Genomic DNA, 57671 nt, shown 5'->3' with positions numbered 1-57671 from the left:
TTATTCGCTCCAATGAATGGAAGCGTGGTAGCTTTGGAGGATGTTCCTGATCCAGTTTTTGCAGAGAAAATGATGGGGGATGGCCTTGCAATAGAACCGGGAGAAGATACAGTTTATTCACCTGTTGATGGAGAAATTGTACAAGTATTCCCGACAAAGCATGCAGTTGGGATTAAGGCTCTAAATGGAGCGGAAATTCTTATTCATATCGGCCTCGAAACAGTAGGATTAAATGGTGAAGGCTTTGAAGCCTTTGTTAGTGCAGGGGATAAAGTGAAAATGGGAGATAAACTCATTTCCTTTAATCAAACGATTATTAAAGAAAAAGCAAAAAGCACTATTATTCCAATAATTATTACAAATAGCGATGATGTGGAGTCAATTGTAAAAACGACTGAAACATCTTTAACTAGAGGGGAAACTCAATTTTTTAAAGTAACGATTAAGTAAATAACGAGGTTGTGCCATATCAACAAGGTCAGACCTCACAACCTATAAACGATGTATAGGTTGTGAGGTCTGACCCTTTATTTATTTGTAATAATACTGATGATGTGAACATCGGCTTTACCCGTAAGATTCATTAATGATTTTGTACCACTTGTTTCAAAACGAACCTTATGTATTCCGTTGGATAAACCATTTGTGATATAGAGATATCGTTCTTTTGAAAAAGGCCACCATGTGTCGATCGTAGTCGTATAATTCCCATCGATAAATACATCAAGCTTTCCGCCGATGGGAGTTCTTAAGAAAATCCCCCCTAGAATAGTTCCAGTAAAATCATACTCGATATAATTACCTTTTAATTCACTGACAAAGCCCAATGAGGAATGATTAAAACCATTTATACGGCTTGGCTTATTTATTTTAATCAGGTTCAAGTCCTTTTGTCTATATAGAGGAATAGACAAAGGGGCAATTACTTTATCTTCAATTGTATGACTAAGTAATTGCGAATATATCTCATTAGCATAAAGCTGATAGCCTATTCCGTTCGGGTGAATAAAATCTTTTGTAAGTTGCTCCATGCTTAAGCCGGATTTTGCAAAGACTGGACGCATGTCAAGATGTGCGGTTCCATAATGCCTAGAAATTTTCATGATTTCGTCAGCAAAGTCGTAAAAAGTAAGAGAACTTTCGGTTATGGTAAAAATTTCAGCATTAGGAAAACGTGTTTTTACCTTTCTCACTAAAGCCTCATAAATTTCTCCGAAATCGTTTGCCGACATGTATTTTCGGTCGTTTTCTCCAAAAACAATAAAGACAAGATCAGGTGGTTCTTTTATTGTTGTTTGAGAAAAATTATAGAGTCCTTCAAATGCAGTAGCGCCACTTTGAACGATATAATCTCCTGATATCTTAATATTCTCTTTTTGTTTCATCATATTCTCTAAACGGACAAACCAGCGCTCTTCTGGAGTTGCTGCTCCTGAACCTCTGCCTATGCTATCGCCGATCACTAAATAGCGAATCGGTTTGTTCGTTTTTATCTTTTCGTATACATTTGGAAGAGTTTCATTTCCATAAGTTTTCTGATTAAGCAAAAATACAAACAGTATACTCGTGGTTAGGAATAAAGCGATAAATGTCATAATAATTTTACTTTTCATTATGTCTCAAACCTTTTTTATAAAAATATAAGTTGTTTTATAGTGGAGCTTGGAGGCTTACACCTGTCTTCATTCTCCTCATAGTATAACCTATTCTACAAATAACTTCGCAATATAAAAAGTGCATACAGTCATTTTTTATAGGAAACTGTCTTTAGATAAATTGAGCGGTCGAAAAAAATAGGCAAATGCACAGACCGAATCGGGCGCAGTTGCATATTGTAAAAATGTAAGAGATATCAAAAAGAGGAGTGAATGTAATGTACGGATATGGCGGATACGGTGGTTACGGATATGGTGGCGGATGTTGTGGATACGGCGGCGGCGGTTTCGCCGGCGGTTTCGCCCTAATTGTGGTGTTGTTTATCCTATTAATCATCATTGGTGCATCTTTCTGTTGCTAACGAAATAAAAAAAGTAACCGGCCTTATTATAAGGTCGGTTTTTCCTTTTTTAAACTGGAAAAAAGGAAAAAACGAAGTTCTTTCTATCGAAGCTGAAACAGAGTAAATGAAGAAGCAACTATGTTAGCAATAACATTTTATTTTCGGGAAGAAAGATTGCGACTTAAAAGACATACATTAGATTATACGGTTCGTAAGATAAGTGAAAAGGAGTGCTGCAAAATGGGGAAATCGTCATTAATTAAACCAGTACTCGATGTGGAATATCCAGTTATTAGTCATGGGAAGGGAGTGTTTCTTTACGATGCTTTTGGAAAAGAGTATCTTGATGGATGCTCTGGAGCAGTTACAGCGAATATCGGTCATGGAGTAGAAGAAATTACTAAAGCTATGATTGAACAAGCTGAGAAGGTTTCGTTTGTGTATCGTTCACAGTTTACCAGTGAAGCGGCAGAACAGCTCGCATTAAAACTTTCAGATTTAACGCACGGCGACTATCCTTGGAGTTTTTTCGTGAATAGTGGGTCAGAAGCAACAGAGACAGCGATGAAGCTAGCTATTCAATATTGGCAGGAAAGAGGAAAACCACAAAAGAATCGAATCATCTCGAGGTGGATGAGCTATCACGGAATCACGCTTGGTGCCTTGTCCATGTCTGGACATCCAGTGCGTCGAGAGCGATTTACTGAAATTCTGGAATCGTATCCGGCAATCTCTGCACCATATTGTTATCGTTGTCCGATGCAACTGGATAGCAAATCATGCGGACTTGCTTGTGCGAATGAGCTTGAAGCAGCAATCAGAAGAATTGGGGAGAATCATGTAGCCGCCTTCATTGCTGAACCAGTCATAGGCGCAGCGGGAGCGGCCATAACACCACCTAACGGCTATTTTCAAAAGTTGAAGCAAATTTGCGAGAAATACAATGTCTTATTTATTGCTGATGAAGTGATGACAGGAATGGGGCGTACGGGGAAATTACTTGCTTCAGAACATTGGGGAGTAAAGCCTGATATTGTGACACTTGGAAAAGGTTTGAGCGGGGGATACACGCCGATCGCAGCTACTCTTGTTTCGGATCCTATTATTCAGGCAATTCTACACGGTTCAAAAATAATTATGGGGGGGCATACCTTTAGCGCAAATCCATTATCTTGCGCGATCTCACTTGCTGTTCTCAATTATCTTACCAAGCATGATATAGCTGAACATGCTGCAACCGCCGGTGTATATTTGAAAAACAAGTTGCACTCATTGGAACAGAAGTATTCCTTTATAGGTGATATTCGAGGAAAAGGTCTCCTTCTTGGTATTGAATTTGTTCAAAATAAAAAAACGAAAAAACCTTTTCCGCTAGACGCTTCTATAACAAATACAGTGATTAAGCTTGCAATGGAGCACGGCTTGCTATTATATCCTGCAGCAGCTGGTGAAGAAGGGGTCACAGGTGCTGCCATTATTGTCGCACCACCTTTAACAATCACCGAAAAAGAAATCGATGAATTAATAAACCGCTTCGAAACTGTATTGGAAGAATGGGCTGAAAAATATTTGTTGAATGTGAATGAGGAAATCTAATAGGCGGTGTGAAAGATGACAGAAAACATGTTTAAGAAAGTAACGAATCGTTCCAGTTTAACCCCGCTATTTAAAGATGGAATGAGCATCTTATTCGGTGGTTTTGGAGGAGTTGGTACACCGCCGGGATTGGTAGATCTTATTTTAGAAACTGGGATTAAGAATCTAACTTTAATCGGTACAGATGCTGGTTTTCCTGATATTGGGATCGGAAAAGTCATTACAAAAAAACGAGCAAAAAAATTAATAGTTTCTCATATTGGTTCTAATCCCAACGCAGGGGCCTATATGAATGCTGGCGAGCTTGAAATTGAATTTTCTCCACAAGGAACATTGATTGAACGTATTCGAGCAGGTGGAATGGGGCTTGGTGGTATCTTATCTGACATAGGCATTGAGGCTGAAATTGTAAACCGAAATAAAGAAAAAGTAAAAGTAGCAGAAAAAGAATACTTAATTGAGCCAGCCATAACGAGCGACGTTGCAATTGTTTATGCAAAAAAGGCTGATGATTATGGAAACTTAATTTTTGATAAAAGTGCCAGAAATTCAAATCCTTTTGTTGCAACTGCTGGAAAAATAACGATCGTCGAAGCATTAGAAATTGTCCCCTGTGGTACATTGAACCCAGAAGAAATTATCACTCCAGGGGTTTTTGTCGATTATATTGTGGAATCGAAAGGAGTGAATTGGCAATGGGCATGGGAGCAGAAATAAGAAAGAAACTAGCAAAGCGAGCTGCCCAAGAAATTAAGCAGGGCATGCTCGTCAATCTTGGGATTGGTATTCCTTCTCTAGTTCCTGATTTTTTACCAAAAAATTTCCCAGTCATGTTTCATGCTGAGAATGGAATCATTGGAATGGGACCATCTCCTGAATCTGGAAAGGAAGATGGAAACCTTTGTAACGCAGGGGGGCATCCTGTCACGTTGCAGACCGGAGGCTCGTATTGCGATAGTGCTACGGCTTTTGGAATCATTCGGTCAGAACGGATTGATTTAACGATTTTAGGTGCGTTGCAAGTTAGTGGTAATGGTGATCTTGCGAATTGGATTGTTCCAGGGAAGCGAATTCCAGGGATGGGTGGTGCAATGGATTTAGCAGCCAAAGCAAAAAAGGTCATCGTTGTAATGAATCATTTTGACAAAAGCGGAGCTTCAAAGCTAGTAAAAGCTTGTACATTGCCGCTGACAGCTCCTAACTGTGTACATATGATCATTACCGAGCTAGGTGTTTTTACCGTGACTTTTGAAGGACTAGTGTTAACCGACTTGTTCGAGACTTATACATTTGATGATGTTGTAGCGAAAACGGATACTGAAGTAAAGCGGGCCAATCATATTCGCATTATAAAAGAAAGGTAGAGATTATGATGGATAAAAAACATAAAGTGATAGATTGGATTAACGAGAATTATACAAAAGGAGTCAAATTATTGTCAAAGCTGATACAAGAACCAAGTAAGCGCGGGAATGAGGGAGGTGCACAAGCGATTATCATTGAAAAATGCCGAGAACTCGGTCTAGAATTGGATATTTGGGAGATTGGTGATGATGTATTAAAAAATCACCCGCACTTTCACTGTGATCGTAGTGATTTTATGGGTAATCCAAACCTTGTCGCGATAAAAAAAGGGAAGGGGTTAGGAAAGTCTATTCTTTTGAATGGACATATCGATGTTGTACCTGAAGGGAATCAAAATGATTGGGAAATCGATCCTTTTAGCGGGAGAATTATGAATGGAAGAGTCTATGGTAGAGGCTCTACAGATATGAAAGGTGGCAATGTATCATTATTGTTGGCGATTGAAGCAATTTTGGCAAGTGGAATCAACTTAAAAGGAGATATGATTTTTCAAAGTGTAATTGAAGAGGAGAGCGGTGGGGCAGGAACACTTGCAGCCGTATTGCGAGGGTATCGTGCAGACGGAGCGATTATTCCTGAGCCTACAAATATGAAAATCTTTCCGCTGCAACAAGGTTCGATGTGGTTTAGACTTATCGTAAAAGGAAAATCAGCTCACGCTGGTACACGATATGAGGGTGTGAGTGCCATTGAACAATCCATTTTTGTTATTGAAGCGATAAGAGACTTAGAGAATAAAAGAAACGAAGCACTCACACATCCTCTGTACGAAAATATCTCCATCCCAATTCCCATCAATCTCGGAAAAATCCATGGCGGTGAATGGCCGTCATCTGTTCCTGATACAGTCATTTTGGAAGGTCGATTAGGCGTTGCTCCTTTTGAAACAGTAGAAGATGCAAAAGAGAGCTTAAAAGCGTGTATTAAAGAATTAAATTCCTCATTTGACTGGTTTAGCAATAAACCGGTTGAACTTGAATTTTTTGGAGCACGATGGTTGCCGGGATATATCGATTTAGATCACCCGTTTCTTCAAACAATGCAAGCTGCTTATAAAGAAAAAATGAACAGAGAAGCGAAATTGGAAGCTTCACCATGGGCTACGGATGGTGGTTATTTATCTGGAGTCGGCGGGATCCCGACCATTGTGTTTGGACCAGGAAAAACCGAATTAGCCCATGATGCCAATGAATATATTGAAATAGAAAAAATGATCGAAGCAGCTCAAATCATTGCGATTACGATTCTTGACTGGTGTGAAGTTGCTGAAGAATGAAAACCAAAGTGATTTGTCCATATGGGTTAGGCGATATACTGCTCTCCCTAATATTTACGGATAAAATTATCCAAAAATATAAGGGAGAGCATGTGAGGTCTGACTCTTTCGTGATTTTTTGGTACACTAAATACAAAATGAAGTAAAAGGGGAAGGGTAATGAATCATATACCAATGGAAAAAGAGATAAATGGAGATGGCTATTATGTAAAACTAGTTATCGATCCTTTTAATAAACGGGTGCGAATGGATGATCATTTAGGAAATATTACGCTTTGTTTAAAAGAGGCGGATGAAGCCATGTTAAAAATCGGTGCAGAGAAACTGATTGTTAAAGCAAGACAGGAATATTTCAAAGAACTGATTTTAGCTGGTTTTGTTTTCGAAGCAAGTATCGATAAGTATTTTTTTGGTAGTGATTGTTGTTTTTTTGCAAAATATTATCAAAATGAGCGTCGAAACAGTATAAATTGGAAAGAAGAAGACGAAATTTTAACACGAGTATTATCCCTTAGTTCCGTTGAACAAAGAAAACAGCTTCCTTTAGGCTATACGATAAGAAAAGCAAATAGAGCTGATGCAGAAGAATTAGCACGTTTATATCAACGAGTTTTTGAAATCTATCCTGTTCCGATGAATGATCCAGAATATGTGAAAAAATGTATCGAAAACGATGCTGTCTTTTATGTGTGCCTTTTTAAAGAAAAAATTGTTAGTGCTGCCTCAGCAGAAGTAAACAGCCATTATCATAATGCTGAAATAACCGATTGTGCGACACTGCCGGAGCATCGGCAATTCGGAATAATGAAGCACTTAATTTGCGAGCTAGAAAAATACTTGGCTGCACAGCAAATCTTTTGTGTGTATTCTATTGCAAGAGCACTTTCATATGGGATAAATGCTGCCTTTTATTCATTAGATTATACGTACCGTGGTAGATTAGCGAATAACTGTTATATTTTCGATAAACTAGAAGATATGAATATTTGGGTGAAAAACATATTGTAAATGCTGAAAAATCAGCAGTAATCTGACAAGATTCAGGCACTCTTTCATATACTTTATTAAGTAAGCCTTGAAGGGGTGAATGAATGTGAATCAGGAATTTTATACGACTAGAGAAGTGTTAGAAGCCATTTTAACGAGCATTGATGAAGGCATTCATGTTATCAATACAAAAGGGGATACGATTTTTTACAATAAAGTGGCAGCAGAACGGGATCGGATGAAGGTTGAAGAGGTGCTAGGGGAACCACTCATACAATCCTTTCCATCTCTAAATCGCCATACATCTACATTATTAAAGGTCATAGAGAAAGGAGAACCAATTAAAGATAAACGACAGTCTTATATGAATATACATGGAAAAATGATTGAAACCATCAATACGACCTTACCGTTGCATATGAATGGAGAATTGATTGGAGCCATTGAAATTGCCAAAGATTATTCCACTTTGAAAGCTCTATCGGAACGATTGCTTGACCTAAAGCAAAGCGATACTAGTCAGAAAAAGAATAAGGGTGCAACGAATAGTGTTCACTATACATTTTCTGATTTATTAACGGTGAATCCGGAGTTTTTACAGGTGATTCATCAAGGAAAAAAAGCCGCAAATTCCAATTCTTCTGTGCTTGTTTATGGTGAAAGTGGGGTAGGAAAGGAATTGTTTGTCCAAAGCATTCATGCTTCTTCATCTAGAAGAAATGCTCCCTTTATCGCTCAAAACTGTGCAGCGCTTCCAGAGTCATTGCTAGAAAGTTTATTATTTGGAACAGCAAAAGGTAGCTATACTGGTGCAGTAGAGCGCGCGGGGTTGTTTGAATTAGCCCACGGTGGAACTTTATTTCTAGATGAATTACAATCAATGCCGCTTCAGTTACAAACTAAATTATTGCGGGTGCTTGAAGATGGACTGATAAGAAGAATAGGAGGTTCGAAGAATAGTAGAGTAGACGTAAGAATAATGGCGGCGATGAATAAGCATCCCGAAAAAGCTCTACAAGAGCAATTGCTTCGGCCGGACTTATACTACCGTTTGAATGTATTAAGTTATGAATTACCCCCTTTAAATCAGCGGCCAGAAGACATCGAACTACTCTCTGAACATTTTATTTCTTATTTTAATACGAAAATGCAAAAGCATATAAGCGGTATCGAACCTGATTTACTAAAGTTTTTCCACGCATATAAATGGCCAGGAAATGTAAGGGAACTTAAGCATACGATTGAATATATGATGAATGTTACTGAGACTACCTTACTTCACTTTCAGGACTTGCCTCCATTTCTTAAGATTAAGGATACACATATACTAGAGATTCATCCTTTAAGAGAAACTTTGAAGAAAACCGAAGAGAAGTTAATTACCAATGCTTTAATGAAAACCAAAGGAAATATTCTGCAAGCGGCTAAGTTGCTTCAAATACCGCGACAAACACTTCAGTATAAGCTGAATAAAATCGAATAGAGTGAATCGATGATCATTATTTTTTGATGAAAATCATGATTTTTGTCTATTATGGCATGCATCTTGCATTAACTAGTAATATCAAGATGCAAGGGGGAACCATTATGTTATTCGATTTATATAAGCCTGATCGACACTGGAGAAATATTGAATTGTGGGAAGATGTTACGGATGAAAAGTGGAATGATTGGATTTGGCAGCTTACGAATACGATACGAACATTAGATGATTTGAAGAAAGTGATTCACTTAACACCAGATGAAGAAGAAGGTGTTCGAATTTCAACGAAAACCATTCCACTAAATATAACACCCTATTATGCCTCATTAATGAATCCTGATGATCCACGATGTCCGATTCGAATGCAAAGTGTTCCGATATCAAGCGAAATGCATAAAACGAAATACGATATGGAAGATCCGCTTCATGAAGATGAAGATTCCCCAGTACCAGGCTTAACCCATCGTTATCCTGATCGAGTTCTGTTTTTAGTGACTAATCAATGTTCGATGTATTGCAGGTATTGTACACGAAGAAGGTTTTCCGGACAGATTGGAATGGGGGTTCCAAAAAAACAACTTGATGCGGCGATTCAATATATTAGGGAAACACCTGTTGTCCGTGATGTTCTCTTATCTGGCGGCGATGGTCTATTGATTAACGACACGATTCTGGAGTATATTTTGAAAAATCTACGTGAAATTCCACATGTAGAAATTATCAGGATTGGTACCCGTGCACCTGTTGTTTTTCCACATCGGATCACCGAAAATTTATGTGCGATTTTAAAGAAATATCATCCAGTATGGCTCAATACACATTTCAATACATCAATTGAAATTACAGAAGAAGCAAAGAAAGCGTGTGAAATGCTTGCTGATGCTGGAGTCCCTGTAGGCAATCAAGCAGTCATTCTCGCTGGTATCAATGACAGTGTCCCGATTATGAAAAAGTTGATGCATGATCTCGTGAAAATTCGCGTCAGACCTTATTATATTTACCAGTGTGATTTGTCTGAAGGAATCGGTCATTTCAGGGCACCGATATCAAAAGGAATTGAGATTATCGAAGGGCTCAGAGGACATACATCTGGATATGCGGTTCCAACCTTTGTCGTCGATGCACCAGGTGGCGGAGGAAAAATTACACTACAGCCTAACTATATCATTTCGCAATCACCTGAGAAAACAGTACTTCGGAATTTTGAAGGTGTTATTTCAACGTATCCTGAACCAGAGGATTACGCACCAGGGCGAGCAGATGAATACTTTTCAAGTATTTATCCGGAAGTAGGAAATAAACGATCAAAAATCGGTATTGCCGGTTTGTTGAATGAAAGTAAGTTTAATTTGGTCCCAGAAGGATTAGAACGTCTATATCGGCGTGAAGCATATGAAAATAACCCTGACCATAGCACATTAAAAGATCAACGTGAAAAGCGTGACATCTTAAAAGAAAAGAAATATCAGTCACAGCTGAAGAAAATGTCATCTGCAAAGAGCGATCATGATAAGGGGGATTAAAATGGATACATGCACCTGGTGTGAAGTAACTGGTGTAGTACTTGGTTCCGGCTCAGTCTTTTGGGAACTTCCTGACGGTACAAAAGCGATTGAAATCTTAAATACACCTACTTATACTTGTGAAAACTGTGGAGCTGTTTATCAAAGTGATGAAACGGTGAAACAAATTGAAGACCAACTGTTCTTAATTTCAACGGTGGATTTAAGTAAGACAGTCGATTATCAAGATTTGATGAAGATGAAACGACTGCTTAAGCGAAACTATTTTGATTTTTCGTGAATTTCTACGATTTACTCTGTTCCAAATTTGTAAATTAGTCATACATTTAATGACGAAAAGTTAGCAAGAAGAGGGTGTATGGAGGGGAATATTAACAAATTGTGAACGTTTGTCCTGTAACGATAGACTTTAGTTCACGCATCTACACGATCTATCGTGTCAATACTGCGGTATATAAAGTATATGGGCAGCTAGTTTTGATACACCTTCTTTTGACGATTAGACAAAACTCCATTATATTAAAATCAGATTTATTTTATCCGACTTTAATGGACAGTAGCCCCCACCTCAAGCCTTGGAGGAATCGAAGAAGCGCAGGTGGGTGGTAACTGCCCGTAAAAGCCTGATTGATGTTTGACTTTATTTTGGAGGTTAATGATGAAGCCTTTTTACACGTACTTAATGAAATATCGCCAGCCGAAAGAAGTAGATGAAATTACGAAATTTGCCAATGAAGCATTTAACGATCATACGTTTCCGAAGCAGTCTAATAATTATGATGAACTCAGCAGGTATTTAGAAATGAATGGACATTATCTTAGAAGTATGGCAATTTTTGATGAAGCTTGGGACGAGTATATATTGAATGAGCAGAGCTAAACAGTTCATATCATTCTTTGTTTGATCTGAGCCTATTTCGATAAAGGAGTGCCTCTAAGGAACTCACCAAATTAATAAATATACCTTACCAACCAGTTCCTTTTATCACTGAAAAAGGACTGGCTTTTTTTTATGAGATTTTAATAGGTTTAGCAAAAAAACATTAGAGAATTCAGGTTAACGCAGAGAATAGAATCTGCATATACTTTATATTATCAAACATATTGGACCGAAATATAAGGGGATGTCTCTTATGGGGAAAAAGAAGCAGCCGAAATTTAAGAAAGGCGATACAGTAGTCATTACCATGTATGGGACAGTGGGAAAAATTACTGATGTAAAATTTATGGATGGATCTTTTGTGTATGAAGTGAATAATAGTCAAGGGCTATATTTAGAAAACACACTTCAAAGTGTTGAAGAATATGAAGGTGAGTTAGTGTCAGATACAGAGCACATAGATATTGAATATAAATTTACGTTCGGTGATCTAGTTCAAGTTGATGGATATGAGCGTGATTATTTTAGAATACTTGGCTTCAGAACTGAGATATGGCGTTATAAAGAAGATGCTTGGGAAGATATTGTTTATGAACTTTCTAGGATTTCCGATGGAGAGTGGTTAGAAGCTCATGAGGAAGAAATCACATTAATTGCTGATGCAGATCGTGCGGAAAGTATCATGTCTAAATTAGGTCTTATTGAGGACCAGAAAAAAGTTTCGAAAGCAGCCGATTCATTGAAAAAAAATGGACAAAAAACAGAATCAATCTCACATGTTCAAGGTCGTGATAAAAAGGAAATTATTGATAGCCTACTCGATCTTTATAATGATTATCAAATATTGTATAAATGGTTCGGAGATGAAGATTATTTTCATGTGATGAAAATAGCACTTTTGAAAATAAAAAAGACCGTAGAAGATACAGCAGGCGATGGAAAATTAAAGAATTAAAGGAATTAGATCAAGCAGTCATATTTCATCTATCAGACTCATACATCTTTAATAAGGGGGCGATGACATGCGAGAAATTGAAGTATTTATTGATACAGAAGAAATTGCGGAATTCTTCTATCAGGAGTTAATGAAACGGGGCTATATCCCGACTGAAGAGGAGTTAGAAGATCTTGCAGACATCACATTCGATTATTTGCTTGATAAATGTATTATTGATGAAGATACTGAGGAATAACTCTAGGGAATATTTTATTTTCCCACATCAGTTATACGCACTTTAACGGATAACCCCTCACTTCTTAAAAAAAGTCAGGCTAACGGTGTATTAAAATAGTGACTTTGTCAAAAAACATACATGGACACCAAAGCATTGTTACTTCTAAAGCAATGCTTTTTTTTGATGCGCTAGAGGGGAAAATAAGGTAACTTTGTATTTACAGATTTCAAATTGTACAGATGAGCATATTATCATTAGAATCTAAAGGCACTTTCGTTAGCAGAAAATTGTTTAGATGAACGGACAATGCTTGTGAATAAAATGCATTATTACTAAAAATCAATTATAATGAAGATTCCGTACACATTTTCAATTATGGACGATGTTGTGGTATAGTTATTTGCGATATTTATTAATCAAGCTTTAGAGGAGGAAACAAAAGTGAGTGTACATATTGGTGCAAAAGAAAATGAAATTGCAGAAACGGTCTTGTTACCTGGAGATCCACTTCGTGCAAAATATATAGCAGAAACTTTTTTAGAAAATGCTACACTATACAATGAAGTTAGAAACATGTTTGGCTATACAGGCACTTATAAAGGAAAAAGAATTTCTGTTCAAGGTACGGGAATGGGTGTCCCTTCAATTTCTATCTATGTTAATGAATTGATTAATAGCTATAATGTTCAAAACCTTATTCGTGTCGGTACAGCCGGAGCCATCCAAAAAGACGTAAAGGTACGTGATGTTATTCTCGCTATGAGCGCTTCAACAGATTCTCAAATGAATCGTTTAACATTTGGTGGTATTGATTATGCACCAACAGCAGATTTCGATTTATTAAGAAAAGCATATGAAGTAGGCGTTGCGAAAGGTTTGCAACTAAAGGCCGGAAATGTCTTTACAGCAGATCATTTTTACAATGACAACAGTGATTTAGAAAAATGGGCAAGATACCAAATCCTTGCAGTAGAAATGGAGTCTGCTGCACTTTACACGCTTGCTGCTAAGTTTGGTCGAAAAGCCTTGTCTATTTTGACAATTAGTGATCATATTCTTACTGGAGAAGAAACGACTTCAGAGGAACGGCAAACTACATTCAATGAAATGATAGAAGTTGCCTTAGAAGCAGCCGTTCAAGAATAACATAATATTCTTCTCGGACAGATAGCTAGTTGACCAGATGTTCTATAAATGATGTTGGGGAAAGTATGTCGATTGAATAAATATGGTATACTGTCCCTCACACATACCCAATAATTTTAACTTATACTAAACATTAATATTTTTCGGAAAGACATAAATCTGGTAAAATAATTTTACATACAAAATACGTAGATTCATTTAATGAACACGAGTAAAATTTGAAGGCACAACCTGAAAGTGGTGAACACGCATTGGAAGAAGAAAATAAACAAACAGATTCTCCAGAAAAGACCAGATATGTTAAAATGAGAAGGTTTCCGTTTATCATGGGGATATTTTTACTTGTTTTTTTAACAGCAGGAATTACTACGATTGCGTTAACTTTTGGAACAGATAAGGTCGAATCGTCTTTATCTACTCAAATGTCTACTGGCGAACATCCTGAATTCGCAAAACTTTATTCTACTTATGACACATTAAAGAATAATTTTTATAAAGATGTAAATGAAAAGGAACTTGTAAACGGTGCTATTGATGGAATGATTAAAGCGCTTGATGATCCATACTCTACCTATATGAATCAAGAAGAAGCAAAAAGCTTTCAAGAAAGTATTTCTTCTTCATTTGAAGGAATAGGAGCAGAAATTCAACAGGCAAACTCATTTATTATGGTAGTTTCTCCTATAAAGGGTTCCCCTGCAGAGAAAGCAGGAATTAAGCCTAATGACTTAATTTTAAGCGTGAATGGTGACAGTTTAGAAGGTGTAAGCTCAACCGAAGCAGTCATGAAGATAAGAGGGAAAAAAGGTACAAAAGTTGAATTGGAAATTTCTCGAGAAGGATCTGAAAAACCAATTGAAATTACAATCACACGTGATACCATCCCAGTTGAAACAGTTTATGCCGAAATGCTGGACAATCATATTGCGAAAATTCAGGTAACAAGTTTCTCCACAGATACTGCGAATGATTTAAAACAAGCAATTGAGGAAATGGATAAACAGGGTATGAAAGGCATGATTCTAGACTTGCGAGGTAATCCAGGTGGGCTTCTTGACCAAGCTGAAGAAATAGCTAGTATTTTTGTCCCGGATGGCAAGCCTATCCTACAAGTGGAAAATCGAGCAGGTGAGAAACAGGTGGCTAACGCCAGAAACAATGGTATATTTGAAAAACCTGTAGTCGTGTTAATTGATGGCGGCAGTGCTAGTGCCTCAGAAATTGTAGCTGCTGCGGTTAGCGAATCAGCAGGAATTAAGCTTATTGGGGAAAAATCATTCGGTAAAGGAACTGTACAAACCGCAACAGATTTTAAAGACGGCTCTAACTTTAAATATACAACGGCTAAATGGTTGACACCTAATGGAAACTGGATACATACCAAAGGAATTGAACCAGATGTTTTGGTAAAGCTTCCAGATTACGCAAGTCTTACTTATATTTCACCTGATAAAGCATTGAAGGTGTCTGAGTCAGGTGTCGAAGTGAAAACGGCCGAGAAGATGTTAGAAGCAGCGGGATATAAACCAGGCAAAATTGATGGATTCTTTGACAACGAAACTGAAAATGCAGTGTCTCAATTCCAAAAAGACCACAGTATTAAAGCAACAGGTGTACTTACTGGAGAATCTACGATAAAGCTTATGCAAGTTTTGCGAGAAAAGATTCTAGCAAACGATACACAGCTAAAAAAAGCATCGGAAGTATTGGAAAGTCAGTTGAATACTAGTAAATAACAGCTAAACCAGCAAAGTCTCCTTACCAGGACACTTTGCTGGTTTTCTTTATTGAAGTTTCGTCGTATATAGAATAACACAGCAAGATCTCATGTTTTGTACGTCTATTTATGGTACACTGCTAGTGAAACTAAATCGATTTGAATCAGGAGTATATTTAGAATGGAAAAAATGACCGAGGTATACATTTTAGGTGGTTTTCTAGGCAGTGGGAAAACAACTTTATTAAAGGAAATAATTCAACAGGAAAATGAAGCAGGGCGTAAAGCCGCAATTTTATTAAATGAACTGGGCAGTGTATCTGTCGAATCAGCAGCACTAGGGGCTGATGTTCCTTTCAAGGAGCTTCTAGGAGGCTGTATTTGCTGTACTATACAAGATAAGTTGGAGGTACAAATACATAGTTTGTTATCTGAGCACGAACTTGATGCGATTTATATAGAAACAACTGGAGCGGCTCATCCGGTTGAGGTTTTAGATAGTATCATGAGTCCATTATTTGCTAAAAGATTAAATTATCGTGGGATTATTACAGTAGTTGATTTACTTCGTTTCAAAGATCGGAATGAATTGTCACCACAGCTACGTCAGCTTTTGGTAGAACAGGTACAGCATGCAGACTTTATCCTCTTAAACAAACAGGACTTGGTAAGTGATCTAGAAGCTGGACAGCTTGTATATTCGATTCAAGCAATAAATCCTGAGGCAATAAGTTTACTTACTACACAAGCCAAAATATCACTTTCTTCTTTACAAAAAATGAAAATGAACCAAAAAAATGTACATAGTCAATTGAACGTACACAGTCATTTGCATTTGCAAGCTATCGTACATACCTTCAAAAAGGCTATGGATCAAACCTCCTTCGAAGAATGGCTGCGTGCTCTTCCAGCAACAGTTTATCGAATGAAGGGCTATGTGTCTTTTACAAACTCTGAGCAACCATACTTATTTCAGTATTCCTATGGTATGCCAATCTATATGAATGAATTAATAAAAATGCCACTCAATCTAGTTATTATTGGTGAAAAACTTAATGAAAAAGAAATCCGGAGTCAGCTAACAGCTTTGGAAGAAAAATAGTATCCATTTGTGTTTAGTTGAGGCTTACAGGATGTGGGCAACAGACATAGACATGAAGATGCAGTGTACTTTGTCAGTGATTTAATGATTTTAGAATGGGTCTAACAATCAGTGGGGACAAAGAACTCCCCACTGAATGAAGTTTTACTTTATTAAAATTACAAGTTTCGTTCGCCGAATGCAGCAAAGGTTTTTTCGTCTTCGATTAGGCCGCATGAAGCACATTGGACTCTTACTTCTGGGCCGCGGTATGGAAGATGAAAAGGCTCTAAATTATCACTTGAGTATTCTTGAACAACCTCACCAGATTGAGGATCTTTTTTTACAGAAGTTGCGACTTGTTGAATGAGATTAAATCTAGATTTATTTGTTCGGCAATTTGGGCAGCGGTAAACTTGTGCCAATAGAATCACTCCTTTATCCAGTTGTCTAAGTTGATTTGTCTTCTCTTTTTAGTATACAGAATATGTCATATAGGCAAATAATTTATCATTAGGATTACCTTTATATAAGGAATTATGTAAATCAATGGAGGGAAGTAGTATGAATGAAGAAAACGACAAATATTTATTGAAGATCTATTCGAAATTATGGAAGAATCGAATAGTAGAAGACAGCGGTGGTCAAGAAAATGATGTGCTTCGCGAAAAAATAAAAGCTGAATTGCTTGATGAAAACAGTCATCCAAGAGCGAGGAAAAATCGGTATGAGAAATTTTATTTATGCATTCAAAGAGTTCATCATTCCAATTTAAACGATGAAGAAAAGAGCAGGATGCTTTCAGTTTATATTGAAGAAATGGAGAAATTAGCACAGACACCATAGTGATTATCCCGCATTAACGGGCAGTATAATTCCCACCACAAGGCTTAGAGGAATTAACGAAGTGTAGGTAGGGGATAACAACTCCCCGTAAAAGCCCGATTGGTGAGATACAGTGAAACTTAACTTAGCGATGTGCTCTTTTAGCGGTTTAGTTGAGGCCCACAGGATGTGGGTCACACAGACGAAGACATGAGGACGCGGCGAACTTAGTCTGTGATTTATTGATTCGGGTTCGTAGAGTCGATTTATCGAAGCGGAGCGGAGATATTAGCGACTCTAGAACGGGACAAACAATCAGTAGGAGATCAAGAAAACCCCTACTTATTAATGTTTCACTTTATCAGGAATTTGTCACATGATTACTGATTTAACTCCCAAATTTATGATATCTTGTTATATATATATATATATAATAAAGGGGAAGAAAAATGAGGAAAAAAGTAGGAAGCATGTTAGTAATCGTTTTGATGATTGTTCTAGTTGCTTGTTCGAACCTTCAGGAGAAAGATATTGAGCCCAAAATGCTTAATGTAGACTTGACAATTAATCCTAAGCAGGCAGAAGTGAATGATGTTGTTACTTTTAAAGCAAAAGTTACATATGGTGACGAAGAAGTAATGGACGCGGATGAAGTGAAATTTGAAATATGGCGATCACAAAGCGAAAACCATGAAACGATTGAAGTAAAACATTTAAAAGACGGGGTATATCAAATTGAGAAAACCTTCTCAGAAGAAGGTACCTATTATGTCTATGCTCATGTTACGGCTAAAGATTTGCATAATATGCCGAAAAAGGAATTTGTAATTGGGACTGCTAGTGAACCGGAAGAAAAGAGTACAAGTAAATCGATGAATGATGATATTAAACATAACCATCATGATAAATAGTAGAAAAAGAGGTGTCTCATATAAGGGTCTAACCCTTCTTATGGGATGCCTTTTTTTGAATTTTCAGATCTTAATTTGTGTTAATTAATTAATTTTGTAATATAAAAGTAAAGAATGTTACATTAAAAGTCTTTGAAAAAAGTTGTCAATCCTAAATTACTAGTTTTATTTGGTAGTTAAGCGCGCACCTACCATTGACAGAGTAGAAAAGTAGAAGATTTCATCTAGCAATTAATCTACGAGAAAACTATTTAACTATAGGTTTATAAAGAATATCCGCTTAAAATTTTTTAATCCATCTAGCTGTTCATTATTTAATTTTCCCTCAAGGTAATTCATGGTAAGAATGTTACAAAAAAAGCCGTGTTATGATTTTGGCAGAAAGAAAACACCATTGAATTTCAGGGAGGAATTAATAATGAAAAAGAAATCACTATTTACAGCAGCGGCTGCAGCGGCCCTAATTTTCACAGGAGTTGGCGTGAAAGAGGCTGATGCTTCTACAATAAAAAATGTAAACATTCAAACAGTAGCTTATAAAGTTAATAGCCAAGAAGACTTACAAAAAGTACTAGATCAATATCTTGCAAAATATAATATCCCAGTAAACTATAATATTAGCATTAATAAGCAGTTTGATGCAGTTGCTAAACAATATACTGCAAAACCAGCAGCTCCAGTCAAACAACCGGCAAAAGCACCTGTGCAACAGCCAGTGAAAACACCAGTTGCACAGCCAGTTGAAAAACCGGTACAAGCACCGACTGCTCCGACACAAACTCAAACACCACCTGCCCAAAAGCCGACTAATTCTGGAACGCCTACAAGTTCTACAATTAGCCAATTTGAAAAAGAAGTGGTTGAGCTTACAAACGCTGAGCGCGCAAAAAACGGTTTAAAAGCTCTTACAATCGATACCGAGTTAAGCAAAGTTGCACGTGCAAAATCTCAAGATATGAAAGACCGTAACTATTTTGATCACACTAGCCCAACATATGGTTCACCATTTGATATGATGAAGCAATTTGGTATCAGCTATTCTTCTGCTGGTGAAAATATTGCAAAAGGTCAAACAACTCCACAGCAAGTTGTACAAGCATGGATGAACAGTGAAGGACACCGTGCTAACATCTTAAATGCAAGCTACACACATATCGGAGTTGGCTATGTACAAGCAGGCAACTATTGGACACAAATGTTTATTGGAAAATAATTTAGCATAATTTGCTAAGAATAGGCTTCCACCTAGCACAAAGCGGGGTGGAGGCTTTTTTGTATGGAGGACAAGGAACGGGAATACGTGCTACTAATAAAGCCATTCTACTTTGAGGAAGTACTTCAAAATCCTGCTTCGCACCGCTATTATTGTGATTAGGCAAGTGTATCGTGCTAGGGTTTGACCATCATGGTAAATGGCAGGGTTTTAACGCCATATTCGTTTTGTATGGAACTAAGAAATTTAACACAGAATTTTTTCTGAAATGGACGTCTCATTAAATTTCTGAGACGTCTATTTCAGAAAACTGAATATCTTGTTGCTTTGCAAGCCGAATTTCTAGTGTTTCATTTTTGTATTGCGCAGTTGTTCCTTTTTTCTTCACGATGGAGGGCAGGGTAGTAACAAATTTTTCTTCATAACCTGGAATGCCATCAATCATAAGCTGATTTGAAGTATGATAGATTTTTAAATGTCTAATACATGATGAATCTTTAATATTGATGCGAACATAAACATCTGAATGTGTTTCAAATACCGCTGCTTGTAGTTTCCCATCTGAAGGAGTGTTCTGTTGGGTACGTGATTCAGATTCAGCGCTTTGGTTTTGTTGATTCATGAACTGTTGCATCTGATCTGGCATAGCTTGTGAAAAGATTTGATTCATGAACGATTGAATATCATTTGGATTCAAATGCTTGATTTTATCAGAACTATTTTTCTGAAAAGAGAATAGGGAACTCCACGGAAACATTTGTACACCTCATTTCTTATCCGTTAAGGACCACACAAGACTTAATAACAAATGATTTACGTTATAATATGCCAAAGCCTTCTTTAGGGTAACGTTTAGGAATGTCCATTCAAGAAGTAGATTCATTTTTTGGAGTGGAATAGCTATTAGATGTGAAGGGCATAAATTATGTCGATGTTGTCTGAAAAAGACAACATCGAAGTAAGTAATCTTTGAAGTAAAACTAGATTATTAGTGGGAAGGAAAAACTTTTTAGACACTTTTCTGTGTCGATGGATACTTAACTTTTTGCAAGTATAGCAGGCGACCCAATAATCCAATTGCGCCTATTGCCAGGCCGGAAATAAGACCAATCCAATATCCAAATGGGCCTAAATCCGTAAAGTTTGCAAGTGTATATCCAAACGGAAGCCCGATAACCCAGTAAGAAACTAATGACATAAAGAATGTAAAATTCACATCTTTATACCCGCGAAGAATTCCTTGGATTGGGGCTTGGAAAGCATCTGAAATTTGGAAAAAGATCGCATAGATTAAAAAGTGAGTTGTCAATTTTATGACAACCTGATCATCTGTATAAATTGAAGCAACTTGCTCCCGTAAAAAGAAAATGACAAGAGAGCAGATTAAGGACAATATAACTGCAATAGAGATGCCGATTTTACTATATTCACGTGCGTCACTGTACCGTTTTGCGCCAACTTCAAAAGCTACTACAATTGTTAATCCCATCGAGATACTCAATGGAGCCATATAAAGAAATGAAGCAAAGTTCATAGCAATTTGGTGAGAAGCAATTGTAATCGTATCATAACTACTCATAAACAAAGTAACGGCTGCAAAAATACTCGTTTCAAAAAAGATTGAAAAACCAATCGGTAAACCGATGACAAGGAGGGTTTTCCAACTTTTAAGAGATAATCGATAAAACCTTTTAAAAACTCGATAGGACGCAAAAGGCTCTACCTTCACTACTACTATTAAGGCAATGATAAAAATCAGCCAATAGGTGATGGCTGTAGCATAACCAGAACCGACTCCCCCTAGCTCAGGGAATCCGAATTTACCATAAATTAAAAAATAATTAAAAGTAATATTGATCGGTAGCGCTGATAATGTGATGAGCATTGAAATTCTCGTTTGACCAAGACCATCCATGAAAGAACGAAGAACATTAAATACAAAAAGTGGCAAGATGCCATATCCGAGCCCTACTAAAAAGGAATGAGCCACTTGCTCCACGGCAGGTTCTAGATTCATCATTGATAAAATAGGGTTAAGTAAGATGAATCCGATTATTGTAATAGCAACTCCAATAGCGAGGGCCAAATAGATCGCTTGAATGATATTAAAAGGTACCTTTTTTATATCTTTTGCTCCAATTAGTTGAGAAATAATAGGTGGGATTGCTAGTAGTATTCCTCCTAATCCTGAGTAAATGGGCATCCACAATGAGCTGCCGATTGAAACCCCTGCAACATCAGCAGTACTGTATCTTCCGGACATCATTATATCGAAGAAGGACATCGCGTATAAACTAAGTTGTGTGATGAGAAGCGGGAATAAGATGATGAATAACTGGCGGATTTTCCCATGTGTTGTATTAGTTTTTCGCATAATATTACCTCGATTTATTAATTTTTTGCACAATGATAGAATTATAACATAAGTTGCAGTACCTGAAAGGGATGAGAAAAAATATCATATTATAAACAAAAGTTTGGGGCTGTTGGCCTGTTTTTATTCAGATTGAAAAGATTTACGCTGTGTATAAGCTGAAGATGTGGTATTATGAGGGGTAGAAATTTTTGGCTTTGGAAGGTGAATCATATGAAAAAGAAGATAGTGTTTACAGGTGGAGGATCTGCTGGACATGTTTCTGTCAATACAGCAATCATCCCTGAATTTTTGAAAAATAATTGGGAAGTTACATATATAGGCTCTGAAAAAGGAATCGAAAGAGAGATCATTGCAAAAGAATTTCCAACCGTCAGCTATCAAACGGTTTCAGTTGGAAAGTTGAGAAGATATATGTCATTGGAGAATTTAAAAGATCCGTTTCGAGTTATAAAAGGAATCTTCGATGCACGAAAAATTCTCAAAAAAATTCGCCCTGAATTCGTATTTTCAAAAGGCGGCTTCGTTTCAGTACCTGTCGTATTAGCAGCAAAAATGTTAAGAATCCCTGTGTTTATCCATGAATCCGATTATACTCCTGGATTAGCGAATAAACTGGCAATGCCATTTGCTTCGAAAATATTTACGACATTTGAAGAAACAGAAAAACATGTTGCTAAATCAAAATCCATTTATATTGGTGCTGTTCTTAGAGATGGAATTTTTAAGGGGGATGCCCTAAGAGGCAGAGAGAGAAGTGGTTTTGATCAAAGTAAGCCCGTTTTGCTTGTGATGGGTGGAAGCCTGGGTGCTGTCAAAATTAATAACCTTATAACGGAAAATCTTGATGATTTATTAGGGTTCTACCAGATTATTCACATTTGCGGCAAAGGAAATGTTCAAGAAGATCTACGAAGGAAAGGGTATCAGCCATTTGAATATGTTCATGAGGAATTATTCGATATGCTAGCTTGTGCCGATGTAGTCGTATCTCGTGCGGGATCAAATTCTATTTATGAATTTCTTGGGCTTGAAATACCGATGCTTCTCATTCCACTTAGTGCCAACGCTTCAAGAGGGGATCAAATTTTAAATGCAGCAAGCTTTGAAAATCAAGGTTTTTGCAAAGTTATTCAAGAGGAAAGTCTAACATATCAGGCTTTTTCTGACACGCTTGATCATTTAGTGGATGAATCACCACAATATAAAGCGAAAATGCATCAAAAACGTCCGTTTAAAACTGGAACAGAGATGTTTGAGTTGCTCCTACAGCTTCAAAAATAATTACTAATATGAAGTATATATGCCGAAATCCGGTAATAAGTTGAACAATCAGTGGGGGATGAAGAACCCCCCACTGATTGAAGTTTCGCTTTATCAAGTAGTAATTGAAACGGAAATATAAGAAAAACAAGCATGGATTCTCATCCATGCTTGTTTTTCTTGTTACAAAGCGTAACTATACAAATCGGCGAAAGATGCAATTTCTTCACTGATTTTTTTACTTAAATTATGCTTCTAATAAATGTTGAGTATCGTCTTCATCCTGTCGTAGAACATGAAGATTATAAAGATCTTTCGGTATTTCATAAAGATCATATATATCACCTTGCATATTTAATTGCTCATATAAATATTTACGGGATTCATTCGCTTTTAATGCGTAAGGTAATTTTTCTGCAGCTTTAATGGACCGTAAATTTTGCTTTCTTATTCTCATGAAAACAGTTTCGATACCAAGCTCAAAAAAAACCTCATTAAAAAATGCTTCTTTTGCCATAGAATTATAGCCTTTACCATGGTAAGGCTTCCCTAACCATGTTCCTAGAAAGCCAGCTTGATTTTCAATATCAAATAATGAAATGGTACCAATAGGTGTACCCCATTCATCGGTAATAGTTCTTGAAATCAATTCGCCTTTTTCTTCTGCTTCCATCGTTTGTTTCGTGACGAATAGATACTCTTCATAGGAATCTACTTTTTGGCGCACGAAAGGGAAGACATCTGGATGCGTCATAATTTCATAAAGAGGATAACAATCAGTAAAGTCTCTCTTTTTTAACATTTCCGTCCCTCCGTTTGAGGGCAGTCCTAGTGTATACCTGCTCTCACCCTCGAAATTTTTTAGTCATTCATCAAAAAATTTCGGGGTGGGAATCGAACCCACTAGAACCGGAAACCGGTGGCGCACCATTTGCCTTCCCTATTTTTATTTTCCAGCAATATTAAAAACAAAATATCCTAAAAAGATAATACTAAAAAAAGTTTAAAAAGAAAATAGGTTTTTGCTGTTTTTTTTTCAACAAATTTCAACAATTTTATGGGATATTAACTTACTTCACCAAAAAAGAATTTTATGAACAATTAGTTGTTCATTTTTAGCAAATTCAGTCTATTTTGCTGTTGAACGAGTGGCTAAAATTTTCCTGTATATTGAAGAAATAAAATCAGCCCACCTAATGTCCAAACATAAATAGAAAAGATTTTCAGAGATTTTCTTTTTAAAAAATTAATCATCCACATCACGGCTAAATAGCCGAAAAATGCGGAAGAGAGTGTGCCGAGAAATAGTGTTGAAAACGGTAAAGGGTCGATTGCTCCTGTGATGACTGGTTTCAATTGGAAGATGATTCCGCCGCTGATCGCTGGAATCGATAGTAAAAAAGAAAAATAGGCAGCAGTTGGGCGATCAAGCCTGCATAAAAGGCCTGCGGCTATCGTTAAACCAGAACGAGAAAGAGCTGGCATAATGGCACAAGCTTGAAAGGTTCCGATAATAAAGGCATCTTGAATAGAAATTTCATCAAGGTTTTTAGAGCCTCTACGAGAATTGTCAGCTATCCATAAAATAAATCCTGTAGCAAGAAATTCCCAGCCAACTGTCACACCTGTCTTGGATAATGTGTCAAACAAGTCATTGAGAAGAACCCCTGCAACGACAGCAGGTATCGTACCGACAATGAGCAATGCAGTTAATTTTGAAAAAGGCTTTTTAATTAAACGACTGAGTTCACCTTTATAAACAACGAGCAGTGCTAAAAGAGTGCCAATATGCAACATTGTATCAAGGTAGATACCAGCCTCATCTAAATGGAATAAATGCCTTCCTAAGTACAAATGACCTGTACTTGAAATAGGAAGGAACTCTGTTAGACCTTGTATAAGTCCGAGAATAACAGCGTGAATATCATTTAACAAAAGCTTCACCTCACTTTTAGTTCACTACAGACAATCATTACTTTAATATGTATGCCTGTCTACATTGAACATGTTCAATAAAATTTTTATTCAAAGTGAAACTTTTTCGGGAAAATTCGTATAAAATAGAGAGGGGATAAAGTGAGACTTCAATCAGTAGGAAGGTTTTCCTAATGATTGTTAGTCCCATTCTACTGTCGCTAAGACTTCGCTTTTGCTTCGATCAAACGACAGTACGAACAAAGGTTCAACGAACATAGCCTAAGTACACCGCTTCCTTTAGTCTTTCGTCTGAGTGACCCATACCTTATGGGCCTCAACTAAACTCTTTAGATCATAGCGGTAAGTTTCACTGTATCTCACCAATCGGACCTTAATGGGCAGTTAATCCCGCACCAATATTAATTTTGCATCCACAGAAACTTTTAGGTGAGGGGCATATTGCCCGTTAAGAGTAGGATAAAAGAGGAGGGGATTTTGATGCCGAATCAAGATGAAAAGTTTTTGGCAATGTTAATTTATTTAATTAGTTTTTTTACAGTTTTTATTGGTCCATTAATCATTTGGCTAATTAAAAAGGATTCTTCTAAATTTATAGATTATCATGGAAGGGAATATTTGAATTTCCTTATTTCTTATACAATCTATACATTTATTGCTTCGCTCACGTTTTTTATATTAATTGGTTTTGTGTTAGTTCCAGTTGTAGCTATTGCAGCCTTTATCTTTACGATTATTGGCGCTGTGAAAGCATATGAAGGTACTGAGTATAAGATTCCATTCATATTTCGTTTGTTATAAACACTTCGATAAGGGTCAGCCCTCTTACTCAATTCCAGTTTCTAGTGTGTTTACGACACATTCATTGCTGTAAATAGTAGCTAAGAGGGCAGACTACCTATTTCTACTTATGGGATTATCCAAATTTTGAAGCAAAAGTCCAGTTACCATTTTCCGATTTTTCCCTTTTTAGTTTTACCTCTGTTTAAGCCAAAAATCTCATTCTAATAGATCGTTTTTTGAATAAACTAATTGGACAAGTAGTTAGCGTACGTTTAAAAAAATTGCCGTTTTCCAATTATGAACATAGCCCATGGAGGAGACAGAATGGATATTCAGAAGTATTACGAAAAATCAGCGAAAATTTCCTTTTATGCAGCCATGATCTCACTAATCATTGCGATTCTCTTTTTTGTGTTGCATATTTCAGGAGTAATGGCTGGGAAAATCCTTTGGCTAACCTTGCCTTTTATTCTTCTTAGTATGAACTATTATATCCGTTTTCGATTGTATGAGAAGCACATGAGAGATTCGCAAGTATATATCCAGTCTAAAAGCATGCAGCTTTTTGACTCAGAGCATTTGTTGCTTGCCTTTCTGCCGGCACCGAGCTTAAGAATGCAGTTTTTTAATAAAGATGGTGCTGTTGTAGGGGAAATAAGAGATCAAGATATGTCTTGGTACAAGTGGCTTTTGCCAAATGTAGTATCGATGTTTATGCCAAAACGTTTCGGGTTATATGATTGTTTAGGAAATAGACTTGCTGAATTTCAGACAGGGTCAGGTTTGTGGAGCAATATGATAGTGAAGGATCATGAAGGAAATGAAATTGGACGTTATAAAGAAAATGCGAAAGTAGCTTTTCTTAAAACAACAGGGATGATTTCAAAACCAGATGGAACAGAATGGATTCCAATTAATATTGGAGGATTAAGCTCATTTCATTTGAAAGTGGACAATGGAAAAAAACTTGCTTCATTTCAAACAGGATGGATGCCGCGGGAATGGGGTAAACTATTTAAAAACCCTAATATGCCCATTTTAACTTTTCATGAAAAAGCAGATTTAGAAGATAAACTTGTGACGTTCGGTTTATTATCCGCGCTCTTTCACCATGTTTCGAATTGACGAGGTGACCCTCAAATAAATAGTAGGAATTGAAACTTTATTTATGCGAATGGTCAAATGTTTTGTTATAATTTAAGAATTCTATAGAAAAAGCGGTGAAATGATGAGTTTATTAGAAGAAATTATTACCTTTAATCAAAAATTCGTCGAAGAGGAAGAATATGTTAAATTCACAACAGACAAATTTCCTGACAAAAAATTACTTATACTTAGCTGTATGGACACTCGTCTTGTCGAGTTATTACCAAAATCGATGAATGTAAAAAATGGCGATGTGAAATTCGTTAAAACAGCAGGTGCAACAGTTTCTCATCCATTTGGAAGTGTAATGCGTAGTATGCTTGTTGCTGTTTATGAACTGAAAACAGATGAAATTTTCGTTGTCGGACACCATGATTGCGGCATGGCAGCGATAAATGCAGATGTAATGATTGAAGAAATGAAGGAACGCGACATTACAACTGAAACACTTAATACAATTGAAAACTCAGGAATTGATGTAAAGAAATGGTTGCGTGGGTTTGATGATGTAAGTGAAAGTGTAAAAAACAGTGTTAATATTATTAAAAACCACCCGTTGATGCCAAAAGGTATTGCAGTACATGGTCTTGTTATCGCACCTGATACAGGCAAGTTAGATGTAATAGTAGATGGTTACATAGATCTACATAAATAAAAAATAGTTTAATTTATTTGTTTAGGAGTGCACGTTCCATTGGGAGAAGAGTTTTGATTTTATGTCAATAATTAGATGATTAGTTTCTTAGTGAATTTTTGATAAACTCACAGTGTGTAGTTTGTCACATCTGCAAATGGGTGGGCGAGGGAAATAACTAAAAGGATGCAAAATGAAGAAAACAATCTTAGAATCTTACTTTAAGTTTGCAAAAAGCGGTACAACTGGAAAACGTGAAGTAATGGCTGGTCTTGTTAGCTATTTCACGATTGTTTATATCATCGTTGTTAATTCAATGATTCTTTCAGAGGCGGGAATTCCTCTGAATGGAGCAATTCTTGCAACGATTTTTATTTCTGCAATAGGTTGTATTTTCATGGGCCTATATGCAAATATGCCAATTATCCTTGTACCTGGCATGGGAATTAATGCAATGTTTGCATACACGATGGTGCAAGGAATGGGCCTAACATGGCAATCAGCGCTCGCTTGTGTGTCTGTGTCAGGACTTATATTCGTTGCTATTGCATATTCACGTTTTTTGGAAGTGATCAATGCAAGTATCCCGTCTTCTTTAAAAGAAGCGATTTCAATTGGACTTGGCTTGTTTCTCCTGTTTCTTGGATTGGAAAAAGGAGGGCTGATTACAGCTGGGTCCGCAACACTTCTTCAGGTGGGTAATTTTGGAAGTGCTGAAGTCATTGCGACGACTTTGACAATCATCCTTGCTTTTGTGCTTTTTATTCGCAATGTACCGGGCAATTTTCTACTTACAATTATAATTGGAACCGTGATTGCATACATTTGTGGAACAATTAATCTGACAGACATTACTTTCACAGTTCCAGAGGTTAGCGAGTATAAAGGCGTTTTCTTTGCTCTTACTTTTGTAGAAATCCATCGTTTCGAATTTTGGATTGCTGTTTTTTCAATGACTATGGTGCTTGTATTTGAGAATATTGGACTTGTTCATGGATATGTGAATAGCGTTGGCCAGCCTGATCGATACAAAAAAGCGTTTCAAGCAACTGGAATCTCTGTGCTTCTTTCCGGATTATTCGGGTCAAGTCCGCCAGTTGCAACTGTAGAAACAGCTGCTGGTATTGCAACTGGTGGACGTACTGGATTTACATCTATTGTTACAGGAATTCTGTTTATTTTCTCTTTATTGTTTGTACCTGTCATTAAAGTGATCCCAAACAGTGCAATCGCTCCAATATTAATCATTATTGGTATATTAATGCTTTCGAATATTAAACATCTTGACTTTGTTGATTTCTCAGAAAGTATCCCAGCCATAATGATTATTGTCATGATTCCCTATACACTTAGTATTCCTGATGGTATGGCTGTTGGATTTATCTTATATCCTGTATTAAAGATTGCTGCGGGCAAAGCTCAACAAGTATCTAAGCCGATGTATTTTATTGCAACTTTATTTCTTGTTTACTTTGTTATAGGAGTAATTAGTTAAAAATATGCTACTAACTAGGTGTCTGATTTCCACATTAATATCAGTTGTTACATAAGTAAGACACTTGATATTCTACAGTGGAAATTGGTCACCTTGGTTTTTATATCGGGCACTTATTGTTACGAGAATTTAGTATTGGATAAACTATTGCTTTCATTTTATTACGAGGCTGAAGTATTATATAAAAGCATTTTACATACAGATTTACTTTAGTTTGAGAGGAGTTTATCAATGATAATTGATATTTTAAAGTGCCATGGATCTGGTAATGATTTTTTATTGATAGATGAACTTACGAAAAATTATCGGTTTACAGAAGCTGATAGAAAACGCCTGGCACAAGCATTATGCAAGCGAGAGGGTTTACTTGGAGCAGATGGGATTTTATTTGTACTGAGAAGTGAGAAAGCTGACGCACGTATGCGTGTATTTAATGCAGATGGATCTGAAGCAAGTATGTGTGGCAATGGGTTACGTTGCGTAGCACGATTTGTTTGCGAGAAACTCGGTAAAGAACAACTATTAATTGAAACGATGAAAGCCGATTTAGCTGTTGAAAAAACAGCGGATTTATATCAAGGAATTCCAACGTTTAAAGTTGAGATTTCTCCAGTCCTTTTTAATGTGGAGTCATTGCCATTATCCATTAATCAAAAAACACTGATCAATGAACCACTTGTGCAGCTATCCGAAACATTAAAATTTACAGCATTGGCAGTCCCGAATCCACATTTGGTCTCGATTGTTGAACAAGATGTTCTTGATTCCGATGTTCAAGAAAAATTATCGCAATTTGTAAACAGTCCAAATGAATTATTTCCAGATGGAGTAAATGTCAGTTTTGTAAAACGATTAGAGACTGGTGCAATCTTTGTCCGGACGTATGAGCGTGGGGTTGGATTTACGAATGCTTGCGGAACGGCGATGTCAGCTGCAAGCCTTGTGACCTGTTTGAATGGTTTTAATGAAACAGAAAGAGAAATTTCCGTTTATAATAATGGTGGGCAAGTGAAATGCGTGGTTCATTTTCATGAAAATTCCAAAAAGAACTGGATTGACTTAATTGGAAATGGCACTTATGAATATAAAGCATCCATTGTATTAGAACTTAATAAGTGCGAAGAATTCAAGCTTCTGCATGAAGTACGGTATGACAAAGAAACAGCTTTGTATACAGCTTTCCAAAGTGAAGTTAAGACATACTTACAAACTGTATTGTAGGAACAATTTGGAGGGATTGTCTCATAACAAAAAGGTCAGCCCCACATCTACTAAAAATCGTTTATATTTGTATACATGGTACAATATACGATGTATTGAGTGTGAGGTCAGACCATTTTTTTAGACACTTTATTCTTTTTTCCGTTTCAGAAATTCTAGAATTTCCGAAAATGGTTGCTGTACCCGAACAAAATTGTACTCTTTAAACGGACAACCATGTTTTTTTATTCGTTTAGGTACATTTGAGACGTTGTAATTTCTAATATGAACACCTTCGCTTAATTCCTCCCAAAACAGTGGTGTAGCCACTCCAGCAAAACTATTACCGCGAGTTGAATAAGGTGTAATGATTGTTTTCCCTTCATGATGTTGAACGAAATCAAGATACAAACGCTGATATCGATTTTTTTTTAAGCGTTCTATTGTAAAGTCATCAGGAAATGTACTTGTTAAATAATCCCCAAGAAATTTAGTGAAAACCCTCGTATCTTCGTACGAAAAAGTCTCTCTAGGTAATGGTATATGCACTTGAAGTCCTTTATTTCCTGAAGTCTTAATAAATGAAAAGATACCAAGAGGCTTTAGTATTTGATATATCTCCAATGCGGCCTTTGCAGCTAGGTTGAACTGCTCTTCAGAGGGAGGGTCAAGATCAAGGACAAGCTCGTCCGGCATTGAATTTCCAGCAGCTTGAAAAGGTGTGTGAAATTCAATCGCAAGCTGGTTCCCAAGCCAAATTAGTGTTTGCAAGTCTTTGCATACAATGTAGTTATGATTATTTTCTGGGATTGTATGAACAAAATCTGGTGCATAGTCTGGAACGTTTTTTTGAAAAAATTTATCATTGGCAATTACACCATGTGGATATCTAATACTGGTTAGTAAGCGATTTTCTAAATAGGGAAGCATCCAAGAAGAAACTTCTCTTAAGTATTGTAAGTATTGAAGTTTGGTAAAAGAGCCATTTTCTAAAGTCCAAAGCGGTTTGAGAGGTGATGTAATGGCCAGTTTTTCAGGAAAAGTAAATTGGGAAATAATAAAATCTTCCCATAGACAATCTTCAGGACTTTTATCCAATAAAAAATGAGAAAATTGTGGTTCCCGCAACTCAATTTCTTCATAAACGTGCAAAAAATGGACAGCAATACAAATAGAAGGGTGGATATAAAAAGAAGGACTAGAATGCATATGGGCATTCTTCTTCACCAGTTCTACTAAAATGCGATAATCCTCTGCAGAAAAACCATTCTTCACTTGTCCAATCTCACAAATGGTTTTATCGTTAAATACCCCTAATGAAAAATATCCGTTATTTTCATGATAAGAAGTAATGAAACAGTGAGTTGTTTTCCAATTTTTTGTTTTAATCCAATCGCTAGACCGTTTTCCCTCAGACCATACTGATTTAATTTGTTTTGCTACTATACCTTCACCATCATGTAATAGGATTTGCTCTGCAATTGAAGGTAAATCAAGACTGTTGGGAGCATATTGTAAAAGTTGATTCGAATTTGGTTTTGGGAATAAAGGACATTCTATGTTACGAAAAAATTCCCGCAGTTGCTGTTTTCTGATCGTATACTCTAAGTTGATTAGTGAAATTCCTTTATGCATCAGAATATCAAAAGCTATATATCTGCACGGTGAAGCTTGGGCACTTTCTTCAATGGTTTTTGTACGCCGTAATCTACCTCTCCATTGAATAGCTTGAAAATTGGCTTTAAGCGGATTTTCAAGCCAAACAAGTTCGCCATCAAGCGCAAGAGGTAAATGTTCATGTAATAATGGTCGCAAGTTTTCTATGAAGTCTTCAATTTCAGGGAATTGTGGGAGTAATTCCTTGCCATTTCTACTTAATAGCGAAATGCTGGACTTTCTAATGGTTAACTGACCCCGAAATCCATCATACTTTGGCTCGTAATTCCATTGACTTCCGGTAGGAGCTTGTGGGTGATACGTTGGAAGCATCGGTTTCATTAAAATCCATCCCCTTTTAATCCAAACATTATTTACTTTTATTCTTAACAATCAACTGATTCTTACACTGGCAAAAGTTTTCACAGGAAAATCTCAAAAAGTATGGAACACTAACGGTAAAAAAGAAGGTGATTGTTATGCATACAATGTGGAAAGGGAGCATTAGCTTTGGGTTGGTTAATATTCCAATTAAATTACATGCTGCTACAGAAGACAAAGATATTTCATTACGTACTCTTCATAAAGAATGTCATTCACCAATAAAATATGAGAAAGTTTGTCCTATTTGTGATAAAGAAGTAGGAAAAGATGATATAGTTCGTGCTTATGAGTACACAAAAGGAAAATTTGTTGTCCTTCCAGACGAAGAGTTAGAAAAGTTAAAAAAAGAAAATGAAGATAAAGCTGTTGAAATAATTGATTTTGTAAAAATTGAGGAAATTGACCCTATTTATTTTAATCGAAGTTATTATATGAGCCCAAACGAAGGCGGAGTGAAGGCTTATGCATTATTGAGAAAAGCGTTAGAAACTTCAGGAAAAGTCGGTCTAGCGAAGATTATTATTCGTTCAAAAGAACAATTGGCTGTTATTCGGGTATTAGAAAATACTCTTTTGATGGAAACGATTCACTATCCTGATGAAGTCAGGTCTACTGTAGATGTACCGAATATCCCTGCAGAAGAGCAGGTTACAAAAAAAGAATTAGATACAGCGATTTTATTAATTGATCAATTAACGACTGATTTTGATCCTGATAAATATCATGACGAATATCGAACAGCTTTAATGAATTTGATTGAATCAAAAAAGTCTGGACAAAAAACAGTTACCTCAAAAATGAAAGCACCACAAACTTCAAATGTGACCGATCTAATGGCAGCGCTGCAAGCTTCAATCGACAAAACGAAGCCAGAAGGGACAAGACAAAAGAAAACAGTGCGTAAACGAGCAACACCGAAAAAAATGCAAGCTTAAATCTGCAATTCGTTTCTTAACCTAAAAGAAATATTAGACGAGGCGAAAAGTATGGATTCTAATCTTACATTCTCCTTTCTAAAATGAGGAAGATATTGTATAATTAAGTTAAGTTAATAGTCGGCTAGGTGATTTTGAGAGACCATAAATGCATAGCAATTGCTGTGTACGTTGTGGTCTCTTTTTGTATGTAGGACAGGGGAGACGGGGCTTCGTGACTAAGATAATCGATTTATCAGGTATTTACGGATTTAATCGAGAAAGCATCCAAAATTCCGGCTCCGCACTGCCACCATTTAGTACAGGTGAGTGTAACGTGCTTCTTAATATATTCTCATAATAAATGGAGGCATTATAACACCATATTCGTTTTGTATCAAACATTCCAACTATAAAGGAGGAAAAAAGCGATGAAATTTTCAAGCTTGGATAGAAATGAGAGAATACAAAAAATCCAAGAACAAGAATTTGATTTATTAGTGATCGGTGGGGGGATTACAGGTTCAGGCATCGCACTTGATGCAACTACTCGAGGGATGAAAACAGTATTAGTGGAAATGCAAGATTTCGCAGCAGGTACCTCAAGCCGCTCCACAAAACTTGTTCATGGTGGTCTTCGTTATTTAAAACAGTTCGAAGTTGGTGTAGTTGCTGAAGTAGGAAAGGAACGTGCGGTAGTGTATGAAAATGGGCCGCACGTAACAATACCAGAATGGATGCTTTTGCCTATTTACTCAGGAGGTACATATGGCAAATTTTCAACTTCAATTGGTTTGCGGTTTTATGATTTTTTAGCTGGAGTAAAAACAAATGAGCGAAGAACAATGCTATCAGTAACAGAAACAATAATGAAAGAACCTCTACTAAAACGAAAAGGCTTAGTGGGAGGAGGTTATTATGTAGAATACCGGACAGATGATGCACGATTAACGATCGAAGTGGTAAAGAGGGCATCAGAGCTAGGTGCTGAATTACTAAATTATGTGAAAGTAGTTGATTTTATTAATGAAACTGGCAAAGTGATAGGAGCGGTCGTGGAAAATATGTTGACTAAGCAAACGTTTACTATAAAAGCGAAGAAAGTCATTAATGCTTCAGGTCCATGGGTGGAGACGCTTTTACAAAAAGATCGTTCAAAACAAGGTAAAACACTACAATTAACTAAGGGCGTACATATTGTAATTGACCAATCTAATTTTCCTTTGAAGCAAGCTGTTTACTTTGATGCACCGGATGGGAGAATGATCTTTGCTATTCCACGTGCGGGCAAAGCATATATAGGGACAACCGACACTTTTTATGAAAACGATCCAATTCATCCTAAAATGACAATAGCAGATCGTGACTATCTTCTCGAAACGATTAAATTCATGTTTCCAGATGTGACTATTAGCTATGATATTGTTGAATCCAGTTGGGCTGGTGTTCGTCCACTTATTTATGAAGATGGAAAGGATCCATCAGAAATTTCTAGGAAAGATGAAATTTGGGTCTCTGACTCAGGATTAGTTACAATCGCAGGTGGTAAATTAACTGGATATCGTAAAATGTCCCAACAAGTACTTGATAAAGTTGCGAAAAGCTTCGAGATAGATTACGGAATTAAATTTGACAAATGCCAAACTAAGGATATCCGAATCTCTGGTGGTGAAGTGGGCGGATCGAAAAACTTTCATGCATATGTTAAATCTCAAAAAGTAAAGGGAGAAGCAGTTGGACTAGACTCTAATCAAGCCTTGGCAATTGCAAAAATGTATGGTTCTAATGCATCTGATGTTTTTGCACTTATTAATGGAAAACAAAGTGAAGCTATGAAATATCAACTTCCATTAGACATTTATGGCATGCTCGTTTATGCGATTCATTTTGAAAGAACTGTAACCCCTGTTGACTTTTTTATGAGACGGTCAGGTTTGATCTTGTTTAATATTGATGGAGCAAAAGCTTGGCAAGATGGAGTGATAAACTATATGAGTGATATCTTTCAATGGACAGAAACGGAAAAACAGCAATATACCATTGAGTTAGAAGAACAATTATATGCTGCGCAGCATCCAGAGGAATAACTAAAAAAGGTATCCCATAAAGGTCTAACCTCACACTCTAAATCAGTATGCAGTGTCTCAACACGTACTCTATACTGTTTAGCTGTTGTGGGTTTTTTCCATTTACTTTTGGGACACCTTCTTTTTTTCTGAAGGTAAAAACTCAACCTTTGTTTACGTCTATTACATGATTCTTAACATAAAAAATCTTAGGACGAGCAACTTAATAATAAAGTGAAACTTCAATCAGTTGGGAGCTTCCCACCATAGATTGTTAATTTAAACCGATCAGGGATTAACAGGCTGTATATCCCCCTATTTTTTCGATAAACGTAAATTGAGGGGGATTACATCCTGTTAAACCGGGATAAAAAAAGAAAGGTTGGACATAAGATGAGAGTACTTCTTAGCTTTCTAATTATCACAATGTATTCATTCACAATTGGAATAACTATTTATGCAATCCCCATTCCTGATGAATTAGCCCCACTAACCAACACATCAGAATTCGCAGAACGAAAGGTTGCTTATTTAACCTTTGATGACGGACCGTCACAAAATACAATTCCAATTCTCGATATATTAGACAAGTACCATACTAAGGCTACCTTTTTTGTTATGGCAAATCGACAAAGCTATGCGAAACATGCTTATGAAGAAATGATTAAACGCGGTCATACAATTGCCCTGCATTCGAATACCCATGATTATCGAGTGATTTACAGATCGAAAGAGGATTTTTTTAAAGATATGGGAAAGTTAGAATCGCTGCTAGATCATCAATATTCCATAAATACAAAATTGATTCGCTTTCCAGGTGGTTCAAATAACATGCTTATCCAAAGATATGATAAAAAATCAATTCGTACAGATATTATTTCAGAACTTGAAAAAAGGGGCTATACGTATTTTGACTGGAATGTAGACTCAAAGGACGGCATTAGTCCGATGATTAGTCAACAGACAATCACTCAATCCGTTTTAAAAGGGGCTAAGAAGCATAAGCAAGCTGTAATTTTACTGCATGATATAGATGATATGAAAAACACTGTTAAAGCATTACCCGATATCATTAGCGGGTTAAAAAATCAAGGTTTCGAGTTTGAAATGTTAACGGAAAACAATGGAAAAGTTCAATTTCGATAAGTGAAATCAGTGGGGGCCTTATCCCCCACCTATCTTCATTTTTTAGAAACATTCCTAGGGTCTTATTATCTGTAAATAGCAGAATAAAAAGGGGATTGAGACAGTGTGTAAATAGATAATCTATTTATCTAAACAGATTCAAAAGTAAATGCTTACAAAATATACAGTCAAGTGTAGTTATATATCAGAATTAACTGTCAATTTAGTATGTGATTTAACCCTTAAGGACAATCTGCTTCATTATGAAAGTCTATTCAAAAAATTATTGTTAAAAACTTTAAATATATGAAAGTAATCCGATTATTATGTATAATAATTTCGGGATTAATAGAAAAGTTAAATATTCGATGTATGGTATAGCCAAATTTCTACGTTTATAAAAACTTAGTAAACTTAATCCTATTACATAAATTACTAGAGTGTTAAAAAAGAAATAGGCAGAAAAAAGCTGAATTATGGAGGTATTTTAAGATGTTAGTCATATATTATTGTATTAAGTCAGGATGATTGTGTTTTTTCCTCTATTTTTCTACGTTTAACCTTTGGATATTTGTTAAAAACATGGTAGTATAATTATTGAAAACGTTTTATCCTTTAAATATTGATAATAGTATAAAAATATAACTTTTTTTTAGAGGTTCTTATTAAAAAGTTAGCTAATATCAGCGGGGATGGGTAAAACGAAATAAAAATTATTAGTTAAATTTGGGGGTTAAAAAAAATGACCATCAAGGAAGCTAAGGCATATGACCCATGGAAAGCTTTTTCTGGTCCAAACCTTGGGTACGTCTTGGAGCAATACGACCTATTTCAACAAGATCCGGATTTAGTCGATCAAGAGCTAAAAAACTTTTTTGAAATTTCCGGACCACCTACAGTAAATAATGTGGCAGGTCAAACAACAGTCGTAGAAAATCATACGGCTATGGTTTCGACAGTGGATGTACTGTCAATGAAGAAAATCACATCTGCTGTTAAACTAACAGAAAATATTCGTTCATATGGTCATTTAGCAGCGAATATTAATCCGTTAAACAAAGGGTTAGATAACGAACTTCTCCATTTGGAGAAATATGGTTTAACAGCTGACGATTTGCGTAAAATTCCAGCTGACTTTATTTGTCCTGAATCACCTGAATCCATTAAAGATGGTTATGAAGCATTTCGTTATTTAAAGGAGTTATATACAAAAACAATTGCTTTTGAATTTTCACAAGTGAATGATTTGGAAGAAAGACAATGGCTTATTGATGCAGTGGAATCAGGAAGTATTTTTCCTGAGGTTACAAATGAGAGAAAAGCCATTTTATATAAAAGATTAGCGGAAGTTGAAGGATTTGAGAAATTTCTTCACCGTACGTATGTTGGGCAAAAGCGCTTTTCAATTGAAGGGCTAGATATGCTTGTCCCGGTTCTTGATCATTTAATATCTCAAACTGTACAAAATGGCACATCTAATGTAAATATTGCCATGGCGCACCGTGGACGTTTGAATGTATTAGCACATGTACTTGGTAAACCGTATGAAATCATTTTCTCTGAATTCCAGCATAGCCCTAATAAGGATTTAGTTCCTTCTGAAGGGTCAATAGGCATTAATTATGGTTGGACAGGTGACGTTAAATATCATCTAGGATTAGATACACTCATCACAAATGGAAATACTCAAAAAGCAAGAATTACACTAGCTAATAACCCGTCTCATTTAGAGGTGGTAGGTCCGGTCGTTGAAGGATATTCTCGAGCAGCACAAGAAGATCGGACAGAAGCTGGCTTCCCAAAACAAGATATCTCTCGCTCAATGGCGATTCTTATACATGGTGATGCGGCATTTCCAGGGGAAGGCATTGTTCCTGAAACGCTTAATTTAAGTCGTTTAAAAGGGTACCAAACAGGTGGTACGATTCATATTATCGCAAACAATATGATTGGATTTACGACTGAAAGCGAAGACTCTCGTTCTACTAAATATGCAAGTGATCCGGCAAAAGGCTTTGAAGTACCGATTGTACATGTGAACGCAGATGACCCAGAAGCATGCCTTGCAGCTGTTACGCTTGCAATTCAATATCGTGAAAAGTTCAAGAAAGATTTCTTGATAGATTTAATCGGCTATAGAAGGTTTGGTCATAACGAAATGGATGAACCGTTAGTTACCCAACCGGAAATGTACGGTTTAATTCAAAAACATCCAACTGTTAAAGAATTATACGGAAAAAAATTGCTTGAAGCGAGTGCAATCAATAAAGAAGAACTGGATGCACTAACAGAGCAAGTTGAAGAGAAATTGAAAAAAGCTTATGACAGAATTTCTGGCAACAAACCAGAAGCTGTATGTGAACTTGATCCGCCACAGACTATCGAAAAAGGATTTCCAAAACTGGATACTACTGTAGCAGCAGAAGATATAATTCGAATGAATGAGAGTCTTGTTAAATGGCCAGAAGGGTTCCAGATCAATAAGAAGTTAGGTCGTATTCTTTCTCGTCGTCTGGATTCTTTGGGAGAAGATGGGAAAATTGATTGGGCCCATGCTGAAACATTAGCATTTGCTTCAATACTTTCAGATGGAACACCGATTCGATTAACTGGGCAAGACTCTGAACGAGGAACATTTGCCCAAAGAAACATTGTATTACATGACAGTGAAGATGGCAAAACATACTCACCGCTTCATACATTAGAGACTGCTAAAGCATCTTTTGCTGTTCACAATAGCCCTTTGACAGAAACCGCAGTACTTGCGTTTGAATACGGATATAATGTTTTTGCACCTGAAACGCTTGTACTTTGGGAAGCGCAGTTCGGTGATTTTGCTAATACGGCACAAGTAATCTTCGACCAGTTTATTGCTGCAGGTCGTGCTAAATGGGGACAGAAATCTGGACTCGTCATGCTATTACCACATGGGTATGAAGGGCAAGGTCCGGAACATTCTAGCGCGCGTCTAGAACGTTATCTTCAACTGGCAGGGGAAAATAACTGGACAGTCGCTAATTTAAGTTCTGCAGCTCAATATTTCCATTTATTAAGAAGACAAGCGAAAATTCTTGAAATGGAACAAGTTCGCCCGTTAGTGATTATGGCTCCAAAAAGTATGTTGCGTAATCAAGTGATGGCATCTTCTTTAGCTGAATTCACGGATGGAGAATTCCAGTCATTTATAGAAACGGCTACTTTAGGTCAAAATCCGAGTGCAATTGAGAGAATTATTCTTTGTACAGGTAAAATAGCAGTAGAGATACGTGAAAAGATTGCAAATGAATCAGATACTGATTGGCTCCAAGTCATCAGCCTTGAAGAAATTTACCCATTCCCATTAAAGAAAGTAAAGGAAGCTTTCGCAAAATATCCAAATTTAAAAGAAATTGTATGGCTTCAAGAAGAACCAAAGAATATGGGAGCATGGACGTTTGTTGAGCCACGCTTATATGCATCAGCTCCAGATGGAGTTTCCATCACTTACATTGGCAGAAAACGGAGATCAAGTCCATCAGAAGGGGATCCACTTGTTCACAAGCAAGAACAGAACCGTATTATGACTGAATCAATTACGCGTACTAACGAGGGGGAGAATTAAAATGGCTGAAGTAAAAGTGCCTGAACTAGCAGAATCAATTTCAGAAGGAACGATTGCACAATGGTTAAAACAACCAGGGGAAACGGTTGAAAAGGGAGAGTATTTATTAGAACTTGAAACAGATAAAGTAAATGTTGAAATCATCTCCGATTATGATGGTACATTATCAGAATTACTAGCAGCAGAAGGGGATACCGTTCAAGTCGGACAAGCTATTGCTGTAGTTAATGAAGGCGGAGCAGGTGAAGTGGCTAAACCTAAAGCAGAAGCACCTGTTGTAGAGGAAGTAAAGGCAGAAGAAGTTAAATCTGAACCTACTACTCAAGTTGAGAATGGTAGTCAAAGAACGATTGCTTCACCTGCAGCACGCAAACTTGCACGTGAAAAAGGGATTGATTTATCTCAAGTCCCAGCTGTTGATCCTCTTGGCCGAGTAAGAATCCAAGATGTAGTAGCTGCGAATGCACCGGTACAAAAAAGTGTCCAAGAGCCGGTACCAGCAAAACCTGCAACAATAACGCAAACAGAAAGTGATGATCGAGTAGAAGTCGTGAAAATGTCTCGTCGTCGTCAAACGATTGCGAAACGTTTAGTAGAAGTACAGCACGAAGCAGCCATGTTGACAACTTTTAACGAAGTTGACATGACAGCTGTTATGGATTTACGGAAACGTCATAAAGATGCATTCGTAAAACAAAACGATGTGAAGCTTGGTTTCATGTCATTCTTTACAAAGGCAGTAATTGGCGCTCTTAAGAAATATCCTTTACTTAATGCAGAAATTAATGGGAACGAAATTCTTAAGAAAAAATTCTATGACATTGGTGTTGCTGTATCGACTGATGAAGGCTTAGTTGTACCGGTCGTACGTGATGCAGATCGAAAAAGTTTTGCTGAAATCGAACAATCAATTAGCGATCTCGCTGTTAAAGCAAGAAACAATAAATTAGCGCTTTCAGATCTTTCAGGTGGAACGTTCACAATTACAAACGGCGGAACATTTGGATCATTGCTGTCTACTCCAATTCTTAATGCACCACAAGTCGGAATTCTTGGAATGCACAAAATCCAAGTAAGACCTGTAGCGATTGATAATGATAATTTTGAAAACAGACCAATGATGTATTTAGCACTTTCTTATGATCACCGCATCGTCGATGGAAAAGAAGCTGTAGGATTCTTGGTAACTGTTAAGGAATTACTTGAAGATCCAGAACAACTATTACTACAAGGTTGATGCAAAAATCCCCGATCAGATTTTTATCTGATCGGGGATTTTTTTTGATTTGGCTCTTTTCGTAAAGAATGTTGTTTTTAGCAAGAAACCAATTCGAACAGATGTTGATCTTAGTTACAGGTGCGAGACTCCTGCGGGAAAAGCGTGTTGAGGGAGACCCCGCAAGTGCAAAGCACTGAGGAGGCTTCTGAGACCGCCCGCGGAAAGCGAGGACCTGCAACGGAAATCAACCCGGATTATTAGTGTAAAAATGATTGAAAAGCAACAAAGTATGTGAAAACAGCCTTTGATTTTTTAAAAATCTTACGGTAATCTTCCATGAAAATGAATGATTTTGAAAATAAATATAATAATATGAATGATTTTGAATGATTTTGATTGAATTTTTACGAAAAATCATTTATTATACAACTATAACAAGGGAGGTAATTACTATGTTAACAACTGAGAGGCATCAATTGATTTTAGCTTTGCTGAAAGAGCAAGGGACAATTAAGCTTCAAGACCTTGTTGAGCAGCTCCAAGCTTCTGAATCAACGATTAGACGTGATTTAGTTCAATTAGAAGAAATGAAAGCGTTAAAACGAGTACATGGTGGCGCAGCTTTATTAAAGCAAAAAGGAATAGAACCTTCATTAAATGAAAAAAGGTATGCGAATCATTTAGAAAAACAGCAAATTGGCAGATTAGCTGCTTCTTATATTGACAACGATGACTGTGTTTATCTTGATGCCGGAACGACTGTATTTGAAATGATCCCTTTTATTAAGGAAAAGAACGTGACTGTTCTCACAAATGGACTTATGCATATTCCATTGTTAATGGAGGCTGATATAAAAACATTTCTAGTCGGAGGAAAATTGAAAGTAGCAACGAATGCAATTGTGGGAAGTCAAGCAGTTCAGTTTCTATCTGATTATCGGTTTGATAAATGTTTTTTAGGAATGAATGGGATTCATCCCGATTATGGATTGACTACACCGGATCCTGATGAAGCTCTGTTAAAAATGAGAGCGATTCAATTATCGAATAAATCTTATGTTCTTGCAGATAGTTCTAAACTTTATGAAACAACATTTGCTAAAGTTGCAGCCATTGAAGAGGCTACGATCATAACTGATGTAAATGATGAAGAAGCGGTACTTTCATTACAAAAACATTCAAATGTAAAGGTTGTGACTCCATGATATATACAGTAACACTTAATCCTTCCATCGATTATATAGTGGAAGTTGATCAGTTCAAATTAAATCAATTAAATCGAACAAAGCAAGATTCAAAATTTCCTGGAGGTAAAGGAATAAATGTTTCTCGTGTTCTAAAAAGAATCAATGTGGATTCAATTGCTCTTGGTTTTTTGGGGGGATTTACCGGTTCATTCATTCGTGACTTTTTAAAGGATGAACAAATTCAGACGGACTTCATTGAGGTTGCAGAGGATACAAGGATCAATGTTAAATTGAAAAGTGATAGTGAGACAGAGATCAATGGCTTGGGACCGAATATTTCTAGTCTTAAATATGAACAAATTTTGGAGAAAATCAAACAATTAAAAAAGGGGGATACGATTATCTTAGCGGGTAATGTAGCTCCCAATATGCCTGTCGACTTTTATGAAACGGTTTCAATGGAATGTGAACATAAAGGGATAGACGTAATTGTGGATACAAGCGGACCTTCATTATTGAATGTGCTGAAATATAAACCGTTATTTATTAAACCGAACCATCATGAACTGGGAGAGATTTTTGATACGGAGATTTATACGCTCAAGGATGCTGCTACATACGGTAAGAAGCTTGTAGCATTAGGTGCGCAAAATGTGATTGTTTCCATGGCAGGTGATGGTGCAGTCTTATGCACATCTGACAAAATCTATACAGCAAATGTTCCAAAAGGAACCGTAGTGAATTCAGTTGGAGCGGGTGACTCGCTAGTAGCAGGCTTTGTAGGGACGTATAAAAAAACAGGGAATCTACTTGAAGCATTTAAATTTAGTATTGCTTCAGGAAGTGCGACTGCGTTTTCAGCTGACCTTTGTCAAAAAGCCGATATCGAACGTTTAGTACCACAGATTGAAGTTAGTGAGATTACAGGGGGATAAATGGATGAAAATCACCGATTTACTAAAAAAAGAGACAGTAATTATTGATTTAAAAGCAACAACGAAGTTAGATGCCATTGATGAATTAATTGAAAAATTATCAAGTGCTGAACGTTTGAATGATAAAGTAGCATATAAAAAAGCCATAATAGCTCGTGAAGAACAAAGTACAACGGGGATTGGGGAAGGAATAGCTATTCCTCATGCAAAAACAGCAGCGGTCAAAACACCGAGCATTGCGTTTGCTCGCTCATCACAAGGCGTGGATTATGAATCACTTGATGGTATGCCGGCGCATTTACTCTTTATGATAGCTGCAAGTGAAGGAGCGAACAATGCTCATTTGGAAACCTTATCAAGATTGTCTTCTTTATTAATGGATGCTAGCTTTCGTGACCAATTACTAGCTGCTACATCAGAAGCTGAGATCATTTCATTGATCGACAAAAAAGAACAAGAAAACGCAGAGGCTGAAGAAGCAGAAAAAAATGAACCGGTTTCTTCTGCAGGAAATAAAAAAATCTTGGCCGTTACCGCTTGTCCAACTGGTATTGCACACACATATATGGCTGCCGATGCACTTAAAGCAAAAGCGAAAGAAATGGGTGTTGATATCAAAGTTGAAACGAATGGTTCTACAGGGATTAAAAATGGCTTAACAGCCGCAGAAATTGAAGAGGCGGATGCGATTATTGTTGCAGCGGATAAACAAGTTGAAATGAATCGATTCGCGGGTAAAAAAGTAGTAATTGTACCTGTTGCACAAGGAGTACGCAAACCGGACGAATTGATAACGCGAGCAATAAATGGCGACGCACCTGTTTATCAAGGTGATAATAGTAAGACGGAAAGCAAAGAAAAAGTGGGGAATGGAATTTATAAACATTTAATGAGTGGTGTCAGCAACATGCTTCCGTTCGTAGTTGGCGGTGGTATTCTGATTGCCCTATCCTTTATGTTTGGTATTCATGCAAATGACCCTGCTGATCCAAGCTATAATCCGATTGCAAAGGCTTTAAGTGATATTGGTGGAGGAGGAGCCTTCTTCTTTCTAGTGCCAATACTTGCGGGTTTCATCGCGAGCAGTATTGCTGATCGACCTGGATTTGCACCTGGTATTGTCGGTGGTTACTTAGCAGCAGAAGCAGGTGCTGGATTTTTAGGTGGTTTGATTGCCGGGTTCCTTGCTGGTTATGTCGTGTTAGGCTTGAAAAAATTATTTAATACTCTCCCAGTAACATTGGAAGGGATTAAACCTGTATTACTTTATCCTGTGTTTGGTATATTAATTACTGGACTTATTATGATGTTTGTTATAAACGGGCCAGTTTCAGCAATTAACAGCGGTCTTACGAATTGGCTACAAAGCTTGTCAGGTACGAATGCAGTCTTACTTGGTATATTGCTAGGTGGAATGATGGCAATTGATATGGGCGGTCCTATTAATAAAGCTGCCTTTACATTTGGAATAGCGGCAATTGAAGCGCAAAGCTTTGGTCCACACGCAGCAGTTATGGCAGGTGGTATGGTTCCTCCGCTCGGAATTGCCCTTGCTACAATCCTGTTTAAACATAAATTTTCTGATACAGAAAAGAAATCAGGGTTTACGAATATTTTCATGGGAGCATCCTTCATTACAGAGGGAGCCATTCCATTTGCAGCAGCTGATCCGATACGTGTGATTATAAGTAGCGTAATAGGTGCAGCAACAGCTGGGGGATTATCGATGTTATTTAAGGTAACTTTGCCAGCTCCACATGGTGGAATTTTTGTTATTCCTCTTGTCAATCACCCATTATTCTATATATTAGCTATCTTAATCGGCTCGTTAGTCACTGGAATTATTCTTGGACTTTGGAAAAAGAAAACGGTATAACAAATTTTAAAAGATGACCGATGGTGTTCAGTTTAACACTTCATGGGTCATCTTTTATATCGGCTCTTTTCGTAAAGAATGTTGTTTTTAGCAAGAAACCAATTCGAACAGATGTTGATCTTCGTTACAGGTGCGAGACTCCTGCGGGAAAAGCGTGTTGAGGGAGACCCCGCAAGTGCAAAGCACTGAGGAGGCTTCTGAGACCGCCCGCGGAAAGCGAGTACCTGCAACGGAAATCAACCCGGGTTATTAGTGTAAAAATGATTGAAAAGCAACAAAGTATGTGAAAACAGCCTTTATATATGATAAACATGAATTTACTTTTAAGAAAGAGATTTTCTATCCTGAGTTAAAGGTCAATAAAACATAATTATAGAAATTCCCTAAAATAGAATGAATGAACTTGTAATAAAACAGCTTGAATAAAATTCATCTAATTGAGTAAGGCGAAAAATGTATTCGTTTATTTTATAATAAATACCATAAAGTGAAATTAATTCTAATGTAAGTTCATGCACTGCTTCCATGTTATTCAATGGCTAAATTATGTAAGGTAAAGATAATGTTCGTATAAACACTGATATGGTACACTGTAGCGGCAATTTAATTAAGCAATCCATGGAATATCTATTTTTTACCTTGATTTCCTTGGCAAAAATTGAACACTGAAAAAGGCTTGAATACTTGTTATCCTTGTGAAGTGCTTAACAAGGAGGTTACAGGATGAAACTTTTAAGTATCGTGATATGTATCATCACTTTTAGTTTAATTTCAATTGGGTATAAATTACCTGTCAATACATCTGTGGTATATGCTGCAGAGAAACAACATATTGCTAAACAAGGCGAAACGATTTGGGACATCGCAAAGCAGTATGGTGTGCCAATTGAAAAGTTAAAAGAAGTTAATGATAATGACAATAATGTCGTTATTCCCGGCGAAACATTTATCATACCTACTATTATAAGTGATCGTGATAAAGAGTTGTTAAGCAGATTAGTTCATGCGGAAGCGAAGGGTGAGCCATATGAAGGTAAGGTTGCAGTAGCTGCTGTTGTTTTGAACAGGGTTCATGATGATGCTTTTCCGGATACGATTTCTAAAGTCATTTATCAGAACAACCAGTTTTCACCGGTAGATGACGGTAGTATCCGTCAACCTGCTGACGAAGATTCGAAAAAAGCTGTTAATGAAGCACTCGCGATTCAGGGTTATACGTATGATCAATTATATTTTTATAATCCGAGCATCTCAGACAGTAAATGGATGAGAACGCTAAAAGTGACGAAAATAATCGGTGGGCATCATTTTGCTATTTAAACTTATGAAAAAAAGGATGAAGGAGATAGACATGCCTTCACTCCTTTTTTTTTTATTCTACAATGAAGTGGAGTATAATAGGTGGAGCGAATAAAAAAAGGTCGTTATTTCTAATAATAGGGAATAATGACCAGGAAATTGGAGCTGAATGAATGGCTAATACTCATGTTTATACAAAGAAAGAAGAAGTTGCCAATGCAATTACACACGGTATTGGTGTATTGCTTAGTATTGCCGCTTTAGTATTTTTAATCATTTTTTCAGCACAGCAAGGAAATGCCTGGCATGTGACAGCTGCTACAATTTATGGTATTTCGATGCTCACCTTGTTTATAGCTTCAACTTTGGTACATAGTTTTCCAGAAGGAAAAGCGAAAGATGTTTTTGAGATTTTCGATCACTCAGCAATCTATTTTTTCATTGCAGGAACATATACGCCGATTATGCTTATTGCTGTCCATGGTACGCTTGGTTGGACTCTTCTTAGTATCGTCTGGGCAGTAGCTATAGTAGGGACTGTTTTTAAAGCATTCTTTGTGAAAAAATTTCTATTTCTCTCGACCCTTTTGTATATCGCAATGGGATGGATGATTGTCATCGCTTGGGGACCCATTTCAGCAACTTTGCCTGCAACGGGTGTCCATTTATTACTGATAGGTGGTTTACTTTACACAGTCGGAGCCGTATTCTACGTGTGGCGGGGGTTTCCATTCCATCACGCAGTATGGCATTTATTTGTATTAGGCGGATCTGCTGCACATTTTTTTGCTGTATTACTGTATATACTTCCAATTCAGATTTTGTAACGAGTCAACCATATTGATTTTCAACTAGGGAGATATTGAATTTAACACAATAATCAACGATATAAATAACTTGGTGATTTTAGTTAGAAGATTTCTTTTACAAGGTTTAAATTTCTTTAAAAGGGAAATATATAAACTAATAAGGATAAGGAGGTCCGATTTTGTGAAAAAGTCATTACAAGTATTATTTGTATCATTTGCAGCCTTATTTATGCTGGCTGCTTGTGGAAACAAAAACGTGGTTGATAATCCCCCTGCGGAAGAAAAGGGCGGACAAACCAGTGGACAATCTAATGTAGATCAGGGTCAAATTCAGGACACAGAATTAGCTTCTAAAGCTAAATTTAAGGAATTTGAACTTAATGTGGAGTATGCGAACGATAAAGAGTTTAGTGTTGATTTTGACACATTAGGTGATATGGAAGCGTCTATTGAAGATGAAATCAATGGGAAGAATATTTATGGTGACGACGCGATGGTCCAATTAAACACTAAATTTGATCAACTAACTTTTACAAAAGATACATCAGATAATGAAGTCATTAAAGAAGTACTTCAAGTGTTTAACCTTGATGAAAAATATCAGGATTTTGAATTAGACGTTCATTTTGATGATGGTACAAAAAAAGAATATAAGAATAAAAAATAAACAAAAAGGAGCAGCGGCGCTGTTCCTTTTTTTGTTTATTGATAATCAAGCTGTAGTGCTCTTAGGAAGTACTTTGGCTGACTCTAATCTGGAACGAAGTAGAATTCCTAACCAGCCAGCCAGGATGGCTTTGGCAATACCGACAAGGATGAAAGGGAAAAAACCTCCAACAAATGCAGCTGTCCATGACAACGATGCTGCGACTTTAAGCCAGGCTGTACCAATGAGTAATGGAAAGAACATAGAAATGATGTTTGCAATTATTGCGTGAAACACAGTGAATTTCGTTTTTTCAAGATAAAAGCCAACGAAAAAAGCCGCTGGAATAAAACCAATTAAATAGCCGCCAGTTGGCCCAACTATTCGTGAGATACCACTTGTCATTTCTGCAAACACAGGTATGCCAACTGCTCCGAGTAATAAGTAAAGAAGTACAGAATAAGTTCCTCTTTTTGCTCCTAATATTGTTGCTGCTAAGCCAACAGCTAATGTTTGCCCTGTAAACGGAACAGGGGGAATTGGAATCATAACTTGTGAGAAAATTCCAATGATTGCAGAGAATAAAGCAATAATAATTAAATTTATTAACCGAGTTTGACTATTTGTGCGCAAGACTTCCACTCCTTTGTTAACTTAAAAAATAATCAGGTTTACAATATGATTTTAATCATAAAAATGGTAACTGTCAATCTATTAATTACTAACAACTTATCGAAAGAGTGAATACAAACATGAATTCAAATATTTTCAAAAAAACGAAACCAAAGCAAAACAAATCCGTATAGTAGGTAAGCAACAAAAAAATAAGAAAGGAGTGTTTATTTTCTATGTAAATGAAAGGTATAGCCAGAATTAAAAATCGAGATAAAAGGGATGAGGACAATGGAGTTATTTGGATTATCACTTGAAACGATCTACTTATATACCTTAATTATTTCTGGTACATTGACCATATTATTAATTTTATTCAATGATATCCTTTCCGGTATGGAAGCTCCCGATTACTTAAATCCGGTATTAATCCTCGCATTTCTCACCGTTTTCGGTGCTTCAGGTTATCTTTTTGAAAAGGTAACCACTTTGCATAGTGGTTTATCTGCAGTAATATCTGGCTTCATTGCGTTCCTGATTGTCAGTATGTTGAATATTTTCATTCTAATACCATTGTCTTCTGCAGAAGAATCATTAGTCATTTCTGAATCGGATTTGAAGGGGAGAACTGGAAAAGTGCTAACATCCATTCCAGTCGATGGTTATGGAGAAGTACTGATAGAAGGCGCGAGCGGCTCAATTGCTAAGCCGGCAGTCAGCTTTGATAATAAAGCAATTTCAGAAGCATCGATTGTATTAGTGATTGAAGCGAAAAATGGCGTATTACATGTTATGTCACAACAACAGTTAGAAATTAAATAGGAGGATACTTAGAATGCTTGATTATTTATGGATTATTGGTGTAGTTGTTGTTTTATTATTAGCACTTATTGGGGTCTTTATTACGAAATACCGAACTGCTGGGCCTGATGAGGCTTTAATTATTACAGGAAGTTATTTAGGAAGTAGAAATGTACACACAGATGAATCGGGCAATAAAATTAAAATCGTCCGTGGCGGCGGTGCATTCGTACTCCCTGTTTTTCAACAAGCAGAACCGCTAAGCTTGTTATCTAGTAAATTAGAAGTTTCCACACCAGAAGTTTACACAGAGCAAGGTGTTCCAGTAATGGCAGATGGTGTTTCCATCATAAAGATTGGCAGCACTATCAATGAGATTGCCACTGCTGCCGAACAGTTCTTAGGAAAAGCGAAGGAAGACCGCGAACAAGAGGCGCGTGAAGTGCTTGAAGGACATTTGCGATCCATCCTTGGTTCAATGACAGTAGAAGAAATTTATAAAAATCGTGAAAAATTTTCACAAGAAGTTCAGCGGGTTGCTTCACAGGATCTTGCAAAAATGGGATTGGTGATTGTATCATTCACGATTAAAGACGTTCGTGATAAAAACGGCTATCTGGACTCTCTTGGAAAACCACGTATTGCTCAAGTAAAACGTGATGCTGATATTGCTACAGCTGAAGCAGATAAAGAAACAAGAATTAAGCGTGCTGAAGCATCGAAAGAAGCACAGCAAGCAGAACTAGAACGTGCAACAGAAATTGCTGAAGCAGAAAAAATTAATAAATTGAAAATTGCAGAATTCCGCAGAGAACAAGATATTGCCAAAGCCCGAGCTGACCAAGCATACGATTTGGAGACGGCTCGTTCGAAACAAGAAGTAACGGAACAGGAAATGCAAATTAAAATCATTGAACGACAAAAGTTAATAGAACTAGAGGAGAAAGAGATTCTGCGTCGTGAAAAGCAATATGATTCAGAAGTAAAGAAAAAAGCAGATGCAGATCGCTATGCAGTTGAGCAAGCCGCTTCAGCAAATAAAATGAAAGATATAGCTGAGACAGATGCGAATAAATACCGTGTTGAAGCAATGGCGAAAGCAGAAGCAGAAAAAATTAGAGTTGATGGACTGGCAAAAGCGGAAGCACAGAAAGCCCAAGGAACGACTGAAGCTGAAATTATTCGATTAAAAGGGGTGGCAGAAGCAGAGGCAAAACAAAAAATCGCCGAAGCATTCGAACAATTCGGTCAAGCGGCTGTTATGGACATGATTCTGAAAATGTTACCTGAATATGCAAAACAAGTGGCAGCTCCATTAGGCAATATTGATAAGATTACGGTAGTAGACACAGGCAGTAATGGCCCTAACAGCGGCGCCAACAAAGTAACTAGCTATGCAACTAACCTTATGTCAACTTTACAGGAATCACTTAAGGCTTCATCTGGAATTGATGTGAAAGATTTACTCGAAAGTTTCGCTGGTAAAAGAAATACTTATATAGACCGAAATCATGCAGAAACTGAACTCGTTGAATCAAACTTAACAATGGCAGTAAGTAAAGACACAAAAGAAAAATAATGGCTTAATAGAATGTTAAAAGGGTCTGATCTCAAACTCTAAAAACAGTAAATAGTGTTTTGTTACTGTTTTTAGAGTTTCGCGGTCAGGCTCTTTGTATTTTAAAGGAAAAAATCAACCATCTTCATAGCCATGAGGTGCGAAGCTACCTCTTTTCACAAAATAAGCAGATTTGTACCGTTATTTTAAAACCAAAGATGAATGCCTATGCAAATAATTTGATGAAACATACACCTAATAGGAATAGGTATCAAGAAAAAAACGAGGAGGATTATAATGAATAATCAAGAATTTCCTTATTATGTTCATGGTTATGATCTAAGAGGTCCCATATATGGTGGTCGTTCAGGATTTGGGGGAATACCCGGCGGATTCGGTGGTTTTGGCTTTGGCGGTTTTGGCAGTGGGTTAGCTGGTGGTTTGCTCGGAGGACTTGCGGCAGGAGCGTTATTAGGTGGAAGCTTTGGCGGATATGGTGTTAGACCTAGTCCATATCCATATCCATATCCATATCCCTACCAGTATCCATACGGGGGGTATCCGGTATATTGATCTCGAAATGAGGAGAATTTTCAAGTAGACCTCGTATTCTATACAAATTATTTAGTTACGGGGTCTTAATCTTTAAATTTGCTTTTAAAGAATCAATTCCAATCAAATTGGTCAAATATCTTTGTTAATACCCACCAGAAAGCGCGGAAAGGTAAACTTATCATTTGAATAAGTAAATAAAATATCCCTTCTCCGATTAACTCTCCGATGAATTCCTTTATTTTTACAAATCGTCTTTTTTTCAGCTTTTTAATTCGTTTATTCATACGTAAACACACCATTCAAATAAAGTACTATTTCATGGGTTTAGTATGATGGATTTTATATCAAAAGTATATCGTTTTATCAATGAATCCAATTATTATTAACGGAGATATTTTGAAAAATTCTAAAATGAAAAGCAAATTCGTCAAAAAAAATTGGTTCATTTTCTTTGAATTCATAGCAATTTAAAAAACTCTGTAATATTTCTGGGTTTGATTTACCGAGTAAGTTTGTGACATAAAACTGATATTGGAATTTTTCAAACAAAAACAAAAGGCCAGCTTCTTCAAAAAATTCTTTAGTTTCGTATACGTTCATGAATCATCACTCCTTAATTCCATTATGCCTAAACAGCTCTAACATAAACCTCGGTAGAATAATTGAAGAATTAAAGGGGATAATAGAGAAGAAATTTCCACATTTTAACAATTACCTCGTCAGAATATAGTGTGCCATGATTATATCAAGAATAGATTAAATTAAGAATATAGGGTTCTAAGCTTTAAGCATATAAAGAAAAGGTGACTCATATTGAGTCACCCTCGGATGAAACTACTTAATACATCGCTGCAATTTGTTTTTGAAGTTCACTATTTTCAAGATATTCATCATAAGTTACTTGTTTATCTACCGTTCCATTTGGAGTAATTTCAATAATACGGTTAGCAATCGTTTGAGTAAATTGATGATCGTGTGATGCAAAAATCAATGAACCTTTAAAGTTAATAAGACCATTATTCAAAGCAGTGATTGATTCTAAGTCAAGGTGGGATGTTGGTTCATCAAGCATAAGGACATTTGAACCACTTAACATCATTTTTGATAACATGCAGCGCACCTTTTCTCCACCAGAAAGAACACTAGGTTTCTTTAATACCTCTTCACCAGAGAATAGCATTCTTCCTAAGAAACCACGTAGGAAGTTTTCTGTTTGATCGTTTGGTGAGTATTGACGTAACCAATCGACTAATGTAGTATCAATACCTTCAAAATATTCAGCGTTGTCTTTCGGGAAATAGGCTTGAGAAGTAGTAACTCCCCATTTGAATGAACCACTATCTGGTTCCATTTCGCCTGCTAAAATTTTAAACAGAGTTGTTTTAGCAATTTCGTCTTTACCAACTAAAGCAATTTTATCATCTTTGTTCATGATGAAGCTCACATTATCTAGTACTTTAACACCGTCAATTGTTTTCGAGATGCCTTCCACACGTAATAAATCATTGCCGATTTCTCTTTCCGGCGTGAACGCGACATATGGATAACGACGGGATGACGGCTGAATATCATCTAAAGTAATTTTATCAAGCAATTTTTTACGAGAAGTTGCTTGGCTTGATTTCGAAGCATTAGCACTAAATCTTGCAACGAATGCTTGTAATTCTTTAATTTTTTCTTCTTTTTTCTTGTTTGCATCTTGAGCCATTTTAAGTGCAAGTTGACTTGATTCATACCAGAAATCATAGTTACCAACGTATACTTTGATTTTGCCAAAATCAAGATCAGCGATATGAGTACAAACTTTATTTAGGAAGTAACGATCATGTGAAACAACAATGACCGTGTTTTCAAAATTGATTAAGAATTCTTCTAACCATTTAATTGCTTTTAAGTCAAGGTGGTTGGTAGGCTCATCTAGAAGAAGAACATCGGGTTTACCGAATAGGGCTTGAGCAAGTAATACTTTTACTTTATCTCCACCTGATAATTCGGCCATTTTCTTTGTGTGAAGATCTTCACCAATTCCTAGACCTTTAAGAAGGATAGCCGCTTCAGATTCTGCTTCCCATCCATTCATATCAGCGAATTCGCCTTCGAGTTCAGCTGCTTTCATGCCGTCTTCGTCTGTGAAATTTTCTTTCATGTAGATGGCATCTTTTTCTTGCATCACTTGGTACAATTTTTCATGCCCCATAATTACTACTTTAAGTACTTCATGTTCTTCAAATTCAAAATGGTTTTGTTTCAAAATAGCAAGGCGTTCACCTGGACCCATGTGAACGTCGCCTGTTTGAGCTTCTATTTCACCAGAAAGGATTTTTAGAAATGTAGATTTTCCAGCTCCGTTTGCCCCAATCAGACCGTAACAGTTGCCCGGGTTGAACTTTATATTAACTTCATCAAATAACTTACGGTCACCATAGCGCAAGCCGACATTATTAACAGTAATCATTTACTTACATACCTCCAATGACAATATCTATAAAAGTATACCATGTATTACAGTCGTGGAGAAATGTTTTCAGTTAAACTGTGAATTTATCTCCAAATCTTTGTTATTAATCATCAATTCCAGCAAATTTTTGTAAAAGTGAACGAAATTTAGGGGAAATAATAAAATTTATTAAAAATTTGAAACTTTTTTGGTCTTGAATACGTTTAATAATATAGAGATACAAAATTATTGTAGGGGTGAATGTTCGTGTCAAGAAATACGATATTGGTTGGTTTATGTAGCACGATCATATTGTTAAGTTCCTGCAGTTATTTTTCTGTCAGCAGCACGGAAGATGCAAATCTTCAGGAAATGAAGATCATAGATGAAAACTTACAATTAAAAGATAAAATAGCGGAATTAGAGGAAAATCTATCAATGCTTGAAAAGAATCAACAAACTGCTTCTAGTATTAATGAAAATGTTTTTCATTTTATGAAAGCAATCGAAACGAAGGATTTAGTCGAGTTGAAGAAAAGAGTGGCAGAAGATGTTCGTATCGAGCCAACTGGTATTATATTTGATAATGGGGAATATTTGAAATTCGACTTCATTCGTTCTAAAGATTACCTGAAATTGAAAGAGCATGAGATTAATTCTGATAATGGTATTTTCGTATATGAGTTTTTTTCCGTTGGCAAAAATGAAAGAGCGGGGCAGCTGTCAGTTGAAGTTGTGCACCAGAAAAATGGCTGGAAAATAAATTATGTCACAGAAGATATTATATAACATCCTTTTTATTAAAAGTTGGGATAATAATTCACAGTAGAATTTTATTAATGTTCTAATTCTATAAAAAATATGGCTCGCCATCGTATGCAACTAGAGGCTGTACAGAAAGGTTGTCATTCATGGATAAATGCTATTGTTATGAAAAATATAAAGATGAGCTTCCTAAAGGGGTAAAGATTTCTTGTTTCAAGGATGCGTGCAAAAATTATAGAGAGCACAATGCAGAAATCCTTAAAGAATTGGAGGATAATCAAAAAGAATAAATGGTCGAACTGTTCATCCGAAAGGACATAAATAGTTCGACCATTTTTTATGGTTAATAAATGCTAAATTATTTACTTCCTTAGAATGGGACAAGAATAAAAAGTACTTTCACAATTCTTAAAAAGTTATATCTTTAAATAAACCAACTCTTGCTATACATAGTACCTCGGATGTCCAAAAATTCGAATTGAAAGGCGAACTATACAATTGAAATGATGAGGTCATATTAGCACGAATCAAGTATAAGAATATATTCAATAATCTATATTTTAGTCAGAAATTAGTATTGTTGATTTCATAGCCGCGTATTAAATGATTAAAAGTCGGTGGCAATATTAGGACTTTTCTGTGTAAAGGGGCGGGGGCTTCGCAAATTCACCTCCGTACCGCCACCTTCATAAGGTGATCCAATTTGAGAATCGTTATGTTGTCAGGCTCAACTGAGCAGTCAAAAGAAAGAGAAGAAAGGGTTTCTATCAAAGTTTTTTGGATGAAGTAAAACGAAGGGGACATTGCAAGAAGGCTTCCATCTTGGGTTGGAAGCTCTTTTTTATTTCAGTACATTGAAAACCCGATCTTCTTTGAATGTATGATTTTCGTTATTTTCGTACATTCAAAAGACCACCAATTTGGTGGTCACGTTGTTGAAGCACCCGTTGTGAAAGAAGAACCTTCACTTACTGTGTCTTCTTAAATGATTCTTTGCTTCTTTAACGATAGTTACAATTAAGGAGACCTTACTTAATTTTGATTGATTATCTCCATATCTAAAATCATCTATCATTTCGCTAATATTGCACCATTCTTCTAGATCTTCGGGATAATCTAGGTCACGAGCTACGACATAAATTTGATAAGCTATATCAATGGCATTATTTTCATCTTTTATTATCTTTTTTGATAAATACTGAATGTAAAATTCTGCACACTCTTTATATGATGGTTCCTGTATATCTAACTCATTTAAAGCCTTTCTAAAATAATGTTCCACCTCAAAGATATTGAGAGGTTCTCCTAGAGAAGAAAGGATATTCAAAGAAAAAGATGAACAATCACTTTCCAACATCTTCAAAGCCCAATTAATATAATCAATTGGTTTAACATTACTATGATGTATTTTATAAAACAAAATAAAAGTTTCCATATCATTCGACCCCTATTAGTATTGTTAGCCTATTATATCGGTCTAATGCCTTCTTGCACTAACCTGCCCGTAGCTTAATAAGCTAGATTAAAAAACTCCTTTTATTTTAAGATGAGTTTACATAATCACCCTTATAGGAAAAATCATGAGAACTTGAATAAAATACTAGATACTCTATAAATGGTTACGTAATATATAATGGAATTATTCTGTATTAGAAAGTAGGTCATTGTTTGAGAAAATTTATCCTCTATATATTATTTTTTCTTCTCATTTTCGATATTTTTCATTTGATTTATCGAATAAAGCAATACAATCTTGCTAATTTAGATTATGGTGATTTTCTTTCAATAATCACACTTTTAATTGCAATTTTGTTCATCATTCAATTAAATAGGCCAAAGAAAAAATTAACAAAATTTAAGCATTTCCATTCGGAAGCCTTTAATGCCGAAGAGAGAAAAGAGTATGAAAAAGCACTTCAAATTAGAGAAGAAGGTTTAAGATTAACCACTCTAAATAATCTTCAACGCGCAGAGCTTTACTTTGGAAATGGAGGCACTTATCTATATCTGAATGATTATGAAAAAGCCACATATTACTTTGATAAATCCTTTGAACTAACTAAGGAAGAGAAATTCCCATACGATGATCAATACGTCACGATTATTGAAAGTTATGTAAAGGCTAATAGAAAAAATGACGCTATTCATTTAGTTGAAGACTTATTGAAAAGACAATCTTATAATAAAAAATTTAAAAAGCTAGAACCCGTAAGAGATAGATTATTAATGTAATTCTAAGAGTATGCTCTATACAAATCTAGTTAACATAAAGTCAATTTTCGGAACTTCCGAAACATAGAACCCCTTGAGTACCAAGAGGTTCCGAATTGTCCATTTTTATGGTCTATACATGATTTTATACATGGTTGATGAATCAACATTTTCGGCTTCTGAAGAAGACTGGTAGCTTCATAAAAAAGGGGTGTTTTATGCAAATTCTTCTTTCACTTAAGCTACCCGTTTGTACAATAAGAAAAAACGGTCCTTCGTTACTGAAGGGGCGTACCAGTTAGCTTAAAAATGGCAATTAAACTATGGTTTTATTTGTTTATCAAGTAAGAGCAATAACTTTCTTTGAGCTTCACTATTACGAATAATTTTTTTACACGAATAGTGCTTTGTAAATAACCTCTAACGTGTTTATTTGTAAAAAACAATCTGTGATATTTCTCATCTTCATATATCTTTTTAAACCAACCTTGTTGTTTTAACAGTTCAATGTTATCGTCAATTTTTTTGTATCCAAACCAGTGCTACTTCCACCGAGCAATTCTCCTAATAACTCAAATATAAAGTTAAGAATTGCTAAATCCTGTCCTACTTTTTTAAATTTATTATTGATTTTAGCTTAATTTTTACTAATCCTTGTTCAACTAAACTGAAAGGTTAGTTGAATAAGGTTTTTTAATGTATGATTTTAGATATTATCGTACATTCAAAACATTATGAACGCAAGCTAAAACCCCCATTCAATTAATTGAATGGGGGTTTTTATTAGTTTCACCTACTAGATCAAAGTCAAAAAACGCAAACTTGATATTCGTTTACTTTTCTAAGGGAATTTTAAGGTTCTTCTTCTTTTTCTTTAAACTCGAGAGGTTATGATAACAATACAAACAACACGAGGAGGTTATCAAGCATGAACTTGATACCAATGCTATTAACAGGTGCTTTAATCGCGGGTGGTCTAGGAGCTCATACACTGCTTGATAACCAACC

Annotated in this window: 53 protein-coding genes and 1 pseudogene (1 of these 54 running past the window's edge); 42 read left to right on the top strand and 12 right to left on the bottom strand. The window is 36.4% G+C overall.

The window, feature by feature from the left end:
• Window positions 1–450, top strand: the 3' portion of a protein-coding gene (locus HNP81_RS14425; RefSeq protein WP_028391457.1) for a PTS sugar transporter subunit IIA. It extends 63 nt beyond the left edge of the window; only the last 450 of its 513 coding nucleotides appear in the window; its start codon lies beyond the left edge, outside the window; it ends in the stop codon at window positions 448–450.
• A gap of 77 nt (window positions 451–527) precedes the next feature.
• Here the strand turns inward: HNP81_RS14425 and HNP81_RS14420 are convergent, their stop codons facing one another.
• Complete coding sequence (locus HNP81_RS14420; RefSeq protein ID WP_028391456.1) at window positions 528–1613, bottom strand: SGNH/GDSL hydrolase family protein; 1086 nt, start codon at window positions 1611–1613, stop codon at window positions 528–530.
• A 320-nt stretch (window positions 1614–1933) separates the two neighbouring features.
• On the opposite strand from HNP81_RS14420, the pseudogene HNP81_RS24700 reads away from it, so the two are divergent.
• From HNP81_RS24700 to HNP81_RS14345, 15 genes and pseudogenes are all read left to right on the top strand, one after another.
• A pseudogene (locus HNP81_RS24700) lies at window positions 1934–2017 on the top strand (YjcZ family sporulation protein); the annotation flags it as partial.
• Window positions 2018–2239: 222 nt separating this feature from the next.
• Complete coding sequence (locus HNP81_RS14410; RefSeq protein WP_028391455.1) at window positions 2240–3595, top strand: aspartate aminotransferase family protein; 1356 nt, start codon at window positions 2240–2242, stop codon at window positions 3593–3595.
• Between the two features lie 15 nt (window positions 3596–3610).
• Entirely contained in the window at window positions 3611–4312 is a 702-nt protein-coding gene (locus tag HNP81_RS14405; protein ID WP_028391454.1) for a CoA transferase subunit A, read from the top strand.
• Window positions 4291–4959 carry a 3-oxoacid CoA-transferase subunit B gene (locus HNP81_RS14400; RefSeq protein WP_028391453.1) on the top strand — a complete coding sequence of 223 codons (669 nt, stop codon included), beginning with the start codon at window positions 4291–4293 and terminating at the stop codon, window positions 4957–4959. Before HNP81_RS14405 ends, HNP81_RS14400 begins: the two co-directional genes overlap by 22 nt.
• A 5-nt stretch (window positions 4960–4964) precedes the next feature.
• Window positions 4965–6236 carry a peptidase gene (locus tag HNP81_RS14395; protein ID WP_028391452.1) on the top strand — a complete coding sequence of 424 codons (1272 nt, stop codon included), beginning with the start codon at window positions 4965–4967 and terminating at the stop codon, window positions 6234–6236.
• Window positions 6237–6395: 159 nt separating this feature from the next.
• A complete protein-coding gene (gene ablB, locus HNP81_RS14390) occupies window positions 6396–7244 on the top strand; it encodes a putative beta-lysine N-acetyltransferase (protein ID WP_182503111.1) in 849 nt (282 codons plus the stop codon).
• A gap of 85 nt (window positions 7245–7329) precedes the next feature.
• Complete coding sequence (locus HNP81_RS14385) at window positions 7330–8706, top strand: sigma-54 interaction domain-containing protein (protein ID WP_312859687.1); 1377 nt, start codon at window positions 7330–7332, stop codon at window positions 8704–8706.
• A 104-nt stretch (window positions 8707–8810) separates the two neighbouring features.
• On the top strand, window positions 8811–10229 hold the full coding sequence (kamA, locus tag HNP81_RS14380; RefSeq protein WP_182503109.1) for a lysine 2,3-aminomutase: 1419 nt from the start codon (window positions 8811–8813) through the stop codon (window positions 10227–10229).
• 1 nt (window position 10230) lies between these two features.
• Complete coding sequence (locus tag HNP81_RS14375) at window positions 10231–10509, top strand: YokU family protein (protein ID WP_028391448.1); 279 nt, start codon at window positions 10231–10233, stop codon at window positions 10507–10509.
• A gap of 375 nt (window positions 10510–10884) precedes the next feature.
• A complete protein-coding gene (locus HNP81_RS14370; RefSeq protein ID WP_376766754.1) occupies window positions 10885–11109 on the top strand; it encodes a YozE family protein in 225 nt (74 codons plus the stop codon).
• A gap of 253 nt (window positions 11110–11362) precedes the next feature.
• Entirely contained in the window at window positions 11363–12064 is a 702-nt protein-coding gene (gene yodN, locus HNP81_RS14365; RefSeq protein ID WP_034301017.1) for a germination protein YodN, read from the top strand.
• Window positions 12065–12131: 67 nt separating this feature from the next.
• Complete coding sequence (locus HNP81_RS14360; protein ID WP_084552308.1) at window positions 12132–12302, top strand: YozD family protein; 171 nt, start codon at window positions 12132–12134, stop codon at window positions 12300–12302.
• Between the two features lie 423 nt (window positions 12303–12725).
• Window positions 12726–13430, top strand: a complete 705-nt coding sequence (gene deoD, locus HNP81_RS14355; protein ID WP_028391446.1) for a purine-nucleoside phosphorylase — start codon at window positions 12726–12728, stop codon at window positions 13428–13430.
• A 218-nt stretch (window positions 13431–13648) separates the two neighbouring features.
• The gene (locus HNP81_RS14350; RefSeq protein ID WP_312859686.1) at window positions 13649–15166 is read left to right on the top strand and encodes a lmo1851 family serine protease; all 1518 of its coding nucleotides are present in this window, start codon (window positions 13649–13651) and stop codon (window positions 15164–15166) included.
• 162 nt (window positions 15167–15328) lie between these two features.
• Window positions 15329–16249, top strand: coding sequence for a CobW family GTP-binding protein (locus tag HNP81_RS14345; protein ID WP_182503108.1), 921 nt, complete (start codon window positions 15329–15331; stop codon window positions 16247–16249).
• Between the two features lie 158 nt (window positions 16250–16407).
• Here HNP81_RS14345 and HNP81_RS14340 read toward each other — a convergent pair whose 3' ends face one another.
• The gene (locus tag HNP81_RS14340) at window positions 16408–16653 is read right to left on the bottom strand and encodes a hypothetical protein (protein WP_028391443.1); all 246 of its coding nucleotides are present in this window, start codon (window positions 16651–16653) and stop codon (window positions 16408–16410) included.
• Window positions 16654–16792: 139 nt separating this feature from the next.
• On the opposite strand from HNP81_RS14340, the gene yoyC reads away from it, so the two are divergent.
• The 3 genes from yoyC to HNP81_RS14325 all read left to right on the top strand — a co-directional run bounded on the left by yoyC (window position 16793) and on the right by HNP81_RS14325 (window position 19177).
• Window positions 16793–17074 carry a protein YoyC gene (gene yoyC, locus HNP81_RS14335; protein ID WP_182503107.1) on the top strand — a complete coding sequence of 94 codons (282 nt, stop codon included), beginning with the start codon at window positions 16793–16795 and terminating at the stop codon, window positions 17072–17074.
• Window positions 17075–17502: 428 nt separating this feature from the next.
• Complete coding sequence (locus HNP81_RS14330) at window positions 17503–17964, top strand: FixH family protein (protein ID WP_182503106.1); 462 nt, start codon at window positions 17503–17505, stop codon at window positions 17962–17964.
• A gap of 418 nt (window positions 17965–18382) precedes the next feature.
• On the top strand, window positions 18383–19177 hold the full coding sequence (locus tag HNP81_RS14325; protein ID WP_182503105.1) for a CAP domain-containing protein: 795 nt from the start codon (window positions 18383–18385) through the stop codon (window positions 19175–19177).
• 280 nt (window positions 19178–19457) lie between these two features.
• Here the strand turns inward: HNP81_RS14325 and HNP81_RS14320 are convergent, their stop codons facing one another.
• Both HNP81_RS14320 and HNP81_RS14315 read right to left on the bottom strand, forming a co-directional pair.
• Entirely contained in the window at window positions 19458–19934 is a 477-nt protein-coding gene (locus HNP81_RS14320; RefSeq protein WP_028391440.1) for a hypothetical protein, read from the bottom strand.
• Between the two features lie 252 nt (window positions 19935–20186).
• Window positions 20187–21551 carry an MATE family efflux transporter gene (locus HNP81_RS14315; RefSeq protein WP_182503104.1) on the bottom strand — a complete coding sequence of 455 codons (1365 nt, stop codon included), beginning with the start codon at window positions 21549–21551 and terminating at the stop codon, window positions 20187–20189.
• A 213-nt stretch (window positions 21552–21764) separates the two neighbouring features.
• On the opposite strand from HNP81_RS14315, the gene murG reads away from it, so the two are divergent.
• Window positions 21765–22835 (top strand): undecaprenyldiphospho-muramoylpentapeptide beta-N-acetylglucosaminyltransferase, encoded by a 1071-nt coding sequence (gene murG, locus HNP81_RS14310; protein ID WP_182503103.1) that lies wholly within the window; start codon window positions 21765–21767, stop codon window positions 22833–22835.
• A gap of 226 nt (window positions 22836–23061) precedes the next feature.
• Here murG and HNP81_RS14305 read toward each other — a convergent pair whose 3' ends face one another.
• Both HNP81_RS14305 and HNP81_RS14300 read right to left on the bottom strand, forming a co-directional pair.
• Window positions 23062–23616, bottom strand: a complete 555-nt coding sequence (locus HNP81_RS14305) for a GNAT family N-acetyltransferase (RefSeq protein WP_182503102.1) — start codon at window positions 23614–23616, stop codon at window positions 23062–23064.
• A gap of 350 nt (window positions 23617–23966) precedes the next feature.
• Window positions 23967–24749: an undecaprenyl-diphosphate phosphatase gene (locus HNP81_RS14300; protein ID WP_182503101.1), complete on the bottom strand. Its 783-nt coding sequence runs from the start codon at window positions 24747–24749 to the stop codon at window positions 23967–23969.
• Window positions 24750–25229: 480 nt separating this feature from the next.
• Here HNP81_RS14300 and HNP81_RS14295 point away from each other — a divergent pair, with 480 nt between their 5' ends.
• The 5 genes from HNP81_RS14295 (at window position 25230) to dapF (ending at window position 30028) form a co-directional block, all read left to right on the top strand.
• Window positions 25230–25550: a DUF4870 domain-containing protein gene (locus tag HNP81_RS14295; RefSeq protein WP_028391435.1), complete on the top strand. Its 321-nt coding sequence runs from the start codon at window positions 25230–25232 to the stop codon at window positions 25548–25550.
• 306 nt (window positions 25551–25856) lie between these two features.
• The gene (locus tag HNP81_RS14290) at window positions 25857–26657 is read left to right on the top strand and encodes a hypothetical protein (RefSeq protein WP_182503100.1); all 801 of its coding nucleotides are present in this window, start codon (window positions 25857–25859) and stop codon (window positions 26655–26657) included.
• A gap of 103 nt (window positions 26658–26760) precedes the next feature.
• Complete coding sequence (locus HNP81_RS14285) at window positions 26761–27333, top strand: beta-class carbonic anhydrase (RefSeq protein ID WP_028391433.1); 573 nt, start codon at window positions 26761–26763, stop codon at window positions 27331–27333.
• Window positions 27334–27505: 172 nt separating this feature from the next.
• Window positions 27506–28807 carry an NCS2 family permease gene (locus HNP81_RS14280; protein WP_182503099.1) on the top strand — a complete coding sequence of 434 codons (1302 nt, stop codon included), beginning with the start codon at window positions 27506–27508 and terminating at the stop codon, window positions 28805–28807.
• A gap of 231 nt (window positions 28808–29038) precedes the next feature.
• Window positions 29039–30028 carry a diaminopimelate epimerase gene (dapF, locus tag HNP81_RS14275; protein WP_182503098.1) on the top strand — a complete coding sequence of 330 codons (990 nt, stop codon included), beginning with the start codon at window positions 29039–29041 and terminating at the stop codon, window positions 30026–30028.
• A 129-nt stretch (window positions 30029–30157) separates the two neighbouring features.
• Here the strand turns inward: dapF and ligD are convergent, their stop codons facing one another.
• Window positions 30158–32005, bottom strand: a complete 1848-nt coding sequence (gene ligD, locus HNP81_RS14270) for a DNA ligase D (RefSeq protein ID WP_182503097.1) — start codon at window positions 32003–32005, stop codon at window positions 30158–30160.
• A 137-nt stretch (window positions 32006–32142) separates the two neighbouring features.
• On the opposite strand from ligD, the gene ku reads away from it, so the two are divergent.
• From ku to HNP81_RS14215, 12 genes are all read left to right on the top strand, one after another.
• Window positions 32143–32982: a non-homologous end joining protein Ku gene (gene ku, locus HNP81_RS14265; RefSeq protein WP_182503096.1), complete on the top strand. Its 840-nt coding sequence runs from the start codon at window positions 32143–32145 to the stop codon at window positions 32980–32982.
• A 214-nt stretch (window positions 32983–33196) separates the two neighbouring features.
• A complete protein-coding gene (locus tag HNP81_RS24335) occupies window positions 33197–33322 on the top strand; it encodes a hypothetical protein (RefSeq protein ID WP_281384506.1) in 126 nt (41 codons plus the stop codon).
• A 70-nt stretch (window positions 33323–33392) separates the two neighbouring features.
• Window positions 33393–35048 (top strand): glycerol-3-phosphate dehydrogenase/oxidase, encoded by a 1656-nt coding sequence (locus HNP81_RS14260; protein WP_182503095.1) that lies wholly within the window; start codon window positions 33393–33395, stop codon window positions 35046–35048.
• 372 nt (window positions 35049–35420) lie between these two features.
• Entirely contained in the window at window positions 35421–36173 is a 753-nt protein-coding gene (locus HNP81_RS14255; RefSeq protein ID WP_182503094.1) for a polysaccharide deacetylase family protein, read from the top strand.
• Between the two features lie 721 nt (window positions 36174–36894).
• A complete protein-coding gene (locus HNP81_RS14250; protein WP_182503093.1) occupies window positions 36895–39753 on the top strand; it encodes a 2-oxoglutarate dehydrogenase E1 component in 2859 nt (952 codons plus the stop codon).
• A 1-nt stretch (window position 39754) separates the two neighbouring features.
• Entirely contained in the window at window positions 39755–40990 is a 1236-nt protein-coding gene (gene odhB / locus HNP81_RS14245) for a 2-oxoglutarate dehydrogenase complex dihydrolipoyllysine-residue succinyltransferase (protein ID WP_182503092.1), read from the top strand.
• Window positions 40991–41424: 434 nt separating this feature from the next.
• Window positions 41425–42177 (top strand): DeoR/GlpR family DNA-binding transcription regulator, encoded by a 753-nt coding sequence (locus HNP81_RS14240; protein ID WP_182503091.1) that lies wholly within the window; start codon window positions 41425–41427, stop codon window positions 42175–42177.
• Complete coding sequence (pfkB, locus tag HNP81_RS14235) at window positions 42174–43094, top strand: 1-phosphofructokinase (protein ID WP_182503090.1); 921 nt, start codon at window positions 42174–42176, stop codon at window positions 43092–43094. The genes HNP81_RS14240 and pfkB overlap by 4 nt, the downstream gene beginning before the upstream one ends.
• A gap of 4 nt (window positions 43095–43098) precedes the next feature.
• A complete protein-coding gene (locus HNP81_RS14230) occupies window positions 43099–44970 on the top strand; it encodes a PTS fructose transporter subunit IIABC (RefSeq protein ID WP_182503089.1) in 1872 nt (623 codons plus the stop codon).
• Window positions 44971–45693: 723 nt separating this feature from the next.
• Complete coding sequence (locus HNP81_RS14225) at window positions 45694–46290, top strand: cell wall hydrolase (RefSeq protein ID WP_028391421.1); 597 nt, start codon at window positions 45694–45696, stop codon at window positions 46288–46290.
• A 152-nt stretch (window positions 46291–46442) separates the two neighbouring features.
• On the top strand, window positions 46443–47096 hold the full coding sequence (gene trhA / locus HNP81_RS14220) for a PAQR family membrane homeostasis protein TrhA (RefSeq protein WP_028391420.1): 654 nt from the start codon (window positions 46443–46445) through the stop codon (window positions 47094–47096).
• A 163-nt stretch (window positions 47097–47259) separates the two neighbouring features.
• Entirely contained in the window at window positions 47260–47745 is a 486-nt protein-coding gene (locus HNP81_RS14215) for a YusW family protein (RefSeq protein ID WP_182503088.1), read from the top strand.
• Window positions 47746–47790: 45 nt separating this feature from the next.
• On the opposite strand, the gene HNP81_RS14210 is transcribed toward HNP81_RS14215, so the two are convergent.
• A complete protein-coding gene (locus HNP81_RS14210; protein ID WP_028391419.1) occupies window positions 47791–48357 on the bottom strand; it encodes a biotin transporter BioY in 567 nt (188 codons plus the stop codon).
• A gap of 270 nt (window positions 48358–48627) precedes the next feature.
• On the opposite strand from HNP81_RS14210, the gene HNP81_RS14205 reads away from it, so the two are divergent.
• From HNP81_RS14205 to HNP81_RS14195, 3 genes are all read left to right on the top strand, one after another.
• Window positions 48628–49158, top strand: a complete 531-nt coding sequence (locus HNP81_RS14205; protein ID WP_028391418.1) for an NfeD family membrane protein — start codon at window positions 48628–48630, stop codon at window positions 49156–49158.
• 13 nt (window positions 49159–49171) lie between these two features.
• On the top strand, window positions 49172–50716 hold the full coding sequence (floT, locus tag HNP81_RS14200; protein WP_028391417.1) for a flotillin lipid rafts scaffold protein FloT: 1545 nt from the start codon (window positions 49172–49174) through the stop codon (window positions 50714–50716).
• A 276-nt stretch (window positions 50717–50992) separates the two neighbouring features.
• Window positions 50993–51268, top strand: a complete 276-nt coding sequence (locus HNP81_RS14195; protein ID WP_220478590.1) for a hypothetical protein — start codon at window positions 50993–50995, stop codon at window positions 51266–51268.
• Window positions 51269–51360: 92 nt separating this feature from the next.
• Here HNP81_RS14195 and HNP81_RS14190 read toward each other — a convergent pair whose 3' ends face one another.
• The 3 genes from HNP81_RS14190 to HNP81_RS14180 form a co-directional block, all read right to left on the bottom strand.
• Complete coding sequence (locus HNP81_RS14190; protein ID WP_154664002.1) at window positions 51361–51534, bottom strand: hypothetical protein; 174 nt, start codon at window positions 51532–51534, stop codon at window positions 51361–51363.
• Window positions 51535–51613: 79 nt separating this feature from the next.
• Window positions 51614–51850: a hypothetical protein gene (locus tag HNP81_RS14185; RefSeq protein WP_028391415.1), complete on the bottom strand. Its 237-nt coding sequence runs from the start codon at window positions 51848–51850 to the stop codon at window positions 51614–51616.
• A gap of 238 nt (window positions 51851–52088) precedes the next feature.
• Window positions 52089–53705 carry an ABC-F family ATP-binding cassette domain-containing protein gene (locus HNP81_RS14180; RefSeq protein WP_028391414.1) on the bottom strand — a complete coding sequence of 539 codons (1617 nt, stop codon included), beginning with the start codon at window positions 53703–53705 and terminating at the stop codon, window positions 52089–52091.
• Window positions 53706–53954: 249 nt separating this feature from the next.
• Here HNP81_RS14180 and HNP81_RS14175 point away from each other — a divergent pair, with 249 nt between their 5' ends.
• On the top strand, window positions 53955–54476 hold the full coding sequence (locus HNP81_RS14175; protein ID WP_028391413.1) for a hypothetical protein: 522 nt from the start codon (window positions 53955–53957) through the stop codon (window positions 54474–54476).
• A 940-nt stretch (window positions 54477–55416) separates the two neighbouring features.
• On the opposite strand, the gene HNP81_RS14170 is transcribed toward HNP81_RS14175, so the two are convergent.
• Window positions 55417–55887 (bottom strand): hypothetical protein, encoded by a 471-nt coding sequence (locus tag HNP81_RS14170; RefSeq protein WP_182503087.1) that lies wholly within the window; start codon window positions 55885–55887, stop codon window positions 55417–55419.
• Window positions 55888–56120: 233 nt separating this feature from the next.
• Between HNP81_RS14170 and HNP81_RS14165 the strand changes: the two genes are divergently transcribed.
• A complete protein-coding gene (locus HNP81_RS14165) occupies window positions 56121–56684 on the top strand; it encodes a hypothetical protein (RefSeq protein WP_182503086.1) in 564 nt (187 codons plus the stop codon).
• Window positions 56685–57671 lie beyond the last annotated feature (987 nt).

The sequence above is a fragment of the Peribacillus huizhouensis genome (assembly GCF_014138605.1).
Taxonomy (GTDB): Bacteria; Bacillota; Bacilli; order Bacillales; family DSM-1321; genus Peribacillus; species Peribacillus huizhouensis.
The sequence above is the reverse complement of the archived record's forward strand: the minus strand, read 5'-3'. Positions and strand labels throughout refer to the sequence as shown.

Bases quoted from the DNA above. Each gene is read 5' to 3' on its own strand.
- HNP81_RS14420 (WP_028391456.1), bottom strand. From the start codon at position 1,613: ATGAAAAGTAAAATTATTATGACATTTATCGCTTTATTCCTAACCACG.
- HNP81_RS14410 (WP_028391455.1), top strand. From the start codon at position 2,240: ATGGGGAAATCGTCATTAATTAAACCAGTACTCGATGTGGAATATCCA.
- HNP81_RS14405 (WP_028391454.1), top strand. From the start codon at position 3,611: ATGACAGAAAACATGTTTAAGAAAGTAACGAATCGTTCCAGTTTAACC.
- HNP81_RS14400 (WP_028391453.1), top strand. From the start codon at position 4,291: ATGGGCATGGGAGCAGAAATAAGAAAGAAACTAGCAAAGCGAGCTGCC.
- HNP81_RS14395 (WP_028391452.1), top strand. From the start codon at position 4,965: ATGATGGATAAAAAACATAAAGTGATAGATTGGATTAACGAGAATTAT.
- ablB (WP_182503111.1), top strand. From the start codon at position 6,396: ATGAATCATATACCAATGGAAAAAGAGATAAATGGAGATGGCTATTAT.
- kamA (WP_182503109.1), top strand. From the start codon at position 8,811: ATGTTATTCGATTTATATAAGCCTGATCGACACTGGAGAAATATTGAA.
- HNP81_RS14375 (WP_028391448.1), top strand. From the start codon at position 10,231: ATGGATACATGCACCTGGTGTGAAGTAACTGGTGTAGTACTTGGTTCC.
- HNP81_RS14370 (WP_376766754.1), top strand. From the start codon at position 10,885: ATGATGAAGCCTTTTTACACGTACTTAATGAAATATCGCCAGCCGAAA.
- yodN (WP_034301017.1), top strand. From the start codon at position 11,363: ATGGGGAAAAAGAAGCAGCCGAAATTTAAGAAAGGCGATACAGTAGTC.
- HNP81_RS14360 (WP_084552308.1), top strand. From the start codon at position 12,132: ATGCGAGAAATTGAAGTATTTATTGATACAGAAGAAATTGCGGAATTC.
- HNP81_RS14345 (WP_182503108.1), top strand. From the start codon at position 15,329: ATGGAAAAAATGACCGAGGTATACATTTTAGGTGGTTTTCTAGGCAGT.
- yoyC (WP_182503107.1), top strand. From the start codon at position 16,793: ATGAATGAAGAAAACGACAAATATTTATTGAAGATCTATTCGAAATTA.
- HNP81_RS14330 (WP_182503106.1), top strand. From the start codon at position 17,503: ATGAGGAAAAAAGTAGGAAGCATGTTAGTAATCGTTTTGATGATTGTT.
- HNP81_RS14325 (WP_182503105.1), top strand. From the start codon at position 18,383: ATGAAAAAGAAATCACTATTTACAGCAGCGGCTGCAGCGGCCCTAATT.
- HNP81_RS14320 (WP_028391440.1), bottom strand. From the start codon at position 19,934: ATGTTTCCGTGGAGTTCCCTATTCTCTTTTCAGAAAAATAGTTCTGAT.
- HNP81_RS14315 (WP_182503104.1), bottom strand. From the start codon at position 21,551: ATGCGAAAAACTAATACAACACATGGGAAAATCCGCCAGTTATTCATC.
- murG (WP_182503103.1), top strand. From the start codon at position 21,765: ATGAAAAAGAAGATAGTGTTTACAGGTGGAGGATCTGCTGGACATGTT.
- HNP81_RS14305 (WP_182503102.1), bottom strand. From the start codon at position 23,616: ATGTTAAAAAAGAGAGACTTTACTGATTGTTATCCTCTTTATGAAATT.
- HNP81_RS14295 (WP_028391435.1), top strand. From the start codon at position 25,230: ATGCCGAATCAAGATGAAAAGTTTTTGGCAATGTTAATTTATTTAATT.
- HNP81_RS14290 (WP_182503100.1), top strand. From the start codon at position 25,857: ATGGATATTCAGAAGTATTACGAAAAATCAGCGAAAATTTCCTTTTAT.
- HNP81_RS14285 (WP_028391433.1), top strand. From the start codon at position 26,761: ATGAGTTTATTAGAAGAAATTATTACCTTTAATCAAAAATTCGTCGAA.
- HNP81_RS14280 (WP_182503099.1), top strand. From the start codon at position 27,506: ATGAAGAAAACAATCTTAGAATCTTACTTTAAGTTTGCAAAAAGCGGT.
- dapF (WP_182503098.1), top strand. From the start codon at position 29,039: ATGATAATTGATATTTTAAAGTGCCATGGATCTGGTAATGATTTTTTA.
- ligD (WP_182503097.1), bottom strand. From the start codon at position 32,005: ATGAAACCGATGCTTCCAACGTATCACCCACAAGCTCCTACCGGAAGT.
- ku (WP_182503096.1), top strand. From the start codon at position 32,143: ATGCATACAATGTGGAAAGGGAGCATTAGCTTTGGGTTGGTTAATATT.
- HNP81_RS14260 (WP_182503095.1), top strand. From the start codon at position 33,393: ATGAAATTTTCAAGCTTGGATAGAAATGAGAGAATACAAAAAATCCAA.
- HNP81_RS14255 (WP_182503094.1), top strand. From the start codon at position 35,421: ATGAGAGTACTTCTTAGCTTTCTAATTATCACAATGTATTCATTCACA.
- HNP81_RS14250 (WP_182503093.1), top strand. From the start codon at position 36,895: ATGACCATCAAGGAAGCTAAGGCATATGACCCATGGAAAGCTTTTTCT.
- odhB (WP_182503092.1), top strand. From the start codon at position 39,755: ATGGCTGAAGTAAAAGTGCCTGAACTAGCAGAATCAATTTCAGAAGGA.
- HNP81_RS14240 (WP_182503091.1), top strand. From the start codon at position 41,425: ATGTTAACAACTGAGAGGCATCAATTGATTTTAGCTTTGCTGAAAGAG.
- pfkB (WP_182503090.1), top strand. From the start codon at position 42,174: ATGATATATACAGTAACACTTAATCCTTCCATCGATTATATAGTGGAA.
- HNP81_RS14230 (WP_182503089.1), top strand. From the start codon at position 43,099: ATGAAAATCACCGATTTACTAAAAAAAGAGACAGTAATTATTGATTTA.
- HNP81_RS14225 (WP_028391421.1), top strand. From the start codon at position 45,694: ATGAAACTTTTAAGTATCGTGATATGTATCATCACTTTTAGTTTAATT.
- trhA (WP_028391420.1), top strand. From the start codon at position 46,443: ATGGCTAATACTCATGTTTATACAAAGAAAGAAGAAGTTGCCAATGCA.
- HNP81_RS14205 (WP_028391418.1), top strand. From the start codon at position 48,628: ATGGAGTTATTTGGATTATCACTTGAAACGATCTACTTATATACCTTA.
- floT (WP_028391417.1), top strand. From the start codon at position 49,172: ATGCTTGATTATTTATGGATTATTGGTGTAGTTGTTGTTTTATTATTA.
- HNP81_RS14195 (WP_220478590.1), top strand. From the start codon at position 50,993: ATGAATAATCAAGAATTTCCTTATTATGTTCATGGTTATGATCTAAGA.
- HNP81_RS14190 (WP_154664002.1), bottom strand. From the start codon at position 51,534: ATGAATAAACGAATTAAAAAGCTGAAAAAAAGACGATTTGTAAAAATA.
- HNP81_RS14185 (WP_028391415.1), bottom strand. From the start codon at position 51,850: ATGAACGTATACGAAACTAAAGAATTTTTTGAAGAAGCTGGCCTTTTG.
- HNP81_RS14180 (WP_028391414.1), bottom strand. From the start codon at position 53,705: ATGATTACTGTTAATAATGTCGGCTTGCGCTATGGTGACCGTAAGTTA.
- HNP81_RS14170 (WP_182503087.1), bottom strand. From the start codon at position 55,887: ATGGAAACTTTTATTTTGTTTTATAAAATACATCATAGTAATGTTAAA.